The sequence below is a fragment of the Pseudomonas sp. Pdm06 genome (assembly GCF_014851795.1).
Classification (GTDB): Bacteria; Pseudomonadota; Gammaproteobacteria; order Pseudomonadales; family Pseudomonadaceae; genus Aquipseudomonas; species Aquipseudomonas fluorescens_AA.
Genome location: NZ_JACVAH010000001.1, coordinates 173015 through 228951, shown reverse-complemented (window position 1 = coordinate 228951; position 55937 = coordinate 173015). Strand labels below are relative to the sequence as shown.

The following is a 55937-nucleotide window of genomic DNA, read 5'->3' as shown; positions in this document are numbered from 1 at the left end:
GAGGAGATGAGCCTGCCGGCACGGATGATGGCCATCGCCGACATTTTCGAAGCACTGACGGCGGCCGACCGCCCCTACAAGAAAGCCAAGACGCTGAGCGAGGCCCTGGGCATCATGGCCACCATGTGCCGTGACGCCCATATCGATCCCGAGCTGTTCTGGCTGTTCATCGAAGAAAAGATCTACCTGAGCTACGCCGAACAGTTCCTCGCCCCGCGCCAGATCGATGAGGTCGACCCCGACAGCCTGCTGGTCAAGGCCGGGCTGAAGGCATGATCAGCAATCCGTCAGGCGCAGGAATATCGCAGCCAATGCTTCAATGCCAGCTTGATCATGCTCGGTAAAACGCGCCAGTTTCGGACTGTCCAGGTCAAGCACGCCGATCAGGCGCCCGTCCTTGACCAGCGGCACCACCAGCTCACTGTTCGACGCGCTGTCGCAGGCGATGTGTCCGGCGAAGGCATGGACATCTTCGACGCGCTGGGTCTGCCGGGTCGCTGCTGCCGTGCCACACACACCACGGCCAAAGGGAATCCGCACACAGGCGATCTGGCCCTGGAACGGTCCCAGGACCAGCTCTTCGTTGCGATTGAGGTAGAAGCCGGCCCAGTTCAGGTCGTCCAGCTGACTGGACAGGAAGGCCGAGAACTGCGCGGCGTTGGCGATGAAGTCACGCTCATCGGCCAGCAAGGATTCCAACTGTGCCGATAACAAATCGTAGCCATCGAGGCCAACACCGGTGCCCTTCAAATCGATCATGCCTTGTGCTCCAACAATTTCAGGCCTACCCAATAACGGGCAAACTGATAAGCGCAACGTCCGTTGCGGTTGCCGCGACCGGTTGCCCAGCGCACCGCCAGCACATCCAGCGCTTCGTCGCGCTGCCAGGCCAGCCCGGCCTTGGCCGCCAGTTCGCCGATCCAGTGCTCCACGACGTTGAGGAAATGCTCTTGGGTAAACGGATAGAACGACAGCCACAAGCCGAAGCGGTCGGACAAGGCGATCTTGTCCTCCACCGCTTCGCTGGGGTGAAGTTCGCCATCGACCCGTTTCCAATTCTCGTTGTCGCTCTCCTTTTCCGGCACCAGGTGGCGACGGTTGGAGGTTGCATACAGCAGCACGTTGTCCGGCGCCTGCTCCAAGGAGCCATCCAACACACTCTTGAGCACGCGGTAATCGCCTTCGCCGGACTCGAACGACAAGTCATCGCAGAACAACACGAAGCGCTGCGGCAGTTTCGCAACCTGCTCGACCACCCGGGGCAGATCGGCCAGGTGATCGCGTTCGATCTCGATCAACCGCAGGCCATGCGAGGCATGTTCGGCCAACAGGGCGCGCACCAGAGACGACTTGCCGGTGCCACGCGAGCCCCAGAGCAAGGCATGGTTGGCGGGCATGCCATCGAGGAACTGCCGGGTGTTGCGGCCCAGCTGTTCGACCTGGCGATCCACGCCGATCAGGTCCGACAGGCGCATGTCGAGGCTGACGTGCAGCGGCAACAGGTAGCCACTGCGGCCATCACGCTGCCAGCGGGCGGCCAGGGTCTGGGTCCAATCGATGTCGGGCCGGAGCGCCGGCAGCAAAGGCTCGATCCGGGCCAGCACGGCATCGGCACGCTCAAGAAAAGCATTCAATCGCGGGTCCACGTCTTTTCCTCGGGCAGGTTCACAGTAATGATGGCGCTCCAACAACGAAACGCCTTATCCAATGGCGGGTCTACTTCACACAATACACACCGGCCGCACCGGTATTCAGAGATGATCAGCTATGCTTGACCGGCGAAGGGAAACGTAAGTGGTTCATCACTCAATGGACATCAGATTCACCCAACGGCTTTCCTATAAGCAGGCCCGCCTGACCGTCCTGGTGGGCTTCGTGTTGGGCACCTTGCTCAGCCTGATGCAGATCGGCATCGATTATGCCAGCGAAGACGCGTCGATCAACCGTGAAATCCTGTCGCTGCTGGAAATCAGCCACAACCCGGCCTCGCGCATCGCCTACAACATCGACGCCGAACTCGCCCAGGAACTGGCCATGGGCCTGTTGCGCTCACCGGCCATCATCGGCGCCGAGCTGATCGACAACAACAATACCGTGCTGGCCAGCGTCAAGCGGCCCGAGCTGCAAAGCAGCTACCGGTTCATCAGCGACTTCCTGTTCGGTGCCCAGCGCCAGTTCGAAGACCGGCTCTACCTGGACCACTTGCCCGGCGAATCCCTGGGCATGCTGCGACTGGACGTCGACACCTATGCGTTCGGCAGTCGTTTCCTGCGCCGCGCCGAGGTCACCTTGCTCAACGGCTTCGCCCGCAGCCTGATCTTGACCGGCCTGCTGCTGGCGCTGTTCTACGTGATGCTGACCAAACCCCTGGTGCGGGTCATCCGCGAACTGAGCAGCCGCGACCCGAGCAGCAGCGAACAGAACCGCCTGGAATGCCCTTCCGGCCACCAGTCCGATGAAATCGGCGTGCTGGTGTCCGTCGCCAACCAGCAGTTCGAAAATATCTCCACGGAAATCCAACAGCGGCGCACCGCCGAAAATCGCCTCACCGAATACCTGGCGCAACTGGAAAACATCGTCTCGGCACGCACCGCCGAACTCAAGGCCATCAACGCCCGCCTCAGCCAGTCCAACGAAGAGCTGGAGGTGGCCCGGCGCACGGCCCTGGACATGGCCGAAGCCCGCTCCGTGTTCCTCGCCAACATGAGCCACGAGATCCGCACGCCGCTCAACGGCCTGCTGGGAATGATCGCCCTGTCCCTGGACGGTCCCCTGACGGCCGAGCAACAGCAGCAGCTCTCGATCGCCCATGACTCGGGCAAGGTCTTGGTCGAGTTGCTCAACGACATCCTCGACCTGTCGAAATTCGACGCCGGTCAACTGGAGCTCGAACGCATCCCGTTCGACCTCGGCGCCCTGGTGGAGGATACCGCCAACCTGCTTTCCCAGAACGCGGCCCCCAGTGTCGAGCTGGCCTGCCTGATCGATCCCCGGTTCCCGGCGCAGGTGCTCGGCGATCCGACCCGGGTGCGCCAGATCGTCAGCAACCTGCTGTCCAACGCACTGAAGTTCACACGCTTCGGCCGGGTCGACGTGAAGTTGAGCCATTACGAAGGCGGCGTGCGAATCGAAGTCTGCGACACCGGTATCGGCATTCCCCAGGAAGCCCAGGCGAGAATCCTGCAGCCGTTCACCCAGGCCGGCGCCGGGATTACCCGTCAGTTTGGCGGCACCGGGTTGGGCCTGGCACTGACCTACAACCTCTGCGAAGCCATGCAGGGCCGATTGACGATCAGTTCCGAAGCCGGCTTCGGCAGTCAGTTCTGCGCAGACCTGCCCCTGCCCTGCCATCTCCCTGCAACGCCGGTCGAGCCGTTGCGCGGCAACGTCGTCGCCATCACCGCCAGCAGCAGTGGCCTGGCCGAGTTGCTGGGGATGTTGTTGCCGGGGTGGGGCCTGGATTATGTGCAGCGCTCCATCGATGACGGGCTGCTGGGGCTCAAGCCTGACGTGCTGATCACCGACTGTCCGGAATGCCTGTTCAACCTGCGGCCGACCTTTGACGCACCGATCCTGCTGGTGACCGCCTATGGCAGTTTCATGCCCGGCGAAGAGGCCGCCGCCCTCGCCCCGCTGATACAACAGGCCCGACCGCTGGCACGCCATGCGCTGTACCAGATTGTGCGGCGCGCCATGCAGAGCGAGGCGACCACCATCAACGACGCACAGATCGAAACCCCGACGCCATCCAAGCGTGGACGGGTGCTGCTGGTGGAGGACAATCCGGTCAACCAACTGGTGGCCAAGGGCATGCTGGTGAAACTGGGCTGCGAGGTCACCGTCGCGGCCCACGGCGTCGAAGCCCTGGATCAACTGGAACAGCGGGCGTTCGACCTGGTGTTGATGGACTGCAACATGCCGGTGATGGACGGTTACGAAGCCAGCCGGCAGATTCGCCGCAGCGGGCGTTGGTCGGACCTGCCGATCGTTGCGCTGACGGCCAACGCGATGCCCGAAGAACGCGAGCGCTGCCGGGCCTCTGGCATGAACGACTACCTGTCCAAGCCGTTCCGCCGCGAAGAGCTGGCAGCCGTGTTGGACCAGTGGGTGCCCACTACGTCAGCGCTTTGATCTGGTCCAGCAGATGATCGAGACCGTCTCGCAACGCGCCCAGGCGGTCCAGATCGACCCCGCTGTCGCATAACAGGCGGGCCTTGAGCGGGCCGACCTGTTCGCGCAAAGCCCATCCCGCAGCCGACAGGCTCAAGTGGACCTCCCGCTCGTCCCGGGCCGAACGCTGGCGTTGGACCAGGTCCAACTGTTCCAGGCGCTTGAGCAGCGGCGTCAGTGTGCCGGAATCCAACAGCAAACGTTCGCCCAGGGCCTTGACCGTTGGCTGTGGCGGAGCCGTGTCCTGCCATTCCCACAACACCAGCATTGCCAAGTATTGCGGGTAGGTCAGGCCAAGCTGATCGAGCATCGGCTTGTAGCCACGGATCACCGCACGTGAAGCGGCGTACAGCTTGAAGCACAACTGGCTGTCGAGCTTCAGCGAATCGGCTGACAGGTCATTCATTTGAGCAGCGCTTCGATCTCGCCAGTCAGGTCCTGGGGCTTGGTGGTCGGGGCAAACCGCTTGACCACCTGACCGTCCTTGCCGATCAGGAACTTGGTGAAATTCCATTTGATGCCTTTGGACCCCAGCACGCCGGGGGCACGCTGTTTAAGCTGGACGAACAGCGGATGGGCGTTGGCGCCGTTGACTTCGATTTTCTTGAACAGCGGAAAGCTCACGCCGAAGTTCAGCTCGCAGAACTCGGTGATCGCCCCTTCAGTGCCCGGCTCCTGCTTGCCGAACTGATTGCAGGGAAAGCCCAGCACCACCAGGCCCTGGTCCTTGTAGGTCTGCCACAACGCCTCAAGTCCCTTGTATTGCGGGGTGAACCCGCACTGGCTGGCCGTGTTGACCACCAGCACGGCCTTGCCAGCGAAATCGGCGAGGGTCTTTTGCTCACCCTTGATGGTGGTGCACGGGATGCTCAGCAGGTTGTCGCTCATGGCAAGGCTCCGGTTAAAGGTTGGATGCTGAAGATAGCGACCAATTAAATTGTGTGCAATTTAATTATAGAGATCATCCCCGCGCGCAATGATAGTGGAGGCATTTATGTGGCGAGGGAGCTTGCTCCCGCTCGGCGGCGCAGCCGTCGTAAACCCGGCTGGTGCGATTTTCCTGCAAGACCGCGTCATCCCCTATTGGGGCGGCTGCGCCGCCCAGCGGGAGCAAGCTCCCTCGCCACAAATGCCTAACGAGGCACGAGATCCAGGCACACCGAGTTGATGCAATACCGCAACCCCGTGGGCGGCGGGCCGTCGGGGAAGACGTGGCCCAAGTGGGCATCGCATTTGGCGCAGACCACCTCGGTGCGAATCATGCCGTGGCTGACGTCCCGCACCTCCACCACCGCGCTGCCTTCGATCGGCGCGTAGAAACTCGGCCAGCCACAGCCCGAATCGAATTTGGTCTGCGAATCGAACAACGGCTCGTTGCAGCAGATGCAGTGATACACACCGTCGGTCTTGGTGGCGTTGTATTTACCGGAGAATGGCCGTTCGGTGCCCTTCAACCGACAGACGTTGTACTGCTCCGGGTCGAGCATGGCGCGCCATTCTTCAAGGGTTTTTTCCAACTTTTCCATCGTCCTACCTCGGCAATTGAAAAAGCCCGATCCGACGCTTTTCCGCAGATCGGGCGGCACGTATGATTGCGCCTCGTCAGGCGCCAGTCTGGCAGTCACGTCATGCGCATTCAAACGGATTGTGGCGCCTATACCGCGTCAGGCCTGGGCACAGACGCAGGATTCCCAGTTACGGTAGTTCATACGCCGCCTGGATCGTTCATTTTCGGGAACACATCGCCATGCAGGTCAGCAAATCGAACAAGCTCGCCAACGTCTGCTACGACATTCGCGGCCCGGTGCTCAAGCACGCCAAACGCCTGGAAGAGGAAGGTCATCGCATCCTCAAGCTGAACATCGGCAACCCGGCACCCTTTGGTTTCGAAGCGCCCGATGAAATCCTCCAGGACGTCATCCGCAACCTGCCGACCGCCCAGGGCTACAGCGACTCCAAAGGCCTGTTCAGTGCGCGCAAGGCCGTGATGCAGTATTACCAGCAGAAGCAGGTCGAAGGGATCGGCATCGAGGACATCTACCTGGGCAATGGCGTGTCCGAGCTGATCGTGATGTCGATGCAGGCCCTGCTCAACAACGGCGACGAAGTGCTGGTGCCGGCACCGGACTATCCGCTGTGGACCGCCGCGGTGAGCCTGTCCGGCGGCAACCCGGTGCATTACCTGTGCGACGAACAGGCCAACTGGTTTCCCGACCTGGCGGACATCAAGGCCAAGATCACGCCCAATACCAAGGCACTGGTGATCATCAACCCGAACAACCCGACCGGCGCCGTGTACTCACGGGAAGTGCTGCTGGGCATGCTGGAACTGGCCCGCCAGCACAACCTGGTGGTGTTCTCCGACGAGATCTACGACAAGATCCTCTACGACGACGCCGTGCACGTGTGCACCGCTTCCCTGGCGCCGGATCTGCTGTGCCTGACCTTCAACGGCCTGTCCAAGTCCTATCGGGTCGCCGGTTTCCGCTCCGGCTGGATCGCCATCTCCGGGCCCAAGCACCATGCCCAGAGCTACATCGAAGGCATCGACATGCTGGCCAACATGCGCCTGTGTGCCAACGTGCCGAGCCAGCATGCGATCCAGACGGCGCTGGGCGGCTACCAGAGCATCAACGACCTGGTCCTGCCCCAGGGCCGGTTGCTGGAACAGCGCAATCGCACCTGGGAATTGCTCAACGACATTCCCGGCGTCAGTTGTGTCAAGCCGATGGGCGCGCTGTATGCCTTCCCACGGATCGACCCGAAGGTCTGCCCGATCCACAACGATGAAAAGTTCGTCCTCGACCTGCTGCTGTCCGAGAAGCTGCTGGTGGTCCAGGGTACGGCGTTCAACTGGCCATGGCCGGACCATTTCCGCGTCGTGACCCTGCCGCGGGTCGATGACCTCGACCAGGCCATTGGCCGGATCGGCAACTTCCTCAAGTCCTACCGTCAATAAGCCGGGCAGCGTGCGAGGCATCCTCACCTCGCACGCTGTTTGATTCAGCAACATATCCGTTCCGCCGACTCCGTCGGGCCTTCTACACTGGGGATTGGATGGTCAACATGCATCTGGGCTCAACGTTCACGGGGGGCAGGCAGCGCATTTCTTTTCCCTGGTCACTTTCAGAAAAGTCTTTCAAACATTTAGGACGCCTGTAGGACACAGTTTGAAATAGTCGGCGAGTTGAATAGCCTGCGGCAGCACCTTATATACCCCGCATAACGCTACATCTTTAGCATGAGGAGATTTTCACAACCATGATGCGCATCCTGCTGTTCTTGGCCACTAACCTGGCGGTCGTGCTGATTGCCAGCATCACCCTGAGCCTCTTTGGCTTCAACGGGTTCATGGCGGCCAATGGGGTTGACCTCAACCTCAATCAGCTGCTGATCTTCTGTGCGGTGTTCGGTTTCGCCGGTTCCCTGTTCTCGCTGTTCATCTCCAAGTGGATGGCGAAGATGAGCACCGGCACCCAGATCATCAGCCAACCGCGCACGCGTCACGAACAATGGCTGCTGCAGACCGTCGAGCAGTTGTCCCGCGAAGCCGGTATCAAGATGCCGGAAGTCGGTATCTTCCCAGCCTACGAGGCCAACGCCTTCGCCACCGGCTGGAACAAGAACGATGCCCTGGTCGCCGTCAGCCAGGGTCTGCTCGAACGGTTCTCGCCCGATGAAGTCAAGGCCGTGCTGGCCCACGAGATCGGCCACGTCGCCAACGGCGACATGGTGACCCTGGCGCTGATCCAGGGCGTGGTGAACACCTTCGTGATGTTCTTCGCCCGGATCATCGGTAATTTCGTCGACAAGGTGATCTTCAAGAACGAAGAAGGCCAGGGTATCGCCTACTACGTGGCGACGATCTTCGCCGAGCTGGTACTGGGCATCCTCGCCAGCGCCATCGTCATGTGGTTCTCGCGCAAGCGCGAGTTCCGCGCCGATGACGCCGGTGCACGCCTGGCCGGCACCAGCGCCATGATCGGCGCCCTGCAACGCCTGCGCGCCGAGCAAGGCCTGCCGGTGCACATGCCCGACACCCTGAATGCCTTTGGCATCAACGGTGGCATCAAGCAGGGCCTGGCACGCATGTTCATGAGCCACCCGCCGCTGGAAGAGCGTATCGACGCACTGCGTCGTCGCGGCTGACAGGTTCGAGCGTCAAGAAAAGCCCGCAGAGATGTGGGCTTTTTTTGTCTGCAGGTCTATGAGCTGTCAGGTCTGGCGTCATCGCGAGCAAGCTCGCTCCCACAGGAATCTTCGGTGGACGCAGACTCTTTATTCACTGCCGATCAACTGTGGGAGCGAGCTTGCTCGCGATGGCGCCAGCATAGACGCACAGCATCAACGACTGGAAATCCGATACACCCGCTCATCCAGCCGTGTCACCCCAGCCTGCAAGAACTTCCAGCTTTCCCCCAGCACATCATGCTCCTGCAGGATCTCCAGCCGCCAGGCATCCCCCAGCAGCCGCTGCACCTCATCATTTCCCACGGAGAAAGGCGGGCCAGGCATTTCATCCTGGTGGTAATCCAGGGTAATCAACAACCCGACACCGTTGGGCAAGATCCTCTGCAGATGAGCCGCATACTGCTCCCGCATCGGCGCCGGCAAGGCGATCAGCGCCGCACGGTCGTACAACGCCGTGCAATCGGCCACATCCTCCCGATCCAGGGCAAAGAAATCACCGCAGCGAATCTCGATATCAGCCGCACGAAAGACCTTGAATACGCCCTCCTCGCTCACGCTCGGCTCAAGCTGATGCTCAAGGAAAAAATCGGTTGCGGCTTTTTCCGACAACTCCACGCCCAACACCGAATACCCCTGATGGGCAAGCCATAGCAGATCCAGGCTTTTGCCACACAACGGCACCAGCACTCGACTGCCCCGCTCCAACCCCAGTTGCGGCCAGAAATGCTGCAGGTAGGGGTTCACCTCCGGCAAATGAAAACCGATCTGGTTCGATGACCAGCGCTTGTGCCAAAACTCGGGCTCCATGATTCGCTCCAAAAATTCGATCAAAACGCGCTAAAACTTATATTAGATTTAGATCATAGACCTGACGGAAGATGAGCCCATCTTAACGCTCAGGAGTCCGTTCATGCTGCCCAGCCTGTTTATCTCCCATGGCTCACCAATGCTCGCCCTGGAACCCGGCGCCAGCGGGCCGGCACTGGCTCGCCTGGCCGGTCAATTGCCCAAGCCCAAGGCTATTGTCATCGTGTCCGCCCACTGGGAAAGCAACGAACTGCTGGTCAGCGCCAATCCGCAGCCGCGCACCTGGCACGACTTCGGCGGCTTTCCACCGGCGCTGTATGAGGTGCAGTACCCCGCGCCTGGCGATCCGCGACTGGCGACGCAAGTAGCGAACATGCTCAACGCCGCGCACCTGCCGGCCCGCCTCGACCCTCAAAGGCCGTCCGACCATGGCGTCTGGGTGCCATTGTCGTTGATGTACCCCGAGGCTGACATTCCGGTGGTGCAGGTTTCCCTGCCCAGCCAGCAGGGACCGGCGCTGCAGACACAGGTCGGCCAGGCCCTGGCGAGCCTGCGCCAAGAGGGCGTCTTGCTGATCGGCTCCGGCAGCATCACCCATAACCTGCGCGACCTGGACTGGAACGCCGGCCCTGACAGCATCGAACCCTGGGCCAAGGCCTTTCGCGATTGGATGGTCGAGCAACTGGCGGCCGACGACGAGACCACGCTGCACGATTACCGTCGCCAAGCCCCCAACGCCGTGCGCAGCCACCCCAGCGATGAGCACTTGTTGCCGCTGTATTTTGCCCGGGGTGCCGGTGGGACATTCAGCGTTGCCCATGCGGGGTTCACGATGGGGACGCTGGGGATGGATATTTATCGGTTCGATTGACCGATGGACCGCGTCGCTTCAATCGCGAGCGAGCTCGCTCCCACAGGGTTTTGTGAGCACCGCAAGTCCAATGTGGGAGCGAGCTCGCGATTGGCCTCCACCCTGAAAGCACACCAGACAACAGGCAAAAAAAATCCCCGAACCAGTCGGGGATTTTTCATGTTCGATCAATCAGCCCAAGAGCCGATCAATCCTCGCGGTAGCGACGCAGCTTGAGCTGCTTGCCAGCGACGCGGGTGTCTTTCAGCTTGGTCAGCAACTTCTCCAGACCATCTTCCGGCAGCTCGACCAGGCTGAAGCTGTCACGCACCTGGATGCGGCCGATCGCTTCGCGGGCCAGGCCGCCTTCGTTGAGAATGGCACCCAGCAGGTTCTTGGCGGCGATGCCGTCACGGGCACCCAGCGCAGTACGGCAGCGCGCACGACCTTCGGCCAGCGGGATCGGTGCACGACGCTCGCGATCACCACGGTCCGGACGATCACCGGTGCGCTCGGGACGATCGCCACGCGGTGCGTTGTTCGGCACCAGGGGACGTTCCTTCTCGATCGCAGCCAGGTTCAGCGCCTGGCCATTGGTGGCCTTGCGCAGCAGTGCCGCGGCCAAGGCACGTGGGGTGCAACCGATATCGGCGGTCAGGCGATCGAGCAGATCACCGTGGGTCGATTCGGCGTCAGCCACCAGGGGCGACAGGCTGTTGGTCAGCTTCTTGATGCGGGCATCGAGAACGGCCTGGGCGTCCGGCAGGCGAACTTCAGCCACCTTCTGACCAGTCACACGCTCGATCACTTGCAGCATGCGGCGCTCACGGGGAGTGACCAGCAGCAGCGCGCGGCCTTCGCGACCGGCACGGCCGGTACGGCCGATACGGTGAACGTAGGATTCCGGATCGTACGGCATGTCCACGTTGAACACGTGGGTGATGCGCGGAACATCCAGGCCACGGGCAGCGACGTCGGTCGCCACAACGATGTCCAGGCGGCCATCCTTGAGGGAGTCGATCACGCGCTCACGCTGGTTCTGGGCAATGTCACCGTTCAGCGCGGCGGCTTTGTAGCCTTTGGCTTCCAGGGCGCTGGCCAGGTCCAGGGTCGCTTGCTTGGTGCGCACGAACATGATCAGGGCGTCGAAGTCTTCCACTTCCAGCAAGCTGAGAACGGCGGAAGTCTTCTGGTCGGCGTGAACCAGCAGGTGAGCTTGTTCGATCGCGGTGACGGTCTGAGTCTTGGTCTGGATCTTCACGTGTTGCGGATCGCGCAGGTGGCGCTCGGCAATGGCACGGATCGATTGCGGCAGGGTGGCCGAGAACAATACAGTCTGGCGGGTCGCTGGCAGAGCCTTGAAGATGACTTCCAGGTCATCCATGAAGCCCAGCTTGAGCATCTCGTCGGCTTCGTCGAGAACCAGGTGGTTCACGGTAGCCAGGACTTTTTCGTCACGACGCAGGTGGTCGCACAGACGACCCGGAGTGGCGACAACGATCTGCGCGCCATTACGGATAGCTTTCAGTTGTGGGCCCATCGGGGCGCCGCCGTAAACGGCCACAACGGTAACGCCAGGCATTTGCTTGGAGTAGGTTTCGAAAGCGGTGGCTACTTGCAGCGCCAACTCACGAGTTGGCGCCAGGATCAGGGCTTGCGGTTCGCGCTTGGCAGGATCGATGCGATGCAGGATCGGCAGAGCGAACGCAGCGGTTTTACCCGTACCGGTTTGCGCCTGGCCAATCATGTCGTGGCCGGCCATGATGATCGGGATCGATTGCTGCTGAATCGCCGAAGGTTCTTCGTAGCCGGTCGCGGTGACGGCAGCAAGAATGTTCGGGTTGAGATTAAAAGCGGCGAAGCCGCCGGTTTCCTGGGTCATGGGTCTGCCTCTAAGTGCATCCGCAAAGACCCATGCTCCAAAGCTGCGCATGCCGTGTTGAGACTCAAGAGTCGCCCTGGCTGCTTTGTCGGCGGGGATTTGCGAAAACGAATGAATGGAAAAAGAACGTCGTGGAAGCATCCGTTGTGCGGACATGCAACCGAAGCTGACTTCGGAGAATTGCGCTACCTTGACGCGGCCCGGCTAAAGGCCGGCGCGCACTATACCGGAATTTGCCCGAAAAGGGAGCTTTTTTTATTGCCAAACCCCGTTATGGGGCTCGCTGTCAGAAGGCCTTGGGGCAGCCAGCTAAAACGTTTCACCTCCAGACGACTTTGCCCTTGTGGCGAGGGCGCTTGCTCCCGCTCGGCTGCGAAGCAGACGCCTGGGCGTTGATATCTGAAATCGAAGGGGGCCGCTTCGCGACCCAGCGGGAGCAAGCTCCCTCGCCACAGGGGAACTCACTTGTAAAAAGGTTTTGGGGGCCTTTGATCAGGTCGCCGGCCGGATCGCCTTGATCAGTGATTGCAACGAATACCCCAAGCGTGGCGCCAGCCCTTCGGCCCTGGCGACCAGTCCTTGCATGTCCAGCTCCTGATCGAGGTCCGCCGGCACAATCAGGATCACATTGCCCTCCTTCACCGGCAGCTCCCAATAATGCCGGTGGTACAAACCGCGCAAGAGCGCCGCGCCCAATGGCTTGCCGTCGTCGGTGGCCCATTGGTTGATCACCAGCCAGCCGCCCGGGTTGAGGCGCTTCTGGCAGTTTTCCAGGAACCCCCAGGCCAGGTGCCCGACGCCTGGGCCGACATCGGTATAGAGGTCGACGAAAATCAGGTCCGCCGGCTCCGCCGTTTCAAGCAATTCCAAAGCATCGCCAACGCGGATGTACAGTCGCGGATCGTCGTCCAGGCCCAGGTATTCGATGGCCAGGCGCGGCACGTCGGGACGCAGTTCGATGGCCTCGACGTCTTCCAGTGGCAGGAACTTGAGGCAGGCCTGGGTCAGCGTACCGGCACCCAGCCCCAGGAACAGCGCGCTTTCCGGCTGCTCGTGACACAACGCACCGATGAGCATGGCGCGGGTGTAGTCATATTCGAGCCAGCTCGGATCGGCTGTGAACACGCAGCTTTGCTCGATGGCATCGCCAAACTCCAGAAACCGGTAATCGGCCACTTCGAATACGCGAATCATGCCGAACTCGTCGTGCACCTCGGCGAGCAAATGCTCGACGCGCTCCTCTGTCATTTCATCTCCTGATGGTTGCCGTGCCGGCATGAGCCTGCGGATACGGGACAAAGGCGCGATTGTCCGCGAAGCAACCGGAACAGGTCACGTACTAATTTGCTGATAACATGGCCGTCCGAGCGTAAATCACCTAGAGATCATGATGAGCCAACCCTGGAGCCCTGACAGCTGGCGTGCCCTGCCGATCCAGCAGCAACCCCGCTACCCCGACGCCGCGCACCTGTTGCAGGTGGAGCAGACCCTGGCCAGTTATCCGCCATTGGTGTTTGCCGGTGAAGCCCGGGAGTTGCGCCGTCAGTTCGCCGAAGTCACCCAGGGCCGAGCGTTCCTGCTGCAAGGCGGCGATTGCGCCGAAAGCTTTGCCGAGTTCTCGGCGGCCAAGATCCGCGACACCTTCAAGGTGCTCTTGCAGATGGCGATCGTCATGACCTTTGCCGCCGGCTGCCCGGTGGTCAAGGTCGGGCGCATGGCCGGACAGTTCGCCAAACCGCGCTCGGCCAACGACGAAACCATCGACGGCGTGACCCTGCCGGCCTACCGCGGCGACATCGTCAACGGTATCGGTTTCGACGAAAAAAGCCGCGTACCGGACCCGGAGCGGTTGTTGCAGTCCTATCACCAGTCCACCGCCACCTTGAACCTGCTGCGCGCCTTCGCCCAGGGCGGTTTCGCCGATCTGCACCAGGTGCACAAGTGGAACCTGGACTTCATCGCCAACTCGGCCCTGGCGGAAAAATACAGCCACCTGGCCGACCGCATCGACGAAACCCTGGCATTCATGCGCGCCTGCGGCATGGACAGCTCGCCGCAACTGCGCGAAACCAGTTTCTTCACCGCCCACGAAGCGCTGCTGCTCAATTACGAAGAAGCCTTCGTGCGCCGTGACAGCCTGACCAACGACTATTACGACTGCTCGGCCCACATGCTCTGGATCGGCGATCGCACCCGTCAGTTGGACGGTGCCCATGTCGAATTCCTGCGTGGGGTGAACAACCCGATCGGGGTCAAGGTCGGCCCGAGCATGGACCCGGACGACCTGATCCGCCTGATCGACGTGCTCAATCCGGACAACGACCCCGGCCGGCTGAACCTGATCGCCCGGATGGGCGCCAACAAGGTCGGCGAACACCTGCCGCCACTGTTGCGCGCCGTGCAACGTGAAGGCAAGCAGGTGCTGTGGAGCTCCGACCCGATGCACGGCAACACCATCAAGGCCAGCAGCGGCTACAAGACCCGGGACTTCGCGCAGATCCTCGGTGAAGTGAAGCAGTTCTTCCAGGCCCACGAAGCCGAAGGCACCTATGCCGGCGGGATTCACATCGAAATGACCGGGCAAAACGTCACCGAATGCATCGGCGGTGCGCGACCGATTACCGAGGACGGGCTGTCGGATCGCTACCACACCCATTGCGACCCGCGGATGAATGCCGATCAGTCGCTGGAGCTGGCGTTCCTGATTGCGGAGACGTTGAAGCAGGTTCGGCGGTAGGTTCTTCTTCGCCGATTAGACTGTTATCGCGAGCAAGCTCGCTCCCATAGGGGGTCCCGGGTGACCACAGGTTTTGTGTTCACAGCAGATCCAATGTGGGAGCGAGCCTGCTCGCGATAGGGCCAGCTCAGTCACCACCGAACTGAGCCAACGCCACCGCCAACCGAACCCCACCCACCCGCTGACAGTTAAGCTGGACCTGCTCCAACCCCAGCCAATCGGCCATGCGCCGCAGGTTCACCGCCAAGGCTTGCACCCCCTCCTCGTCCAACCCCGGCTCTTCCTCGTGCACCGCATGCACCGCCAACCGGCCCAGGGCCCGCTCCGCCCGCAGGTCCACCCGAGCCGCGATGCGTTCATTGTGCAAGAACGGCAATACGTAATAGCCGTACATCCGCTTGTGGACAGGGGTGTAGATCTCCAGCCGATAGCGGAAATCGAACAGTCGTTCGGCACGGCTGCGCTCCCAGACCAGCGAATCGAACGGCGACAACAAGGCGCTGGCCGCTACTTTGCGAGGGATCTTCGCCGTGGGTCGGCACCACGCCGGTTGCTTCCAACCTTGCACCTCACAGCGCAACAGTTCGCCGGCCTCTTCCAACTCGGCCAGTCGCCCCCGACTGTCGGCCGGCCCCAGACGAAAGTAGTCGCGCAGGTCCTTCTCGGTAGCCACGCCCAAGGCCTCGGCGGCATGCAGCAACAAGGCGCGCTGGGCCTGGGCCTCGTCCGGCTGGGACTGTTGCAGGACCGAGGCCGGGAACACCCGCTCCGGCAAGTCGTAGAGCCGCTCGAACCCACGCCGCCCCGCCACCGTCACTTCGCCCGCCGCGAATAGCCATTCCAGCGCATGCTTCTCTGCGCTCCAGTCCCACCACGGCCCGGCCTTCTCCTGGCGCGTGGACAAGCTGCCCGCACCGAGGGCGCCCTGCTCCCGGACCGACGCCAGGACGCGACGGATGACATCCTGGCGTTCATGACCGAAACGCGCCAATTGCTGGTAGATGCCCTCGCCACGCGACGCCCGATCCATGCGCCAGCGCATCAATGGATACATGGACAGCGGCAGCAGCGACGCTTCATGGCCCCAATATTCGAACAGCGTACGGCGTCGGCCCTGGCTCCAGGCGGCTTGATCGAGCAAATCGCGAGGGTAGTGACCGAGGCGGGAAAACAACGGGAGGTAATGCGAGCGCACCAGCGCATTGACGGAGTCGATCTGCAGGACGCCGAGGCGTTCGATCAGACGGTTGAGGCGCGAGGGTTGCACCGAAGCTGGCGGCGACCGCCCATCGAATCCTTGGGCGGCCAACGCCAGACGCCGGGCCTGTTTGAGGGTAAAGGACACAGTCGCGGGCATGGAGATCTCCTTGTCTGCTCGCAACCTACCTCACCAATAAGGGGTTTGTGTAGGAAAGGATGGCTCATTTGTGCATTGGGTCATCCCAGAATGGCCGAACCACTTCCTGCTCCACGTCGGCACGACTCACGCCGATGTCCTTGAGCGCCTCGTCGCTCATTCCGGCCAGCAGTTCGCGTTCATGGTGCAATTCGTACCAGCGGCTAAACTTGTGCAGCAAGGCGCTGATGGAAAAGCCGTGGGAGAGTTTGTCTATCAGTAGATAACCTTTTTGACCTTTCATCGTGATGTCCTCCGTTGGGGATGGCTCAAGTCTCGCGCTAACGCTAAGATCAATCCAACGAATGTTTCTTATGCAATACATCTCGGAGATTGATCAATTGTCGAGTTACCCGAGCATCGATACGGAAGTGCTGCGTACCTTTGTCGCCATCGCCGACCAGGGCGGTTTCACCCGGGCCGGGGAATTGGTCAATCGCACCCAGTCTGCCGTCAGCATGCAGATGAAGCGGCTGGAAGAAGACGTCTTGCAGCGACGGCTGTTCGAACGCGACGGGCGCCAGGTCAAGCTCACCGCCGAAGGCCAGGTGCTGCTGGGTTACGCCCGGCGGATCCTCAAGCTGCACAGCGAGGTGTTCAATACCCTGCGCGAACCGCACATGGTCGGCACGGTGCGCATCGGCACGCCGGACGATTACGTGATGCGCTTCCTGCCAGGCATCCTGCAACGCTTCGCCCAGTTCTATCCCCTGATCGAAATCGAAGTGCACTGCGAGTCATCCAAGCAGTTGCTGCTGCGCCAGGACCTGGACCTGTCCATCGTCACCCGCAAACCGGGGGACGAAATCGGCCAGTTGCTGCGCAAGGAGCGTTTTGTCTGGGCCGAAGCCGCCTGCTTCAACGTCCATGAACAAACACCGCTGCCGCTGGCGATGTTCAACAGCGATTGTTTCTGCCGGCAATGGGCCTGCAATGCGCTGGATGCCATGGGCCGCGATTATCGCGTGGCGTACAACAGCTCGAGCCTGTCGGCGCTCATGGCGGTGGTGGGCGCCGGCCTGGCAATCACGGCGCAACTGGAAAGCCTGCTGACCCCGGACATGCGCGTACTGGGCGAGGCCGAAGACCTGCCGGAGCTGCCCGAGGCCAGCATCATGCTGATCCGCAACCTGCATAACCCGTCGCCGATCACCGAGTGCCTGGCCGAACACATCGTCGAAGGTTTCAAACTTTAAAGGCGAGCAACACCGCGCACAGCATCAGGAAACCGCAGAACAGCCCGCGCAACAGCCGCTCCGGCAAGGCGTGGGCGACTTTCACCCCCCAACTGATGCTCAGCAGACCACCGACGGCCAGCGGCAGGCCGATGCTCCAGTCCACTTCGTGGTGAAACGCATACGTGGCGAGGGTCACGCCGGTACTGGGCAAGGCCAGCGCCAGGGACAAGCCTTGGGCAACCACCTGGCTGGTGCCAAAAATGCTGGTCAGGATCGGGGTGGCGACAACGGCCCCACCGACACCGAACAGACCGCCCATGGTGCCGGATGCGGCTCCCAGCACGCCGAGCCACGGCCAACCATACCGCATTTGCGCCGAAGCAGGTGCGGTGGCGGCAAACATGCGAACCAGGTTGTAGAGCGTCAGCGCGATCAGGAACGCCACGAAGCCGATCCGCATGCTATCGGCATCGATCCCCACGGCCCAGATCGAGCCAAGCCAGGCAAAGCAGAACCCCATGGAAGCCAGCGGCAGGACATGGCGCAATTCGATGCGATTGCGCTGGTGGTAACGCCACAACGCCAGCATGACATTGGGCACCACCATGACCAGCGCCGTCCCTTGGGCCATTTGCTGGTCGAGGCCGAACCAGACGCCCAGCACCGGAATGGCAATCAGGCCGCCACCGATCCCGAACAATCCCCCCAAGGTGCCTAACACGGCACCAAACACCAAGAACAATGCAAATTCGAACACAGAAGACTCCCCTTTTCCTCAGGGCGCTTATCCTACGCAGTCGGCGCCAGCGGGGAAACGTAACATCTATCCGGAATGTCAGAATTATCTGGCGCATTAAAGATTCGCCCGCTAGATTCGTAACGATCATTGAATGAAGGTTTTGCCATGAACACCCTGCGCGACACCCCCGAAGCCTGCGAAGCCCTGTTGCTCGACAACCAGGTCTGTTTCGCCCTGCACTCCACGTCGCTGCTGATGACCAAGGTCTATAAGCCGCTGCTACAGGCCCTGGGCCTGACCTATCCGCAATACCTGGCGATGATGGTGCTGTGGGAAAAGGACGGATTGACCGTCGGTGAAATCAGCACACGCCTGCTTACCGACCCCGGCTCGCTGACCCCCTTGCTCAAGCGTCTGGAGGCCGAAGGCCTGTTGAGCCGCACCCGCAGCCGTGAGGACGAACGTGTGGTCATTGTCGAACTCACCGAACAGGGCCGTGCCCTGCGGGAAAAAGCCCTCGACATCCCCCAATGCATCCTCGCCGCCAGCGGCCAGACCCTGGAACAGTTGAAGAAACTGCAACATGACCTGCAAGCGCTACGCGGGCATTTGCAAGACAGCCTCTGACTCCCCCTGTGGGAGCGGGCTTGCTCGCGAAGGCGCCGGTACATCCGATCTCCCCCGCCAACTGACCCACAGCTATCGCGCACAAGTTCGCTCCCACATTGAAGTTGCGGCGCTCCCCTCCGTGGGAGCGAGCTTGCTCGCGATAGCGGCCTCCCTGCCTACCAACTAAAAAATTTTTAACACCACCAAACCCCTCTAGCTCAAGGGTTAAAAGCCCTTTCAGCCTGGATTTTCATACCTGCCTCGAAAATTTATCTTGCGCACAAAATATTAGCACTATACATTCGCCTCACACCTACTTAGCGCGCAAACATTTAGCGCAAACAAATCAACCCAGAAACGAGGCTCCCATCATGCAAACGCTCTATACCGCAATCGCAACTTCCACCGGCGGCCGTGATGGTCGTGCGATCTCCAGTGACAACATTCTCGATGTCAAACTCGCCACGCCCAAGGAACTCGGCGGCGCGGGCGGTGCGGCGACCAACCCTGAGCAATTGTTCGCCGCCGGCTACTCGGCCTGCTTCATCGGCGCCCTGAAATTCGTGGCCAGCCAGAGCAAACGCAAGATCCCGGACGACGCCTCGATTACCGCCCACGTCGGCATCGGCCAGATCCCCGGTGGTTTCGGCCTCGACATCGACCTGCACATCAACCTGCCAAGGCTGGACCAGGCCGACGCGCAAAGCCTGGTGGACGCGGCTCACCACGTCTGCCCGTACTCCAACGCCACCCGCGGCAACGTGGATGTGCGCCTGCACGTGACCGTCTGACCACCAACCCTGGCCCCGAACTCAAGGAGATGCACATGAACACATTCAGCAAAGCCCTGACCGGCACCCTTCTCGCCCTCAGCGTCAGCAGCGCCTTCGCCGACGGTATCGTCGAACACAACACCCAGGCGTTTCTCGACGCGCTCAATGCCGGCACCGGCAAGCCACTGGAGCAGCTGTCGCCCAAGGACGCCCGCGCCGTCCTGGTGGGCGCCCAGGCGGGGGTAAAGTTGACCTTGCCCAAGGCCGACGTCAGCGAGAAAACCATCCAGGTCGATGGCCAGCCGATCAGCCTGACCATCGTTCGCCCCGCCGGGGTCAAGGGTGAGTTGCCGGTGTTCATGTTCTTCCACGGCGGTGGCTGGGTACTGGGCGACTTCCCGACCCACGAACGACTGGTCCGGGATCTGGTGGTGGGGTCCGGTGCCGTCGCGGTGTTCGTCAACTACACGCCCTCACCCGAGGCGCATTACCCGGTGGCGATCAACCAGGCTTACGCCGCAACGAAATGGGTGGCCGAGCACGGCAAGCAGATCAACGTCGACGGCAAGCGCCTGGCCGTGGTGGGCAACAGCGTCGGCGGCAACATGGCGGCGGTCGTGGCCTTGATGGCGAAGGACAAAGGCACGCCGGCGATCCGTTTCCAGGCATTGCTGTGGCCGGTGACCGATGCCAGCTTCGAGACGGCGTCCTACAACCAGTTCGCCGAAGGGCACTTCCTCAGTAAAAACATGATGAAGTGGTTCTGGGACAACTACACCACCGATGCCGGACAACGCGGCGAGATCTATGCCTCGCCGCTGCGGGCCAGCACCGCACAACTCAAGGGCCTGCCGCCAGCGCTGGTGCAGACCGCCGAGGCCGATGTCTTGCGCGATGAAGGCGAGGCCTATGCCCGCAAACTGGACGCGGCCGGTGTGCCCGTCACGGCCGTGCGCTACAACGGCATGATCCACGACTATGGCTTGCTCAATGTGGTCAGCCAGGTGCCAGCAGTGCGTTCGGCGATGTTGCAGGTGTCCGAAGAGCTCAAGCAGCACCTGAAGTGATGATGGAACCACAAGGGATCTGGTATTCAGTCCTGAAATAAAAAAGCCCGACTCAATGGTCGGGCTTTTTCATACAGAAGGCTTCGCTTACTTGGCGCGACCTTTGTAGGAACCGCCTTCGCGGGTATCGATCTCGATCATGTCGCCGATTTCGATGAAGTCAGCGACCGACAGCTCGGTACCGTTCTTCAGTTTGGCAGGCTTCATGACCTTGCCGGAAGTGTCACCGCGAGCGGAACCTTCGGTGTAGTCAACCTGACGCACGATGGTGGTCGGCAGTTCTACGGAAACCAGGCGCTCTTCGAAGAACACGGCTTCGCAGACGTCGGTCATGCCTTCTTCGATGAACGGCAGAACGCTTTCGATGTCTTCGGCGTTCAGCTCGTACATGGTGTAGTCAGTGGTGTCCATGAACGTGTAGGTGTCGCCGCTGATGAAGGACAGGGTCGCTTCTTTGCGGTCGAGGATCACGTCGTCCAGTTTGTCGTCGGCGCTGTAGACGATCTCGGTCTTGTAACCGGTCAGCAGGTTCTTCAGCTTGGTCTTCATGATCGCGCTGTTACGACCCGACTTGGTGAACTCAGCTTTCTGAACCAGCCAAGGATCGTTTTCGAGACGGATCACGGTCCCGGGTTTCAGTTCTTTACCAGTTTTCATTGCGAATATCCGAATTTGGATGGGATTTACAAAAATCTAGGCCGCGTATCATATCCAATTTACATAAAACTTCACCAGCGCTGCGGCAAGATCGGGTCGCGAGGCTTGTTCCAGACACCACGCCTGGGCATGTTCGGCCAGTTCCTGCTGCTGTTCGCGGCTGGTTTTCCAATGCTCGGCCATGTCCTGGCCGGCATTCCAGGCCCGCCAGAGACCACTGGTCGCTTTTTGCGCGGCCGGTGAAAGCCCCTGATTGTAGAGCCTGAGAAATGCCTCGAGCTTTTCCAGGTGGACGTCTTCTTCCTGCTGGTAGATATGCCAGAGCAGCGGCCGACCGGCCCATTGCGCGCGCACGAAGGAGTCTTCGCCACGCACGGCGTTGAAATCACAGCACCACAGCAACTGGTCGTACTGATCCTGGCGAACGAACGGCAGCACCTGCACCGTCAGTGCGCCGCGTCGATGCAGCGCACCGACCTTCAGGCCTTCGACACCGAGCCAACGCTCGACGTCGCCCAGCACTCGCCCTTCGGGAACCAGTACATGAAATGCCTGGGTATCGGTTGCCATCGCGTCGAACCAGCTCGCCAGCCCGGCGTTTTCGTAGGCAAACAGCGAGATCAGGCAGGCCTGCGGCGCCCGCTCGACGCCCAATCCTTGGAGGAAACTGCGTTGCGCTTCGGCATCCTGCTGGAATTGCCGACAGCGCTGCAGCAGACCGGCCTCCCGCAGCAAGCCACCCGTTCCCTCCCGAAAGCCCGGGAAAAAGAAATATTTCTGCACGTGTTTGTATTTGACTGACGGTAAGCCATGGCAACCGATCACCCAGTCCTCGGCACTCAAATAATCGAGGTTCATCCACAGGGGCGTTGTCTGGTGCTCGGCCATCGCTTCCATGTAGGCACTCGGCAACTGGCAGGCAAACGCGGCGATCACCACCTCGGCGGCCTCGGTGGGCTGCCAGTGCGCAGGCCAGTGGCACACTTGCACGCCCTGCTGCCATTGCTCGGACAGGGTGATATCGATTTGCGGGCACAGCCGTTCGAAGGCACGCAGGTCGTCGACCCACAGCCGCACCGCGCATTGGTGCTCGGCCACCAATTGCCGAGCCAGGCGCCAAGTGACACCGATGTCGCCATAGTTATCGACGACGGTGCAAAAAATATCCCAGCGCACAGCCATTCCCAACTCCCTGTGACAAAGGCCTGATTGTCCCGAATAAACCGATCGCGCAGAAGAGCCGACGGCGATTAATCTTCATGCGACAATCAGCGCCTGCCCATGACCCTGCCAGGAAGCAGCCATGCCCGATCACTCGACACCCTCGCGCCTTACGGCGTTGCAATTGACCTTCAGCATTGCCCTGGGCCTGTGGCTGGGGTTCCTGGCCATCGTGTTGACGGGCTGGCTGCTGTCCAGATTCCTGTTCAACGAACAACTGGCACCGGTGGCCGCCGCCGTCCATCAACTGGCGCAACCACCGGCGGTGCAACCGGCCCCCGAGCCGCCCACGCCGATGTTCGAGCAGTATCAGCAAAACCTGCAGAGGAACGAGCAGCGTCAGGCGCTTGATCAGGCCCGCAGCAATCCTCGCAACCTGTCCAACCCCAAGTGCCAGTTCTGGCTGCAACAGGACCAGAATGCGCCCAGTGAAAAAAGCCGCGCCAACGTGCTGCAATTCTGCGAATGACATGAACAAACAGACCGTCCACCAGTTGATTCTCGACAAGCTCGAGATTGATCTCGATATCGCCGAACGCGCCGCGCAAACCGCCTACGAAACCGCGACCCACGAAGAAAACATCGCCGAGAACAAATACGACACCCTGGGCCTCGAGGCGTCCTACCTCGCCGCCGGACAAGCCAGGCGCGTGGAAGAAATCCGCCAGGCCCTCACCCTTTGTCAAAACCTGACGTTGAGGCCTTACGACGAGCAGCGCGGCGTTCAGGTCGGCACATTGATCGGACTGGAAGATGAGCACGGCCGCCAGCAATGGCTCTTCCTCGGGCCGGATGCGGCAGGCTTGAAGGTCTCGCTGGTAGGCCAGCCGATCACCGTCATCACCCCTCGCTCACCGCTGGGCCGAGGCCTGCTGGGCAAGTTCGAAGGGGATGAGGTGGAGATCGTGGTCGCGGGCGCCCGGCAACAGTTCACTGTCACCGAGGCGATCTAGGCAGGTAACGTTTTTTAGTGCACCGGCAGTTCGACGCCGTCGAACAACTCTTCGAGCTCCTGCTTGTTGTGGCACTGGATGGCCTTGGCCATCACTTCCCGGGTCAGGTGCGGCGCGAATTTCTCGATGAAATCGCACATGAAACCGCGCAGGAAAGTGCCACGGCGGAAACCGATCTTGGTCACGCTGGATTCGAACAATTCGCTGGCATCCAGCACCACCAGGTCACTGTCGAGCTTGGTATCGACGGCCATCTTCGCGACGATGCCCACGCCCAGGCCCAGGCGGACGTAAGTCTTGATCACGTCGGCGTCGGCGGCGGTGAACACCACTTTCGGCGTCAGGCCACGATGGCTGAAGGCTTCGTCGAGCTTGGAACGACCGGTGAAACCGAATACGTAGGTGACGATCGGGTATTCGGCCAGGGCTTCGAGGGTCAGCTTCGGCAGCTTGGTCAACGGATGGCCCTGGGGCACGACCACGCAGCGATTCCAGCGGTAGCACGGCATCATCACCAGGTCCCCGAACAGCTCCAGGGCCTCAGTGGCAATGGCGAAATCCACCGTGCCGTCGGCAGCCATCTCGGCGATCTGCATCGGCGACCCCTGGTGCATGTGCAGCGCCACGTCGGGGTATTGCTTGATGAAGTTGCTGATCACCGGTGGCAGCGCATAGCGGGCCTGGGTGTGGGTGGTGGCGATCGACAAGGTGCCTTTTTTCTCGTTGGAGAATTCCTGGGCGATCTGCTTGATGCTTTCGACCTTGCGCAGGATCTCGCCAGCCGTGGTGATGATGCGCTCACCGGCCGGGGTCACGCGGGTCAGGTGCTTGCCGCTGCGGGCGAAGACTTCTACGCCCAGTTCGTCTTCCAACAGGCGGATCTGCTTGCTGATGCCGGGTTGCGACGTGTAGAGGCTTTGGGCAGTAGCGGAAACGTTGAGGTCGTGGTGCGCCACTTCCCAGATGTAGCGCAGTTGTTGAAGCTTCATATGTATCCCTCAAAGCAGTTGGACGCCACGGGCATCAGCGACGGTATATAACTATATGGAAGGTCACGACAATAAATCTAGAACTTTTTATAAAACGCCATCATTTAGCCTCAAGCCTCGCCCTGACGTCGACGCTGGACCAGCGGAACCAGGTAGACCGGCACCCGGGATAACTGCAATACCCGGGCAGCGGTCCTGCCCAAGGGAGTTTCACCGTTCGCCCCTTGGCAATGACTGCCTACGATCAGCAAATCAACGGAGAGTTTCGCAGCCTGCTCCAAGATGACCTGGGAAGGATCGCCCTGGTACACCCTGACCGACCTGATCAGTTTCAGGTCCTGTTGCCCTTCCCCCAATTCCTCACGAAAACTGTCGAGCACCCGCTGTTCGATATTGGCCATCACCGTATTCAGACCTTGGCGATGGAATTCGTTCAGCGCCTGCTCATCGAGATAGCTTTGCAACACCGATTCGGCGAACAGCCCCATCGGTTCCACCGCATGCACCACATACAACTCGGCTTCAAACGTCCGTGCCAGCGCCAAGGCATGCTGCATCACATAAGGGGCATAAAGGCCCAGGTCTGTGGCGTACAGCATCGAACGAATCATGTGACCTCCTCACGTGCCAGAATGGCGGAGATTGATTCAGCTTAGCAGCGCCTCGGGGACTGCGACGTGCGGCCTGACGTCCCGACCCAGAGGCAGTCAGGGCTTTATTTCGTTACTGATGCCATGGGGCACGTGACCGGTGGCGACCACCTCCCGGGCCAGTTCGCAGTGGCCGGTCTGGTCATCGAAAAACACATCGGCGGCAAAGGCCTCCAGGAAAGCCGATTTGGTCAGGCCGCCGAGAAACAGCGACTCGTCCAAACGGATATCCCACTCACGCAAAGTCCGGATGACCCGCTCATGGGCCGGTGCCGAACGGGCGGTCACCAAGGCCGTGCGGATGGGGCAGGCGTCCTCGGGGAACTCGCGCTGCAGCGCGTTGAGCGCCGCCAGGAAGCCCTTGAACGGCCCGCCTCGCAGCGGCTCGCGGGCAGCCTGTCGCTCGCTGGCCTGGAAGGCTTCCAGACCACCGGTCTGATAGACACGCTCCGATTCATCGGAAAACAGCACGGCATCGCCGTCGAAGGCAATGCGCAGTTCTGCGCTGGCGGCGCGACTGGCCCCACCCGACAGGATGGTCGCCGCGGCAAATCCGGCGTCCAGGGCGCTGCGCACGTCTTCAGCGTGGGTGGACAAGAACAGGTCGCAGCCGAATGCCTTGAGGTACGGATAAGGACTGCGACCGCCAACGAAGGCCGCACGCGAAATCGCCAGCCCATAATGATGGATCGAGTTGAACACCCGAAGGCCGGTGTCGGCACTGTTGCGCGACACCAGGATCACCTCGACCCGGGCACGCCCCAGGTGTTCGTTGAGGTCCAGCAGTTTCTGCACGAGGGCGAACGCGTCACCGGGTGCCAGGACTTCGTCTTCATGCTCGATCTGGTATTGCCGATAGGCCTCGACGCCACTCGACAGGTACACCTTGTGGCTTTCCCTCAGGTCGAACAACGCCCGCGACGAAATCGCCAGCACCAGTTTGTCGTCGATGTTGTTTGCCATGCCACTCCCCTTTCGCCCCGCTCAGCGGTTACAGCGATCCATGAACGCCAACGCCTGATACAAGGCTTCGATTTTCGGCAGCTCACACCCTGCCGCTTTCGCCGCCGCCAATGGCCGGCCGTAGATCGCGTCCAGTTCCAGCGCTCGCTTGTGGGAATAATCGTGGTACATGCTCGGCCAGTAATCGGGCATCTTCTCGGTCATCGTGAACAGATACTCGGCATAACCCGGCGCGATGTGATGCCCGCAGGCTTGTGCACCACGGACCACCTCCGCCATCAGCGCCTGGATCAATTCGCGGCTATGACTGTCGGCCATCAACGGCGTGGTACTGGCGCCCAACAAAACCGAAAGACCGTTGTACGGCACATTCCACACCAGCTTCTGCCAGCGGGCCTGTTGCAAGCCAGGCATGGCCTGGGCCTCGATACCGGCGCTGCGGAACACGGTCGCCGCCTCTTCGACGATCGCCATGCGTTGCGCCTGATCGGCACAGGGACCGCTGTGATAACCGACGTTGACCGCGCCAAGTGCCTGGTGGGCGATGACGCCAGGACCGATGCGATGCACGCAGATCAGGCACAGGCCACCCAGCAGATGCAGCGAATCGGGCAGCAACGGTCGAAGATCGTCCTCGACGTCCAGGCCGTTCTGCAGCAACAGGACTTTTGCCCCGTCAGCGGCAGCCTGGGCAATGGCCGGAGCCAGGTCGGCATTGCTGGTGGTCTTGGCACCGACCAGCAGCCAGTCACAGGGCGGCATATCGGCTGCCGAGCGATAGGCCTGGACGGGGTCGAGGGCCAGCGTGCCATGGACCGCGCTGTCGATCCGCAAACCGGCTTCGGCCACGGCAGCAAACTCGCTGCGCAGTAGAAAGTGCACGTCAAAACCGGCGCGCGCCAGCATCACGCCGTAAAACCCGCCAATCGCCCCGGTGCCGATCATCCCGATCCGCGGTTTAACCCCTGCCTGCATCGTTGCAACTCTCCTAGTAAAAAGCCCCTGCACACTATCGGCGCGAGCAGCATGGCATGCAATCTTCATTACATCCGCTCACGAATCTGTTGCAGAGCCATCGCCAAGGCCTTTTCCCTGGCCTATAGGGCATTAAACCGGGCCCAGCCCATTGTCGAGCCACCTCGTAACGCGATAAGGTTCGGCTCCCCGACGCGCTTAAAATTCGCTGTGCACCGCCGCGCGGGGATCGCTGGCGGCCGGCACCCGTGACCTGACGAGTAACACGATGGCTGATTTACCGATCAATGACCTTAACGTCGCCTCCAACGAGACCCTCATCACGCCTGACCAGCTCAAGCGCGATATCCCCCTGAGCGACGCTGCCCTGCGCACCGTGACCAAGGGCCGGGAAGTCATTCGCAACATCCTGGACGGCACCGACCATCGCCTGTTCGTGGTCATCGGCCCCTGCTCGATCCATGACATCAAGGCCGCCCACGAATACGCCGAGCGCCTGAAAGTGCTGGCGGCGGAAGTCTCCGACACCTTGTACCTGGTCATGCGCGTGTATTTCGAGAAACCGCGGACCACCGTCGGCTGGAAAGGCCTGATCAACGACCCGTACCTGGATGACTCCTTCAAGATCCAGGACGGTCTGCACATCGGTCGCCAGTTGCTGCTGGACCTGGCGGAAATGGGCCTGCCCACCGCCACCGAAGCCCTGGACCCGATCTCGCCGCAGTACTTGCAGGACCTGATCAGTTGGTCGGCCATCGGCGCGCGCACCACCGAATCCCAGACCCACCGCGAAATGGCCTCCGGCCTGTCGTCGGCGGTGGGCTTCAAGAACGGCACCGACGGCGGTCTCACCGTGGCGATCAACGCCTTGCAGTCGGTTTCCAGCCCGCACCGTTTCCTGGGCATCAACCAGGAAGGTGGCGTGTCGATCGTCACCACCAAGGGCAACGCCTACGGTCACGTGGTGCTGCGCGGTGGCAACGGCAAGCCGAACTACGACTCGGTCAGCGTCGCACTGTGTGAACAGGCGCTGAACAAAGCCAGGATCAAGCCGAACATCATGGTCGATTGCAGCCACGCCAACTCCAACAAGGACCCGGCGCTGCAACCGTTGGTGATGGAGAACGTGGCCAACCAGATCCTGGAAGGCAACCAGTCGATTATCGGCCTGATGGTCGAAAGCCACTTGAACTGGGGCTGCCAGGCAATCCCGAAAGACCTCGCCGACTTGCAGTACGGCGTCTCCATCACCGATGCCTGCATCGACTGGAGCGCGACCGAGAACACCCTGCGCAGCATGCACGCCAAACTCAAGGACGTGCTGCCGAAGCGGCAGCGTGGTTGAAAAGATCGCAGCCTCGTTTCACTCGACAGCTCCTACACAGCTCCTACACGTATTTAGGCTGGGGATGTAGGAGCTGGCGAAGCCTGCGATCTTTTGCTCTCTTTAAGGCATAAAAAAACGCCGGACTTTTCAGTCCGGCGTTTTTTATTGGGGAATCCGTTTTCTCAGAGCTTCGCCGCGTGCCGCTGGTGACGCTCCATGTAACGCTCCACGTAGGAGCAGGACGGGATCACCGTGTAGCCCATCTCTTCAGCGTACTGCAGCGCCCTTTCGGTCAGCGCCGCCGCGATACCCCGGCCGCGCAAGGCGTTGGGCACGAAGGTGCGATAGATATCCAGGGTCTGCTTGCCCAGGTCCATATAGGTCAGATAGGCACGATGACCGTCCACATTGGTCTCGAACTGATGACCAGCCTGGTCATGGTGGATGGTAACCGCCTCGCTCATCACTACTCCTCGCGGGTCTGAATGCCGACCCCTACCTTACCGATGTTTTTCCGGCGAAGGAACATCTACGCCACCCCGTGCCTTCCTGGTCACCGAGCGCCAAAACCGATCCGCTCAAACCCGAGCACGTCGTGAATAGTAGGCACCAATGACGCAAATGCTCAAGGCACGCCTGTCATCGAAGGGGTAAACCTGGTCGGGTTTATCGATTGAGCGCCATCGTCGAGCGGTAGTGAGTCACGGTGCAATAGCTGAACATCGCCAGTTGTTGAGTCTTGAGACGAGCGCGCGTAGTTAAAGTCACTGCCAATACCAATAAAGATGCCTGGGACGCTGCACAAAAAATGTACAAAAGTGTAGGTGAATCAATAAACAACGACGTTAGCGAGGGCTGCAAGAGTTCTCCCCCGCGGCGGAACTTTTCTTCGTCGACGCGCTCCTGCCATGGGCTTGGGGCTGTATATTTTTTCAACGACCCTAAGAAAAGTTGCTCGAAAAAGAATCACCGCCTACAATTTTTTTGCTTCTTGCGCTACGTCAGTTTACTTACTACAAGTAATGGGTAGTATGTACGCCGGCTAACTCCCCAGTCTGGGGAGACAGTCACTAATAGAAAGTCCTTGAAGGGGAAACCGATGAACAACGTTCTGAAATTCTCTGCTCTGGCCCTGGCCGCAGTTCTGGCTACCGGTTGCAGCAGCGCATCGAAAGAAACCGAAGCACGTCTGACTGCTACCGAAGACGCAGCAGCTCGCTCCCAGGCTCGTGCAGACGAAGCTTACCGTAAAGCTGATGAAGCTCTGGCTGCTGCTCAAAAAGCACAACAGACTGCTGACGAAGCTAACGAGCGTGCTCTGCGCATGCTGGAAAAAGCTAGCCGCAAGTAATAGTCCTTCGGGATTGTTATCGAGCCGACCCATTTTTGGGTCGGCTTTTTTATTGCTTGGCGTTTAAGCAGGCGATAAAAAACCCGCCGACATCGCGAAACGTCGGCGGGTTGCTTTCGAGTTTTACTGCTGCAAGTCGATCGGCGCGCTCGAGACCATCGGTGCCGAAGTATTGGGAACGGCAATTTCCACTGGCAGGCCATCTTCCGCCGCCACCACGTCCCGCACCACGTCCCAGTTCATGCGCAGGTTACTGGTGATGTCTTCACGCTTGAGCATCGCATTGATCACCGCGGTGTGCTTGTCCACCACCGACGGGTTGCCCTTGTCGTCCAGTGGCGTATGCGCTTCGAGGTACACCTTGCCACCGCTCAAGCCCAGCTTGTAGGGGTCGTTGATGATCCGCACGGACGTGCCCACCGGCACCATGCCGGCCATTTCCAATACGTTGTTGTTGAACATCCGGAAGCAACCGTGGCTGGTCCGCATGCCGATGCCGAACTTCTTGTTCGAACCATGGATCAGGTAGCCCGGGGTGCCCAGGGTGAACTTGAAAGGGCCCAGCGGGTTATCCGGGCCGGCGGGCACGACATTCGGTAACGGGTCGCCGTCGGCAGCGTGTTCGGCCTTGATCGATGCGGGCGGAGTCCAGGTCGGGTTCGGCGTCTTGGCGATGATGCTGGTGTGGGCGATCGGCGAGCCCCAGCCCTCACGACCAATCCCCAGCGGGAAGGTGTAGACCACGTTCCGCCCCTTGGGGAAATAGTAGAGACGGTACTCGGCCAGGTTGATCACGATGCCCTCGCGCGGGCCCGGCGGCAGGATAAAGCGGGTGGGCAGCACGATCTCGGTGCCAGCGCCAGGCAACCAGGGATCGACCCCCGGGTTGGCGGCGACCATCTCGCTGTAGCCCAGGTCATAAGTGGTGCCCAGGTCGGCGAAGGTGTCTTCGTATTTGGCCTTGATGACTTGCACCTGGCCAATGATGTCTTCACCCGGCGGTGGCAGAGGCAGCTCGAGTGCGGCAACGGGGCCCGCCATACACAGGGCGGCAAGAGACAGGCAGCGGGCGACGGCAGGCAAGCGCGGCAACATCCGGAAAATCCTTCGCAGATCGAACAAGGAGTATGAAAACGGCGATTGTACACTGCCACCCATTATTTCGGGGAGAGCGGCAAGGCGGCGTCCGATGCACAGCATTTTTTTGGGCATTCACCCCGCGCGCCCTGTGGGAGCCGAGCTTGCTCGCGATGACGGCGGTACATTCACCCTCGATGCAAGCAGTGCCACCGCTATCGCGAGCAAGCTCGGCTCCCACAGGGGCGCGGGTCATGGCACGCGCTGAGGGATTACAACTCGAACCGCAGCTCCGGCCAGATCGGCGAGGTGCCGCGCTTCTGGGATTCCAGGATCGCCCGGCACAGCGAGCACAGGCGATGATCCTGGAAAATCTTGCGATCGACACTCGACCAGCGCGGCTGGGCCGGCAGCAGGCTACCGCAGAGGGTCCGGTCGGCCGAGCCACCGAGTTCCAGTTGCCGGGTCACCAGATGCACCCTTACTTCCTGGCAGGCGAACAGATCCAGCTGCTCGTCAGGCTCGATCAGTTGGTAGGCAAACAGGGACCAGGCGGGACGCGGCATCGGGGGCTCCAAATCGGGGGCGCCACATTAGCCGAAAGCCCGCCTGTAGAAAAGCGTCAAAGCAGCGGTTTTAGCGTCGGCCAGACATTTTCCAGCAACTTGCCCTGGGCCGCGACGGACGGGTGCAATCCGTCGCCTTGCATCATTCCGGGAACACCTCCGATATCCTTGAGGAAAAACGGCACCAGCGGGACTTTTTTCTCCTCGGCCAGGGTGCTGTAGACCCGGGCGAAGGCATCGGTGTATCGGCGCCCGTAATTGGGCGGCAGTTGCATGCCCAGCAGCAACACCTTGGCACCGCTTGCGCGGGAACTGTCGATCATCGCTGCAAGGTTTTGTTGCAATTGTGTTGGTGGTTGTCCGCGCAAGCCATCGTTGCCACCCAGCTCCAGGATCACCAGGTCCGGTTTATGGGCTGCGAGCAGCGCCGGCAGCCGCGCCTGGCCTCCGGCGCTGGTGTCGCCGCTGATGGAAGCATTGACCACTTTATCGTCAAAACCCTCGACCTTGAGCCGTTGTTCGAGCAACGACACCCACCCTTGCCGGGTATCCAGGCCGAAAGCCGCGCTGATACTATCGCCAACGATCAGGACTGTACCCGCCGCTGCGTTCTGGGCCATGCACATCAAGGCCAGGCCAGCACTCAAAAACCACACACGCATCGGATTCTCCATGGGCTCAAGCATTCTCACCGCGACGGACCTTAGCAAAGTGGTCGCCAGCGCGGAAGGTGAACTGACCATCCTGCACGAACTCAGCCTGGAACTGAACAAAGGCGATAGCCTGGCCATCGTCGGCGCGTCCGGTTCCGGCAAATCCACCCTCCTGGGCCTGCTGGCCGGCCTCGACCTACCCAGCAGCGGCGAAGTCACACTCGCCGGCCAGGCCCTCAGCGCACTGGATGAAGACCAGCGTGCGCGGATCCGCGCCGAGCATGTCGGTTTCGTTTTCCAGTCGTTCCAGTTGCTCGACAGCCTCAATGCACTGGAAAACGTCATGCTGCCGCTGGAACTGGACGGTCGCAAGGATGCCCGTGAACGCGCCACGCAACTGTTGCAGCGCGTCGGCCTGGGCCAGCGCCTGACCCATTCACCGCGCCAGCTCTCCGGCGGCGAACAGCAACGGGTGGCGATTGCCCGCGCCTTTGCCGCCGAGCCCGACGTGCTGTTTGCCGACGAACCCACCGGCAACCTCGACAGCCACACCGGCGAGCGCATCAGCGACCTGCTGTTCGAACTGAACAAGGAACGCGGCACGACCCTGGTGCTGGTCACCCATGATGAACGCCTGGCCCATCGCTGCCGGCGCCTGATCCGACTTGAAGCCGGCGAGATGGTCGCCCCTCTGGAGCCTTGATGGCACGCTTGCCGCTGTTGCGCCTGTTCAGTCTCGCTGTCCGTCAATTGCTTCGCGATGCCCGCGCCGGTGAGTTGCGGGTGTTGTTCTTCGCCCTGCTGGTGGCGGTGGCGGCGAGTACCGCCATCGGGTACTTCGGTGCCCGCCTCAACGGCGCGATGATGATGCGCGCCACCGAATTCCTCGGCGCCGACCTGCTGCTCGAAGGCAGCTCGCCGGCCCGCCCGGAGCAGATCCGCAGCGGCACCGAACTGGGGCTGGAACACGCCCGGGTGGTGGAGTTCTCCAGTGTCGTGGCCACCGACAATGGCATCCAGCTGTCCAGCGTCAAGGCGGCCGATGACACCTACCCGTTGCGCGGCGAGCTGAAAAGCAGCCCCGCCCCGTTCGCCCCGGAAGAAACCGGCGGACGCCCGAACCCTGGCGAGGCCTGGGTCGAGGCACGACTGCTGACGGCACTGGACCTGAAGATCGGCGACAGCATCGACGTTGGCAACCAAACCCTGCGGCTGGCCCGAGTGCTGACCTATGAACCGGATCGCGCCGGCAATTTCTACAGCCTCACCCCGCGCGTGCTGATCAACCTCAAGGACCTGGAGGCCACCGGCGTGGTGCAACCGGGCAGCCGGGTCAGCTATCGCGACCTGTGGCGCGGTCCGGCACCGGCCTTGCAAACCTACCGCGACCTGGTCAAGCCTGGCCTTGAAGCCAACCAGCGCCTGCAGGATGCCCGCGACGGCAACCGTCAGATCGGCGGCGCCCTGGGCAAGGCCGAGCGCTACCTGAACATGGCCAGCCTGGTGGCGGTGTTGCTGTCCGGGGTCGCCGTCGCGCTTTCGGCCAACCGCTTTGCCACCCGACGCTTCGATGCCAGCGCGCTACTACGCTGCCTGGGCCTTTCACGTCGGGAAACCATGGCGCTGTTCAGCCTGCAATTGACGGTGCTGGGCCTGCTCGCCAGCATCAGCGGCGCCCTGCTCGGCTGGGTCGCCCAACTGGGCCTGTTCGCCCTGCTGCATGACCTGCTGCCCACCACCGTTCCGCCGGGCGGCCTGCTGCCGGCGATCGCCGGGATCGGCACCGGGCTGGTGGCGCTGGCGGGGTTCGCCCTGCCGCCACTGGCTGCGCTGGGACGGGTGCCACCGTTGCGCGTGCTGCGCCGGGACATGCTGCCGATCCCCTCCAGCTCCTGGGTGATCTACGGTGCCGCTCTGGGTGCCCTGGGCCTGATCATGTGGCGCCTGAGCCTGGACCTGGTCCTGACCTTCGCCCTGCTGGGCGGTGGCGTCGTTGCCGCGCTGGTGCTCGGCGGCTTGTTGTTGCTGCTGCTCCAGAGCCTGCGTCGCCTGCTGGCCCGCGCCGCCCTGCCCTGGCGGCTGGGCCTCGGCCAATTGCTGCGTCATCCCTTGGCAGCCGCCGGCCAGGCCTTGGCGTTCGGCCTGATCCTGTTGTCCATGGCGTTGATCGCGCTACTGCGCGGTGAGTTGCTGGACACCTGGCAAAACCAGTTGCCCAAAAACGCGCCGAACTATTTCGCCCTGAACATCCTGCCCAACGACAAGCAGGCCTTCACCGACAAACTGCTGGAACTGTCCGCACAATCGGCCCCGCTCTACCCCGTGGTACCCGGGCGTCTGATCAGCATCAATGGCGAACCGGCCACGGAGTTCGTCACCAAGGACTCGGCGGGTGACCGGGCACTGCAGCGCGACCTGAGCCTGACCTGGGCTGCGGACCTGCCGACGGGCAACGTCGTCACCGCAGGGACCTGGTGGCCACAGCAGCCTGCGGACGATGTCCCGGGGGTTTCGGTGGAAGGCAAAGTGGCCGAGAACCTCAAGATCAAGTTGGGCGACCGCCTGGTCTTCAGCGTGGGCGGGGTCAACCGTGAAGCGAAGGTCACCAGCCTGCGGGAAATCAACTGGGATAATTTCCAACCCAACTTCTTCATGATCTTCCAGCCCGGTACATTGAAAGACCTGCCAGCGACGTACCTCACCAGTTTCTACCTGGCGCCGGGCCACGACCAACAGATCGTCGACCTGTCCCGGGCCTTTCCGGCGGTGACGATCCTGCAAGTCGAGGCCCTGCTCGAACAACTGCGCAGCATCCTGGCCCAAGTGACCCTGGCCGTGGAGTACGTGTTGCTGTTCGTGCTGGCGGCGGGAATGGCGGTGTTGTTCTCCGGCCTGCAGGCGACCCTCGACGAACGGATCCGCCAAGGTGCGCTGTTGCGCGCACTGGGCGCCGAACGGCCCCTGCTGGTCAAGGCCCGGCGCATCGAGTTCGGCCTGCTGGGCGCCGTCAGTGGCCTGCTGGCGGCCCTGGGTTCGGAACTGGTGAGCCTGGTGCTTTACCGGTACGCCTTCGACCTGCCCTGGCATCCGCATCCATGGCTGTTGGTATTGCCGTTGCTGGGGGCTTTGTTGATCGGCGCGGCCGGGGTGTTCGGCACCCGTCGGGCGCTCAACGCCAGCCCGCTGACAGTATTGCGCGAGGGTTGATAGACTCCCGGCTTCGCTATCACAAGAAGTTGCCATGAGCCGTTATCGCCCACCCCGCACCGCCGGCACCGCGCTGATCACCCCCGAGGGTGAAGCGCGGATGCGCGCTGAATTCCATGAGCTGTGGCATGTGCGCCGTCCCCAGGTGACCCAGGCGGTCAGCGAGGCGGCGGCCCAGGGTGATCGTTCGGAAAATGCCGAATACACCTACGGCAAGAAAATGCTGCGGGAAATCGACAGTCGCGTGCGCTTCCTCACCAAGCGCCTCGAAGCGCTCAAAGTGGTCAGTGAAAAACCCAGCGATCCGAACAAGGTGTATTTTGGCGCCTGGGTCACGGTTGAAGATGAGGACGGCAAGGAATCACGCTACCGCATCGTCGGCCCGGACGAGCTGGACCTGAAACAGAACCTGATCAGCATCGACTCGCCGTTGGCACGGGCGCTGATTGGCAAGGCCCTGGACGCCGAGGTCAGCGTCCAGACGCCCACAGGCGAGAAACGGGTCTACATCGTGGACATCGCTTATCCGTAACCTCACCTCAACGGCGCGTGATCAAGCCCTGCCGTGCGACACGGGTCAGTTGCCGGATCATTTCAGGAGCGTCCGCTGCGCTGGGGGACTGGATGACAGCCAGGTCGAAGCTGTCATTGGCAAAACGCGCCAGTGACTCACCGTCTTCGACAAACTGGATCAGGAAAGCGGCAGGCCCGTGGTTGCGACGCGGCCAGCCGTCGAGGTAACGCAAGAGCGTTGGCTGGTGAGTGCCGCCCAGGAGAATTTTCGGGTTGCGTTGCACAAGGTTCGCCGTGATCGGCGCAAGACGTACAAGGGGACTGGGTGCGTTCATCGTGTCGTGTCTCTGCCTCGAAAGTCTGCATGGCAGGTGAGAGGCAACACCGAACCAGCGCTTTAGCGGTATTTCGAAGCCGTGTCTTTCCGGCTTCTATCGGCAACGGGATGAGTCACCTGGCGCCCCGCAAGTAGCTGTTTAAATCGGCGCATGAGCGGCATCCTAGAGAAGCTGACCGGCCAGTGTCAAGAATCACTCCCCATAAAAAAGGCCCGTGCAAGACGGGCCTCGGGTTCCAATCGTGCACTCAACCCGCGATGGCGCGATCGACCGACAGCTTGCCCGCCCCTTCGATCAGCACGGCAATACTGCCCGCCAGCAAGGCCAGGGCGAACTCATAACCGTTGTTGGCCATGAACAAGCCGTTACCGATGTGCACGGAGAAAATCGCCACCAGCGACAGGAAGGCCAGGCCCAGTGCCGCTGGACGCACCAGCAGACCGACGATCAGCGCCAGCCCGGCGAAAAATTCCGTACCGCCCGCCAGTGTCGCCATCACATAGCCCGGGGTCAGGCCGATGCTTTCCATCCACTGCGCCGTGCCAGCCAGGCCGTAGCCACCGAACAGGCCAAAGAGTTTTTGCGAGCCGTGGGCGGCAAAGATGACACCGACGACGATGCGCAGGACAGTCAAGCCATAGCCGGCGCGGGTGAACAGAACTTTGTTGATGAGAGTGCTCATAAGGTCATTCCTTGGGAGTAGTAGAGAGTGGCCGCTATATTAATCAATAAAACTCATGTTAAAAGCGGAAAAAATCCGTAATACCAATCAGTTTATTCGATCACTTACGCAATGCAACCTTTTGCTCCTTCGGTTCCAAGGACTCCCGTTCACGATCAAACGCCAGGTAGTACTTATTCACACTATTAACATAGCTGACGGCGCCCATTCCTACCTGCTCCATGGCAATGCGTTCGACCTGGAAAAACCATTGGTTGGGGTTCAGCCCCCGCCGCCGGGCCTCGGCTCGCATGCCTTGGACGCGCTCGGGGCCCATGTTGTAGGCCGCCAGGACGAAAGCCATGCGCTCTCGCTCGTTGAGCTTGGGGCTGGCAAAGAACTTGCGGCGGATGAGGGCCAGGTACTTGGCACCGGCCTGCACGTTGGCATCCAGATTCTGGATGTTATCGACCCCGACCCGCTGGGCTGCCGCCGGGGTGATCTGCATCAGGCCGGTGGGGCCTGCACCGCTGCGGGCATTGGGTTGCAGGGCAGACTCCTTGAACGCCAGGGCCGCCAGGTTGAGCCAGTCCATGCCCTGGGCATCGGCATGCTTTTGCAGCACCGGACGCAAGTTTTCCAGGCGTTGGCGGTTGGCCCGGGCCAGCGGATAGTGGACCTGATACAAACGCCGGTAGATGCGCAGGAACGCCGCGTCCTGGTTGGAGGGCACCTTGTAGGTCACCAGGAACCGGTCGATGCTCGCGCGCAGCATGGCGGCGTCACGGCGCACGAACCAATACTCGTCACCCGGCTCGCCAATCAGTACCTGGCGGTCGAAGCGCAGCTTGGGCAGGATCTTGCTCCAGCGCTCGGCAATGGGTTGCTCGACGATGGTCAGATGGAAAATCCCGCCCTGGACCATCTCCAGGACATCTTCCACAGCCAGGGTAGGATCGACCCATTCGATCTTCACCGGCGGCAGCTTGAGCAGCGCCAGTTTCTGGTTGATCTGGCTCACGGCATCCCCGGCCGCACTGCCGTTGGGCAGTGCCAGGGTCTTGCCGGAAAGTTGCTCCACGCGCGTGTAGCGCTTCTCTCCCTTGATGCCCACCAACAGCAAAGGCACCTCGGTACGAATCGGGTTGCTGGCACTGACAGCATGGCCGGCCTGAGGCTCAAGCAACTCACCCGGCGCGACGAGGTCGCCCTCCCCGCGCTGCAAGGCACCGAGCAATTGGTCCTTGGCCTTGGGAATGATCTTGAGGGTAATTTCCTGGCCGTCCCGGGCGTGGCCGTTGAGGTATTGCTCGAAGGCGCGCAGCCGATGGTATTCGACGCCAATGGGTTGCCCCTGGACTTCACCAGAGCTGTTGCGGCTCTGGTTGACCAACACCTTCAACACACGGCTGCTGCGGATCTGCGCCAGGTCGCGCACCGTGCCCGGCGCCGCCGCCTGCACCGGCCCGGGCAGCCGGGCCTCGGCCGGTATCGGCAACAGCAGCGAACAACACAACAGTAACAATACCTGGGGACGTGTCATCCACTCTCCGGAAGGAACACTGCGGACCGCCTCCGTGAAAAACGAGGCTGGGTCGACAGAAACAGAGCGCCTGGGGCGCTGAAAAAGTGCGGAAGACTGGCACAGTGATGGCTTTTATACCAACCCTATGTGTCTCGCGGCCTTAACAGACAGCCTCAACTCGTTGTAGTTCTTGGCTTTTCTTATAAATCTACAGCTCTGATATGCTTTCCGGCCTTTGGGCCGAGGTAGCACCATGCAACTCATCGATATCGGCGTCAACCTGACCAACCCCAGTTTCACCGACAAACACCAGGCGGTGCTTGAGCGCGCCTATGCATCCGGGGTCTGCCAACTGGTCTTGACCGGCACCAGCATCGAGGGCAGCGAACAGGCCCTGGAGTTGTGCCAACACCTCGACGAGACCGGGGAACGACTGTTTTCCACCGCCGGCATTCATCCCCACAGCGCCAGCGAGTGGACCGCCGACAGCGCCCGGCACCTCAAGGACCTGCTGATGCACAGCCGCGTGCGCGCGGTGGGCGAATGCGGGCTGGATTTCAACCGAGACTTCTCGCCCCGTCCCCAACAGGAAAAGGTCCTGGAGGAACACCTCGCCCTGGCGGTCCAGTTGCAATTACCGGTCTTCCTGCATGAGCGCGACGCCGACCAGCGCTTGCTGGACATCCTCCGGGAGTTTCGCGATCAATTGCCAGCGGCCGTGGTGCACTGCTTCACCGGGGAAAAAAAGGCGTTGTTCAGCTACCTCGATCTCGACCTGCATATTGGTATCACTGGCTGGATCTGCGACGAACGCCGCGGCACGCACCTGCACCCGTTGGTGCGCGAAATACCCCGTGGCCGGCTGATGCTCGAAAGCGACGCGCCCTACCTGCTGCCCCGCACGCTGCGGCCCAAACCCAAGAACGGGCGCAACGAGCCGGCCTACCTGACGGAAGTCCTGCGCGAAGTGGCCTTGCACCGGGGCGAAACCGAGGAAGACCTGGCAGCCCACAGCAGCGCCTGCGCCCGGGCGTTCTTTGGGTTGCCCACGATCTCCTGAACCCTGCAAAGCCCTGTGGGAGCGAGCTTGCTCGCGATAGTGGCCTATCAGCCTGCACATTGGCTGACTGACACACCGCTATCGCGAGCAAGCTCGCTCCCACAAGAGGACTTCGTTGTCTGTTGGCCCACATCAAAACCCTGGGACTCTGTTGTCTGTTGACCCACATCAAAATCCCGACACCTGAATAGCGGCAGAATAATGGCACCTTGCCAATGCTGTTTCCGCTATCAGAGAAAACCTTCCATGGGTGCCTGGCTTAGCAATATCTCGTTGAAATACAAATTCTGGGCGGTCAATGCGGTCGCCTTTATCACCACCCTGCTGCTGGTGCTCTACGCGGTGCACCTCGAACAGCAGGCGCGCAACCACGCAGCCCAGGCGAACGCCCAGGCCCAAGCACAGGTGCTCAAGGCCTGGCCTGCCGGGCAATCCTTGCCCGGGGCCGACGATCTCTTGGCATTCCGGCGCGACCAGGTCCCGGTGTTCAACGAACGACCGTTGCCTTCGCTGGCTCAGGCCGATGGCTGGGTCGAACTCGATGCCGGGCCGCTGCTTGGCGACGATCCGTTGCTGGGTGCCCAAGTGATCCGTCGAGATGACGGACAGGCACTCGCGGTGTTGGCCCGAGGTGTAAGCCTGAGCCAAGTGTTCGCTGAACGCTTCAGCCAATACGCCATGGCCGTGTTTGTGTTGATGCTGGCAATGTTGGGCGCGTCGCAGTTGCTGATCCGCTTTTTGCTCAGCCAGCTCAACACGCTCAAAGACGTGATGCTGCATGTGGAAAAAACCGGTGACCTGTCCGCCCGCGTGCCTCTGGCCTGCAAGGACGAAGTGGGCCAGATGGCGGCGGCGTTCAACGCCATGCAGGCCGGTTATCAACGGGTGGTCGACACCGTCGCCAGCACTGCCCGGCAGCTGGACAGTGGCGCGGCGCGCCTGGCGTCGAGCATGAACGACGTTCGCCGCGGCATGCTCGGCCAGCAAAGCGAAACCGATCAGGCAGCCACGGCGATCAACGAAATGTCCGCCACGGTTTATCACATCGCCCAGCACGCCGGCGCCACCCGCGACCTGTCGAAAACCGCCGACACCCTGGCCGGCAACGGTCACGAAGTGGTCGGTCGGGTGCAGCTGTCGATCACCGGATTGTCGTCGGGGGTGCAGCAGACTGCCGAAATGATCCAGCGCCTGGCCGAAGACAGTCAGAAGATCAACGGCGTGGTCAATGTGATCCACAGCATCGCCGAACAAACCAATCTGCTGGCCCTGAACGCGGCCATCGAAGCGGCGCGGGCCGGGGAAATGGGCCGAGGTTTTGCCGTGGTGGCCGACGAGGTGCGCAACCTGGCCAAGCGGGTACAGGCCTCCACGGATGAAATCACCACCATGGTCTCGGCCCTGCAAGCCGGGACCCGGGACGCGGTGGACTTCATGCAGGAGAGTTCGCTCAAGGCCGACGATTGCGTGCAACAGGCCCGCGAGGCCGGCGACGCGCTGGCACAGATCACCGCAGCCGTGGCCCAAATGCGCGAGAGCAACACCCAGATCGCGGTCGCGGCCGAGCAGCAAAGCCACGTCGCCGAGGAAATGAACCGGGCGGTGGTGAGCATTCGCGACGTGACCGAAAACACCGTGCGCCAGACCGTCGACTCAGCCACCACCAGCCATGAACTGGCGACATTGGCGGGTGAGTTGAGCAAGGCGATTGGGCAGCTCAAGCTTTGAGGACGCCTTCGCGAGCAAGCTCGCTCCCACATTGGATCGAGTCGGACACAAAAGTTTGTGAACCCGACAGACCCCATGTGGGAGCGAGCTTGCTCGCGAAGAGGCCAGTACAGTCAACTCAAATGTTACCTTTGAAACTCTATCGCCCCGATAACCAACCTCGATTCGCAGGCGCCCTGGGCGGCACCTATTCTTCAAGCATAAGTGCACACGAATCGAGGAATAGCATCATGGGCAAACGTCACCCCAATCTTCCAGCCTGGCAATGGCGCGCCTACCCCGACAATCATCGCCACCCCACCAACCTGGTGTTGCACCTGATTGCCGTGCCGCTGTTCATCATCGCGTTTCTGCTGATTGTGACGGGAGTATTCAGCTTGAGCCTGGGAGACGTCGCCATCGGCGTCATCGGCCTGCTCGCGGCACTCGGCTTGCAGCGTCACGGACACAGCCTGGAGGCCCAGGCCTCCGAGCCCTTCAGCGATCGCAAGGATGCCGTGTCACGCCTGTTGGTGGAGCAGTTCCTGACTTTTCCGCGGTTCTTTCTCAGCGGTGGCTGGTGGCACGCCTGGCGTGATCGCCACCGTCACAACCGTAAACCTTAACCGGAGCGGCCTTACCCAAAGATCGTTACCGTCTGCCGGCTCAAGGCGATCAAGCGGCCATCGGCGCTCCAGAACTTCGCGGCAATATGGCCGTAGCCGTCCTGGGCATGTTCGATCTCGGCCAGGTATTTGCACCAGTCCAGCGTCGTGAGGTCCAGCAGCGGCTGGACGAACTCGATGGTCCACGTGAGCGTGCTGCCCGGGGCCATTTGCGAGAGATGAGGCAACAACGCCGGGGGCCAGGCGTCCACCAAGGCCAGGATATGGCTTTCGTTCAGTGGCTCCTCCTGCACATCGCCGCGCAAGCGCACCCAGCCGCCCATGCTCCGGGATTTATTGCCGCTGAATGGCACGCCGCCGACGCTCCAGCGCATCGCCAGGTGCCGCATGAACTCCGGGGTCATGCCCTTGACGTAAGGCAGCTCCTGGCATTGCTCCACGCTCTTGAATTCCGGCGCGGGATCGGCCTGCACCGCCACCACGGACGAGCGTGAGGCACCAAAGCTGCCTTGCACCACGGTCACCACCTGACCGTTCTGCACCGCGCGCCCCAACACTTGGCTTACCGCCTTGCCTTCTCGCAACACGTCGACTTCGAAACTGACCGGCACGTCGGGCTCGACCGGGCCGACAAAGGTAATCGCCAGGGAACGCACCGGGCGATCAGCCGGCACTTGGGCACGCATCGCCTCATATTGCAGCGCCGCCACCAACCCGCCAAAACTGGCCCGGCCCTGGCCCCATTCCGGCGCGATGGTCACTGCACCTGGCTGCCGGCGCACGGCATCGATCAACTCGGAAAAGCGCATGACGACCTCGAAAACAGGGGAAAAGGATGAAGGCATCTTAACCAGCCCAGGCAGGCGGCACAGGGCTCATTCCGGCCAAAGAGGCTGACAGAAAAGCCGAGGATTCCTGAATCCACCCCCACTTCCCCTTGTGGGAGCGAGCTTGCTCGCGATGGCGGTGGGTCAGTTTGCATACAGGTTGACTGATACACCGCCATCGCGAGCAAGCTCGCTCCCACAGTGGGTTGGGGTGGATTCAGGATTTTTCGAAGCAACTGGCAATCAGCTTGTCGAGCACCTTGTCGGACTTGGCTTCGGCCTTTTCCATCGTGGTGTGCCAGGTGGGCACGCAAGCTTGCAGATCGGTTTCTTCCTTGGCCCTGGCCAGCCATTGCCAGCAATCGTGCCAGTCACCCAGCGCGCCCTGGGCGGACTTGAGCCGTGGCATGGCGGCTTCGGGCAGGCGGTCGAGCTCAGGGTAAGCTTCGATGGCGTAGCGCACGCGCTTGATCAGCAGGCGCAACCGGTGGCGGTCATGGGCGGGATCACGCAGGGCTTCGCCGAGTTTCTTCCACTGTTTGTCCAGGCGCTTCTCGATGCGTTTGCGCAAGCCCTTCAGCAGCCCCTCACGCTGGGCGGCGCGAACGAAGCGCGGAAAGGCATCGAGCATCATCAGCAACTGGGCCAGTTCAACACTCGCGGCCACGGCGGGATAGGCATCGGCCATTTGTATCTGGCGTCGCCGCGCCGCCTCGGCCAGGCCATGTTGTTCAAGGTAAGCCGCCAACACTTCCCGGTCGCGCAGCGGCGTGGTCAGGGTGCCCACCGCCGAAGCCGCCGTTTCCAGTTGTTCGACGCCGGGCAGCCCACGCAGCGGACGAAGCAGGCTGCGCAAACGGCGCACCGTGGTCCGCAGGTCATGCAGCGCTTCGCTGTCGGTGTGGGCATTCAAGCGGGCCTGACAGGCCAACAGGCGGACTTCCAGGCCCAATATGCGGGCCACCAGCCGATTGATCATGGAACGTACTCCGTACGCATCTTTGGGCTGCAAGCTGCAAGTGGAAGCAGTGGGTATCGCCCTCTTGCCGCTTGTAGCTTGCGGCGGCCTTTATCGTCCCGCGCGGGATTCGCGAATGTAGAAACGCGCCTTCTCGGCTTTCTTGGAGCAGCCTTCGAACGCTTCGAATTGCTGCTGGGTCTTGGCGCCCGTCAGCAGGGACAAGGCCTTGGAGTAGCTGACGGTGCCAGCAAAGCCTTCGGCCTTGGCCAGGTCCAGTTCACGCCAGGCGCTGTCGAGCTGGCTGCCGCAACTGTCGCGGTAAGCGGTTTTACCTGCGCAACCGGCCAGGGCCAAAATCATCAAAGATGCCACCAAGGGCAGGCGGATCCGGGCTTTCATCAATAACACCTCAGGTCAGGTCAACAGTCGTGCTGTTAAGACGGTGGCAACGGCGAAAAGTGCCTTGCTTGACCGCGTAAATTCAAGTGTGGCCGAGCATACGCAAATGCCGTCGCAGCGTGTCAAAAAACGACGTCTGCGCCACAACGATTGAGCCGAGCCGTCGATGAGTGCATTGTTGAAGTCTGTTCGACAAGAGGCCGGGTCATGACAAAACGTGTCGCATTGGTATTGGGCTCGGGTGGCGCCCGGGGCTATGCCCATATCGGGGTGATCGAAGAAATCGAACGACGTGGCTACGACATTGCCTGCATCGCCGGTTGTTCCATGGGGGCTGTCGTGGGTGGGATCTATGCGGCGGGCAAGCTCGAGGAGTACCGCAACTGGATCGAAAGCCTGGATTACCTGGATGTCCTGCGCCTGGTGGACGTCAGTTTTCGCCTGGGGGCGATCCGCGGCGAGAAGGTCTTTGGGCAGATCCGCAAGATCGTCGGCGAACTCAACATTGAAGAGTTGCGCATCCCCTACACCGCCGTCGCGACCGACCTGACCAACCAGCAGGAAATCTGGTTCCAGGAAGGCTGCCTGCACCAGGCAATGCGCGCCTCAGCGGCGATTCCCAGCCTGTTCACACCCGTGATGCAAGGCAATCGCATGCTGGTGGATGGCGGCCTGCTCAATCCGTTGCCGATCGTGCCGGTGGTGTCGAGCCACTGCGACTTGATCATCGCGGTCAACCTCAACGCCACCAACCAGAAACAGTACCGATTACCGGTGATCCCGCGCCCCGCCGCGTTCAGGCGCCGCTTCGACACCCTGGTCAGTTCCCTGGGCTCGCGCCTGCCGTTTCGCCGCAAGCAGGCCGAGCAGTTGTTGCTGCTGGAGCAGGAAGCCTTGAAGGCCGAGGCCGCCGACATCAACCCGTGGATCGATTCGGCCGAGCCCGAGGGCCAACAACCGGCTGCCGCGCCAGAGAACGAAGGCGCACCGAAATCCGCCACCGGCTCATTCATCATCGATAACGTCGGCCCGGCTTCGTTGCTGGACTTGATCAACCAGAGCTTCGAAGTGATGCAGACCTCACTGGCCCAGTACAAGATCGCCGGTTACCCGCCGGATGTGCTGATCAACGTGCCGAAACGGGTGTGCCGGTTTTTCGAGTTCTACAAGGCGCCGGAGTTGATCGCCCTGGGGCGGGAGATTGCCAGCGATACCCTGGATCGCTATGAGCGTGAACAGAACTAGGCATTTGCGCTGGCTGTGGGGGCCTCATCGCGAGCAAGCTCGCTCCCACACTGAATCTGTGGTGAACCCTGTGGGAGCGAGCTTGCTCGCGATGGCGGCAGCCCGGACAACACAGAACTAAAGCCCACCCTCCCCCAACAACCGATACCCCACCCCCGCCTCGGTCACGATGAACCGCGGACGGGTCGGATCGTCGGCCAGCTTCTGGCGCAGGTGACCGACCACGATCCGCAGGTAGTGACTGTCTTCGGTGTGGGTCGGCCCCCAGATGTCCTTGAGCAACTGCTGCTGGGTGATGACCCGCCCCGGGTGCCGCGCCAGTTGCGCCAGGACGGCGTATTCCTTACGGGTCAGCGCCACTTCGGTGCCGTCCAGCAGCACCCGTCGATAGGCCAGGTCCACCGTCAGCGGGCCGAACTTCAGCGCGGCCTCCTGTGGCTCGCCGGCCGGGGCCTGGCGCAACAAGGCGCGGATGCGGGCGAGGAACTCCTGGATGCCGAACGGCTTGGTCACGTAATCGTTGGCACCGTTGTCCAACGCCTCGACTTTCTGCGCTTCGCTGGCCCGCACCGAGAGCACGAGCACCGGCACCGTCGACCATTGGCGAAACTCGCGCAACACCTGTTGGCCGTCCATGTCCGGCAGGCCCAGGTCGAGCACCAGCAGATCGGGTTTGTTCAGCGCCGCTTGGGCAAGCCCTTCGGCGCCGGTGCCGGCTTCCAGCACCTTGTAGCCTTGGGAGCTCAAGCTGATGCGCAGGAATTTGCGGATCTGCGGTTCGTCATCGATGACCAAAAGGGTCGCGGTCTGGCTCATGGGGTTCGTTCGTTGCAATCCGGTGGAAAGGCACGCAAGTGACAAGAGAGTATCTCAGCCAGGCTCAAGCTTCATCGTCCATGCCCGGTTGCGCCTGCAACGGCAAGTGCAACGTGATGCAGGTGCCGCGTCCGTCAAGGCCATCGGCCACGCTGATTCGCCCACCGTGGGCACCGACCATGCCTTGGCAGATCGCCAATCCCAACCCTGTGCCCTGCCCGCCCCGATCACCGCGTGCGGCGGTGTAGAACATATCGAAGATTTTCTCCCGCTCCTCTTCAGGAATCCCGGGGCCTTCATCGGCCACGGCAAAAAACACCTCATTGGCGGTCGCCCCGGCACACAGCAGCAGGCGTCCTTGGGCTGGCGAGAACCGCGCCGCGTTCTCCAGCACGTTCACCAAGGCCTGCTCGATCAACGCGGCGTGAACATAGAGCAAGGGCAATTCAGCGGGCACCTCGACAGTGAGCGCCAGGGGCGCCAACACCGCCCGCAGGCGATTCAGCGCACTGCCAACGATGTCGGCCGGCGCCACCCAGTCCCGCGCCAGCTTCAGGGCGCCGTGGCCGAGACGAGTCATGTCCAGCAAGTTCTGGATGTAGCGATCCAACCGCTCGGCTTCATCGCGGGTGCCTTCGAGCAGCTCGCGACGATCGGCCAGCGGGATCGCCTCCCCCAGCGCCAACAGGCTGTCGATGCTGCCGCGCATGGCGGTCAGCGGTGTGCGCAGATCGTGGGACACGGAAGCCAGCAAAGCGCTGCGCAGTTGCTCGGTTTCGCCGTGCAGACGCGCCGCTTCCAGGTCCTGGGCCAGTTGCGCACGGGCCAGCGCCTGGGCCAATGGCTGACTGAGGGCCGCCAGCAAACGGCGACGCTGACCACTCAGGGGCTGGCCTTCTTTCGGGCAGACACCCAGCAAGGCCAGCGGCCCGCCTTCCGCCGACAACGGCCACCACCACCAGCGCCCGGAGGGCAGTGTCCCGGTGCCGGCGCCGGCCGACTGATCGTGCTGCCAGGACCAATCGGCCGCCGCGCGCTCAGCCTCGGTGAGGGTCAACGGCTCACCGCTTTCAACCTTCCAACCGCCCTGGCTGTCGCGGTCGAGCAGGCATAGCTGCAAGTCGTGCCAACCGTTGAGGTGCTGCGCGGCGGCGCTGATCACGGCCTGGCGGTCGGTGGCGGCAGTGAGTTTGCGCGACAGATCCAGCAGTTCGCCGGTTTCCTGTTGGGTATCTCGCAGGGCCTGCAACTGGCGGCGCTGGCGAGCGGCCAGGTTGCCGGTCAGGGCCGCCATGAGCAGGAAAAACACCAGCGTCAGCACGTCTTCTTCGCGCTGTATGGTCAGGGAAAAATTCGGCGGGATGAACAGGAAATCGTAGGCCAGGAACGACAGCGCCGCGCAGGCCAGCGCCGGGCCGAGGCTGCTGCGTACGGCCACCAGCAACACCGCCATCAGGAACACCAGGGAGATATTGGGCAACGCCAGCAATCCCGAGATTCCCCAGGCCAATGCGCTGGCCACCACGGTCGCCAGCAACGCCAGCACATAGTCGAACCTGGTCTGGACGGCGCCTGAGTGCACGCGGGCGGGACGCGGTTGCTCATCGCTGTCCAACACGTTGATTTCCAGGCCCCGGGCACCGCGCAGCAGGCGCGAAGCGAGGCCGCCGCCAAACAGCCGTCGGCGCAGGCGCGGCCGGGACTGGCCCACCAGCACCAACGTGGCGCGACGTTCGCTGGCGTGCTGGATCAGCGTCCTGGCCACTTCGCCGGCCCGCAGCAGCACCACTTCGCCGCCGAGGCGTTCAGCCAGTTGCTGGGCATTCTGCAGGCGCTGGCGCGAGGCCTCGTCACGGGCGCTGCCGTTGTCCACGTGCACCAGGCTCCAGGGCAAATGCCGACGCTGGGCGACGCGACTGGCATGACGCACCAGGCGTTCAGCCTGCACATCACCGTCCACCCCCACCAGCAAGCGTCCCCGCACTGCCGGCGCGGCCTGGCCCAGTTGTCGATAGCCCAGGGCCAGGTCATTGTCGACCTGGGCGGCGGCGGTCTGCATCGCCAGCTCACGCAACGCGGTCAGGTTGGTCTGGGAGAAAAACGCATCGATCGCGGCCCGGGCCTGTTCCGGCACATAGACCTTGCCGTCGCGCAGACGCTCCAGCAGCTCACGGGGTGGCAGGTCGATCAGCAGCAGTTCATCGGCTTCCTGCAGGACCCAGTCCGGCAACGTCTCGCGTACCTGCACGCCGGTGATGCCGCGCACTTGGTCGTTGAGGCTTTCCAGATGCTGGACATTGACCGTGGTGTAGACGTCGATGCCCGCCGCGAGCAGTTCCTGAATGTCCTGCCAGCGCTTGGCATGGCGGCTGCCGGGGGCGTTGCTGTGGGCCAGTTCGTCCACCAGGACCAGGCGCGGCCGAGCGGCGAGCAAGCCATCGAGATCCATTTCCTCGAGCATCACGCCACGATATTCCGAGCGCACCAACGGCTGCTGCGCCAGGCCGCCGAGCAGCGCTTCGGTTTCGCTTCGACCGTGGGTCTCCACCACCCCGGCGATGACCGTCACGCCTTGGCGCAGCTGGGTGTGAGCCGCTTGCAGCATGGCGTAGGTCTTGCCGACACCGGGGGCCGCGCCCAGGAAGACCTTGAGCCGGCCACGGCCGCTACGGGGCAGATTGGCTAACAGTGCGTCGGCGCGGCCGGAGTCGCTCATGGCGTGGAAATCTCTTTCAAATATTGATCAAACACCCTGTGGGAGCCGGACCTGTGGGAGCAAAGCTTGCTCGCGATGAACGATAACGCGGTTCATCAGTTGAACCGTGTCGCCTTGATCGCGAGCAAGCTTTGCTCCCACAGGCGCTACTCCCACAGGTTCTACAGTTTTTCCAGGGCCAGGTTCAGCGCCAGCACATTCACCACCGGTGGGCCCACCAGGGGTTGCTCGATGTTGTCGTCGAGCAATTGCTGCAAGGTCGAGGCCGGCAGGTTGCGCGCGGCGGCGACACGCGCCAGTTGATAGGCAATTGCCGCCGGAGGCAAGTGCGGATCCAGTCCGCTGCCGGAGGTGGTCAGCAATGCCAGCGGCACCGGGCCCTGACCCGGCACCTGAAGTTTGCGGGCGTCATCGATCACCCGTGTGGCCAGGGCCGGATTGCTCGGGGAGAAATTGCTGGCGCCGCTGGCGACCGTGGCGAAGGCACCGGCCGATGGCCGTGGATGAAACCAGGCATCGCCGGTGAAGTCCTGGGCGATCAGCGTCGAGCCACGGACCTTGCCGGCGGCATCGACGATCAGGCTGCCGTTGGCTTGGACGGGAAAGGCGATTTGCGCCACGCCGGTGACCACCAATGGGTAGGCGACACCGGTGATCAGGCTCATCAGCAATAACAGGCTCAAGGCCGGGCGAATCAGAGTGGACATTTCAAAATCCTCGAATCAAAAAATTCATCGTGGCGAGGAAGCTTGCTCCCGCTGGGCTGCGAAGCAGACCCAAAACCAGCCCCAGCTGCGTGTCAGGCTGGTTGGAGTCAATTTCCTGGGGGTTGCTTCGCAACCCGGCGGGAGCAAGCTCCCTCGCCACAAAACCTCTCCTGGCACAAAAAATCTGTGCACCGAACATCAGGCTCAAACCAGGTGCAATGCCGTCAGCAACATATCGATCGCCTTGATCCCCACGAACGGCACCACGATCCCGCCCAGGCCATAGATCAACAGATTGCGCCGCAACAGCGCCGCCGCGCTTGCCGCTTGCACGCGCACGCCGCGCAGGGCCAGAGGAATGAGCACGACTATGATCAAGGCGTTGAAGACAATGGCCGACAAAATCGCGCTCTGCGGGCTGCTCAGGTGCATCACGTTCAGCACGCCGAGCTGTGGATAAATCGACGCGAACAGTGCCGGCAGGATGGCGAAGTACTTGGCGATGTCGTTGGCGATGGAAAAGGTGGTCAGCGCCCCACGGGTCACCAACAGCTCCTTGCCGATCTGCACCACGTCCAGCAATTTGGTCGGGTCGCTGTCGAGGTCGACCATGTTGGCCGCTTCCCGCGCGGCCTGGGTGCCGTCGTTCATCGCCATGCCGACATCAGCCTGGGCCAGGGCCGGGGCATCGTTCGCGCCGTCGCCGCACATGGCCACCAGCCGACCGTCATTTTGCTCGTGACGGATACGTGCCAGCTTTTTCTCCGGCGTGGCCTCCGCCAGCACGTCGTCGACACCGGCCTCGGCGGCAATCGCGGCGGCAGTCAGCGGGTTGTCGCCGGTGACCATCACCGTGCGAATCCCCAGCTTGCGCAGCTCGGCAAAACGCTCACGGATGCCGGGCTTGACCACGTCCTTGAGATGGATAGCGCCGAGCAGCTTGCCGTCCACACACACCAGCAACGGCGTACCGCCGCTCTGGGCGATCTTGTCGACCTCCCGCGCCAGGGCCGACGGCAATTCATTGCGTGCAAGACCGATGAAATCCAGCAAGGAATCCACGGCACCCTTACGGTAGATGCGCCCCTGATAGTCGACCCCGGACAGACGGGTTTCGGCACTGAACGGCACGGCCGTCAGTGCGTCGACGCCCGGCTCGGGCTGTGGGTGCAAACCTCGCAGGTACTCGACGATGGACTTGCCCTCGGCCGTGTCGTCAGCCAACGAGGCGAACAGCGCGCCTTCGGCCAGCTCCTTGGCACTCACACCTGGGGCGGCATAGACCGCCGTACAACGCCGATTGCCAAAGGTGATGGTGCCGGTCTTGTCCAGCATCAACACATGCACGTCTCCCGCCGCCTCGACCGCACGGCCGGATTTGGCGATCACGTTCAGGCGCACCAACCGATCCATCCCGGCGATGCCGATGGCCGACAGCAGCCCGCCGATGGTGGTGGGAATCAAGGTGACCAACAGCGCCACCAGAAACACCAGCGGCAGGCTGGCGTTGGCGAAATGGGCGAACGGTTGCAGCGTCACCACCACCAACAGGAAGATCAGCGTCAAGCCGATCAGCAGGATATCCAGCGCCACCTCGTTCGGCGTTTTCTGACGCTTGGCGCCTTCCACCAAAGCGATCATGCGGTCCAGGGTGGACTCGCCGGGATTGCTGGTGATGCGTATCAGCAGCCAGTCAGAGACCAGCCGCGTATTGCCGGTGACAGCCGAGCGATCGCCGCCGGACTCGCGGATGACCGGCGCCGATTCGCCAGTGATCGCCGCCTCGTTGACCGCGGCGATGCCTTCAATCACCTCACCGTCGCCGGGGATCATGTCGCCGGCCTCGACGCGTACCACATCGCCTTTGCGCAGACGAGTGGCGGGGACTGTTTCAAACCCGCTGGCAGTCTGGCGACGTGCGTTGAGGCCTTCGCTGCCGGCCTTGAGGCTGTCGGCCCGGGCCTTGCCGCGCCCTTCGGCCAAGGCTTCGGCGAAGTTGGCGAACAGCACGGTGAACCACAGCCACAGTGCAATCTGCGCGGCGACGAACGTCGGCACCGTACTGTCGGGAATGAAGCACAACACGGTGGTGAGGATCGCGGTCAGTTCCACCACCAGCATCACCGGGGCACGGTGCAACTGGCGAGGATCGAGCTTGACGAAGGCTTGCACCAACGCTGGCCGCCAGAGGGCCGACAGGTGGGTCTTCGGTTGTTCCGGCGCCTTGGCGGCGACGGTTTTGCTCATCGGCATATTCATTATCAGATCCTCAGAAGCCCATGCTCAGGTGTTCGGCAATCGGCCCCAGCGCCAGGGTCGGCAGGAAGGTCAAGCCGCCCACCAGCAGGATGGTCACGGTCAACAGGGTCACGAACAGCGGGCCATGGGTGGGAAAGCTGTTCTGGCCAATCGGCGCGGTCTTCTTCAAGGCCAGGCTGCCAGCCAATGCCAGTACCGGCAGGATGTAGCCGAACCGGCCGATCAACATGCCCAGGCCCAGCATCAGGTTGTGGAAAGGTGTGTTGGCACCGAACCCGCCGAATGCCGAACCGTTGTTCGCTCCCGCCGAGGTGTAGGCGTACAACAACTGGCTGAAGCCGTGGGCACCCGGGTTGCTCACCGCTGCGGCAGGCCCCGGCAGGCTCGCGGCGACGGCTCCCAACACCAGCACGCTGACGGGCATCACTAGCAGGGTTGCCACCAACAGTTGCACCTCTCGGGCGCCCAGCTTCTTGCCCAGGTATTCCGGGGTGCGACCGATCATCAAGCCGGCCAGGAACACCGCGATCAACACGTTCAACAGCATGCCGTAGAGCCCAGCCCCGACGCCGCCGAAGATCACCTCGCCGACCATCATGTTCACCAGGGCCACCATGCCACTGAGCGGGTTGAGACTGTCATGCATGGCGTTGACCGAGCCGTTGGAAGCTGCCGTGGTCGTCACCGACCACAGCACCGTGGCAGTGGTGCCGAAGCGCGTCTCCTTGCCTTCCAGCGGCGCGGTCTGTTCGACGGCTGGGTCGTTCAGGGCCGGGTTGGGCTGGTATTCGGCCCACAGCGACGTCGCCCCACCGATCAGGAACAGCGCCAGCATGCAAGCGATGATCGCCCGGCTCTGACGCAGGTCCTTGACGTAATGGCCGAAGGTGAACACCAGCGCGGCGGGAATCAGGATGATCGAAGCGACTTCGAACAAGTTGCTCCATGCCGTCGGGTTTTCGAACGGGTGCGCCGAGTTGACGCCGAAGAAACCGCCGCCGTTGGTACCCAGTTGCTTGATCGCGATCTGGCTGGCGGCCGGCCCCAGCGGGATGACTTGGTCGGCGCCCTGCATCGTGACCCCGTGCACATAGTGCGCGAAGGTCTGCGGCACGCCCTGCCAGACCAGGAACAACGCCAGCAGCAGGCACAGCGGCAACAACCCGTAGAGGGTGGCACGGGTCATGTCGACCCAGAAATTACCCAGTGTCGTGGCGGACTTGCGCCCGATCCCGCGACACAGCGCCACCAGCACGGCCAGGCCGGTGGCGGCGCTGACGAAGTTCTGCACGGTCAGGCCGACCATCTGGCTCAGGTAACTCAGGGACGCTTCACCGCTGTAGGACTGCCAGTTGGTGTTGGTCATGAAACTCACGGCCGTATTGAAGGCCTGGGTCCACTCCATGCCGGGCAGTTGCTCGGTATTGAGGGGCAGATGGCCCTGCAGCAGCAGAACCGCAAACAGCAGCACAAAACCCGCCAGGTTGAACGCGAGCATGGCCAGGGTGTATTTCTGCCAGCTTTGCTCAGCCCTGGAATCGACACCGGCCAGGCGATAGCAACCGCGCTCCACCGGGCCGAGGATCGGGGAAAGCCAGGTGCGCTGGCCTTCCATCACCCGGTAGTAAAAACGCCCCAGAAACGGTGCCGGAATCAGCACCAGGGCGAAAAAGGCGAGGATCAGCCCGTAGTCATAACCGTGCATAGCCGCTCCTAGTTCCGATCGGCGCGCAACAGCGCAACCAGCAGATAGATGAACAGCGCCACTGCCAGCAGCAGCGACACCCCGTCCAGAACACTCATGGGATTTCTCCGTGATACGGCGTCGTGCCGTGTGTGGAGTGATTGTCGGCAGGGAGGCTGTAAAGGAACGAGATCGAGAGAGGGCTTGGGGGATAAAGAAAGTGTAAAAAATGAGGGGTTGGTTGGCTGGGCTGGCCCTATCGCGAGCACGCTCGCTCCCACATTTTGATCTGTTGTGAATACAGAATCTGTGTCCACCCTGTGGGAGCGAGCTTGCTCGCGATCAGGCCCGGACAGGCACCGACGCTCCGAACTGGGGCACAAAACCAGGCCATCCGGTAGCGAACATCCCCGATACGACACGATTTCACCCATTACGACCGCCCCCCCCACACTGGCACGCCCACTGCACTGCCCCTCCCCAGCGCTTTTGCTATGGATCGAGGGGAGCCACCGATGAACACACAACTCAAACCCACCCTGGGCACCCTGCATTTATGGGGCATTGCCGTCGGCCTGGTGATTTCCGGCGAGTATTTCGGCTGGAGCTATGGCTGGGGCGTGGCCGGGACGCTGGGGTTCCTGGTGACGTCCTTCATGGTGGCGGCCATGTACACCTGCTTCATTTTCAGTTTCACTGAACTGACCACCGCCATCCCTCATGCCGGCGGGCCGTTTGCCTACAGCCGTCGCGCCTTCGGCGAGAAAGGCGGATTGATTGCAGGGCTGGCGACGCTGATCGAATTCGTCTTCGCACCGCCGGCCATTGCCCTGGCCATCGGCGCCTACCTGAACGTGCAGTTCCCGGCGCTGGACCCGAAACACGCAGCGGTCGGCGCCTATATCGTGTTCATGGGCTTGAATATCCTCGGGGTCAAATTGGCGGCGACGTTCGAGTTGATTGTCTGCGTCCTGGCGGTGGCCGAATTGCTGGTGTTCATGGGCGTCGTGGCCCCGGCGTTCAGTTTCAGCAGCTTCGCCCTGAACGGCTGGGCCGGTTCCGATGTATTTGGCGCACCGGCCATTGCCGGGATGTTCGCTGCGATTCCCTTCGCCATCTGGTTCTTCCTGGCCATCGAAGGTGCGGCCATGGCCGCCGAAGAAGCCAAGGACCCGAAACGCACGATTCCCAAGGCCTATATCAGCGGCATCCTGACGCTGGTGTTCCTGGCGATGGGTGTAATGTTCTTTGCCGGCGGCGTCGGCGATTGGCGCACCCTGTCGAACATCAACGATCCCCTGCCCCAAGCCATGAAAACCGTGGTCGGCGAAAGCTCCGGCTGGCTGCACATGCTGGTCTGGATCGGCCTGTTCGGCCTGGTGGCGAGCTTCCACGGGATCATCCTGGGCTACTCGCGGCAGTTCTTCGCCCTGGCCCGCGCCGGCTACCTGCCCGCCTCCCTGGCCAAACTGTCACGTTTCCAGACCCCGCACCGGGCGATCATCGCCGGTGGACTGATCGGCATTGCCGCGATCTACAGCGACGGTCTGATCAACCTCGGCGGCATGACCCTGACCGCGGCAATGATCACCATGGCCGTATTCGGTGCCATCGTCATGTACATCATGAGCATGCTCAGCCTGTTCAAGCTACGTAAAACCGAACCCAACCTGGAACGTACTTTCCGCGCACCGGGTTATCCGATCGTGCCGGGGATCGCCCTGTTGCTGGCGGTGGTGTGCCTGGTGGCGATGGCCTGGTTCAACGCGCTGATCGGGCTGATCTTCCTCGGGTTCATGGCAGTGGGCTTCGTCTATTTCATCCTCACCGCACAACTGCGCGCAGACGCGCCCGCCGATGCGATGCTGACCGGGCTTTGAGGTGAAGCCAGCCGAACGGGCGTAGTATTGAACCACTGCGAACAACCTTCGCTCATAAGTGGTAGGTGCGATGGATCGACGAATGTTCGTCCGTCCATCGCGCCATCAAGGAGAGCCCTATGCCCTGGTATGCCTGGTTGATTCTGATTGTTGCAATCGGCTCGATCGTTGGTGGTCTGATGATGCTTCGCGACACCGCCAACAAGGTCGAATTGACGGACGAGCAGCGCAAACGTGTTGCCGAGCGCAATGCGGAAATGGATGCGAAAGAAGCCAAGGATCGTTAACCGCGGCCTCACACACCGATCTCGTGGCGAGGGAGCTTGCTCCCGCTGGGGCGCGAAGCGGCCCTCAAAGCTACTGGCTCGGTGTGCCAGGCTGATTGAGTCGTGACTGTTGGGGCCGCTGCGCAGCCCAGCGGGAGCAAGCTCCCTCGCCACACAAGCTCCGGGCCTTGCCGCGCCGATGGCACTACTTCTCCCAATCCGCCTTGGCGATGTGCAAGCCATGCATCCCTTTGTACGCCGCCCGCTCAGGCTGGCTCCAGCCTTCCAGCAATGAATCCTCCAACCGATAGATCTCCACACCCAGCGGACGACAGACGCTGAGAGGATCCTGCGCATCCGGCCCCCACATGGCCAGCGACAGGTCACCCCCCGGGCAGGTGGACAGCGCACACAACAGATCGATCTCGGCAAAGAACTCCAGGTAATCACCCTTCTGCGCCGGACAGGCCTTCATGAAGTACATGTCGTCATGGTTGAGCCCGGTGCACTGGAAAATATTCAGCACGTCGTGCACGTCGAACTCGGTCAGGCCGTGGGGCAACACCGCACGGGTCAGGTTCGAATGGCAGTGATGGTGGAAATCCTCGCCGGTCAGCATCCTGTTCACATACGGATCACAGCGCGTACCCAGCAGATCGTGCAGTCGTCCGCCATGCTCATCGATGCCATAGCCGGCCAGGCTGTCATCGGTGATGGTCACCAAGGGTCGCAGGAATGGCAGGTTCGACCACAACCGAT

At 61.9% G+C, this 55937-nt stretch carries 57 protein-coding genes (2 of these 57 running past the window's edge); 23 read left to right on the top strand and 34 right to left on the bottom strand.

Going from position 1 to position 55937, the window contains the following annotated elements:
• A protein-coding gene (locus IB266_RS01025; RefSeq protein ID WP_192259613.1) for an HD domain-containing phosphohydrolase crosses the window boundary here: on the top strand, positions 1-276 show its end. Its footprint begins 2673 nt before the window's first position; only the last 276 of its 2949 coding nucleotides appear in the window; the start codon falls outside the window, past its left edge; it ends in the stop codon at positions 274-276.
• Here the strand turns inward: IB266_RS01025 and IB266_RS01020 are convergent, their stop codons facing one another.
• The gene (locus tag IB266_RS01020) at positions 277-759 is read right to left on the bottom strand and encodes a GAF domain-containing protein (RefSeq protein WP_192259611.1); all 483 of its coding nucleotides are present in this window, start codon (positions 757-759) and stop codon (positions 277-279) included.
• Positions 756-1646 carry an ATP-binding protein gene (locus tag IB266_RS01015; protein WP_192259609.1) on the bottom strand — a complete coding sequence of 297 codons (891 nt, stop codon included), beginning with the start codon at positions 1644-1646 and terminating at the stop codon, positions 756-758. Before IB266_RS01015 ends, IB266_RS01020 begins: the two co-directional genes overlap by 4 nt.
• A 163-nt stretch (positions 1647-1809) precedes the next feature.
• On the opposite strand from IB266_RS01015, the gene IB266_RS01010 reads away from it, so the two are divergent.
• A complete protein-coding gene (locus tag IB266_RS01010; RefSeq protein ID WP_192259607.1) occupies positions 1810-4131 on the top strand; it encodes a response regulator in 2322 nt (773 codons plus the stop codon).
• On the opposite strand, the gene IB266_RS01005 is transcribed toward IB266_RS01010, so the two are convergent.
• The 3 genes from IB266_RS01005 to msrB form a co-directional block, all read right to left on the bottom strand.
• Positions 4115-4576, bottom strand: coding sequence for a MarR family winged helix-turn-helix transcriptional regulator (locus IB266_RS01005; RefSeq protein ID WP_192259604.1), 462 nt, complete (start codon positions 4574-4576; stop codon positions 4115-4117). The genes IB266_RS01010 and IB266_RS01005 overlap by 17 nt on opposite strands.
• Positions 4573-5058 carry a glutathione peroxidase gene (locus IB266_RS01000; RefSeq protein ID WP_192259602.1) on the bottom strand — a complete coding sequence of 162 codons (486 nt, stop codon included), beginning with the start codon at positions 5056-5058 and terminating at the stop codon, positions 4573-4575. Before IB266_RS01000 ends, IB266_RS01005 begins: the two co-directional genes overlap by 4 nt.
• A gap of 245 nt (positions 5059-5303) precedes the next feature.
• Positions 5304-5696, bottom strand: a complete 393-nt coding sequence (gene msrB / locus IB266_RS00995; RefSeq protein WP_123342053.1) for a peptide-methionine (R)-S-oxide reductase MsrB — start codon at positions 5694-5696, stop codon at positions 5304-5306.
• A 221-nt stretch (positions 5697-5917) separates the two neighbouring features.
• Here msrB and IB266_RS00990 point away from each other — a divergent pair, with 221 nt between their 5' ends.
• Both IB266_RS00990 and htpX read left to right on the top strand, forming a co-directional pair.
• Positions 5918-7129 (top strand): pyridoxal phosphate-dependent aminotransferase, encoded by a 1212-nt coding sequence (locus IB266_RS00990; protein ID WP_018603142.1) that lies wholly within the window; start codon positions 5918-5920, stop codon positions 7127-7129.
• Between the two features lie 302 nt (positions 7130-7431).
• Positions 7432-8319 carry a protease HtpX gene (htpX, locus tag IB266_RS00985; protein WP_003183732.1) on the top strand — a complete coding sequence of 296 codons (888 nt, stop codon included), beginning with the start codon at positions 7432-7434 and terminating at the stop codon, positions 8317-8319.
• Between the two features lie 195 nt (positions 8320-8514).
• Here the strand turns inward: htpX and IB266_RS00980 are convergent, their stop codons facing one another.
• A complete protein-coding gene (locus IB266_RS00980; RefSeq protein WP_192259600.1) occupies positions 8515-9168 on the bottom strand; it encodes a thiopurine S-methyltransferase in 654 nt (217 codons plus the stop codon).
• A 103-nt stretch (positions 9169-9271) separates the two neighbouring features.
• On the opposite strand from IB266_RS00980, the gene IB266_RS00975 reads away from it, so the two are divergent.
• Positions 9272-10039 carry a DODA-type extradiol aromatic ring-opening family dioxygenase gene (locus tag IB266_RS00975; RefSeq protein WP_192259598.1) on the top strand — a complete coding sequence of 256 codons (768 nt, stop codon included), beginning with the start codon at positions 9272-9274 and terminating at the stop codon, positions 10037-10039.
• 187 nt (positions 10040-10226) lie between these two features.
• Here IB266_RS00975 and IB266_RS00970 read toward each other — a convergent pair whose 3' ends face one another.
• Together IB266_RS00970 and IB266_RS00965 are read right to left on the bottom strand one after the other, a co-directional pair.
• On the bottom strand, positions 10227-11900 hold the full coding sequence (locus IB266_RS00970) for a DEAD/DEAH box helicase (RefSeq protein ID WP_014337279.1): 1674 nt from the start codon (positions 11898-11900) through the stop codon (positions 10227-10229).
• 492 nt (positions 11901-12392) lie between these two features.
• Positions 12393-13148 (bottom strand): spermidine synthase, encoded by a 756-nt coding sequence (locus tag IB266_RS00965; protein ID WP_025212625.1) that lies wholly within the window; start codon positions 13146-13148, stop codon positions 12393-12395.
• 142 nt (positions 13149-13290) lie between these two features.
• On the opposite strand from IB266_RS00965, the gene IB266_RS00960 reads away from it, so the two are divergent.
• Complete coding sequence (locus IB266_RS00960) at positions 13291-14637, top strand: class II 3-deoxy-7-phosphoheptulonate synthase (RefSeq protein ID WP_109751450.1); 1347 nt, start codon at positions 13291-13293, stop codon at positions 14635-14637.
• 127 nt (positions 14638-14764) lie between these two features.
• Here the strand turns inward: IB266_RS00960 and IB266_RS00955 are convergent, their stop codons facing one another.
• The gene (locus tag IB266_RS00955; protein ID WP_192259596.1) at positions 14765-15994 is read right to left on the bottom strand and encodes a winged helix-turn-helix domain-containing protein; all 1230 of its coding nucleotides are present in this window, start codon (positions 15992-15994) and stop codon (positions 14765-14767) included.
• Between the two features lie 64 nt (positions 15995-16058).
• Positions 16059-16277 (bottom strand): DUF1127 domain-containing protein, encoded by a 219-nt coding sequence (locus IB266_RS00950; protein ID WP_053120494.1) that lies wholly within the window; start codon positions 16275-16277, stop codon positions 16059-16061.
• A gap of 97 nt (positions 16278-16374) precedes the next feature.
• Here IB266_RS00950 and IB266_RS00945 point away from each other — a divergent pair, with 97 nt between their 5' ends.
• On the top strand, positions 16375-17229 hold the full coding sequence (locus IB266_RS00945; RefSeq protein ID WP_027912697.1) for a LysR substrate-binding domain-containing protein: 855 nt from the start codon (positions 16375-16377) through the stop codon (positions 17227-17229).
• Here the strand turns inward: IB266_RS00945 and IB266_RS00940 are convergent.
• A complete protein-coding gene (locus tag IB266_RS00940) occupies positions 17219-17968 on the bottom strand; it encodes a sulfite exporter TauE/SafE family protein (protein ID WP_192259594.1) in 750 nt (249 codons plus the stop codon). The genes IB266_RS00945 and IB266_RS00940 overlap by 11 nt on opposite strands.
• 147 nt (positions 17969-18115) lie before the next feature.
• Between IB266_RS00940 and IB266_RS00935 the strand changes: the two genes are divergently transcribed.
• From IB266_RS00935 to IB266_RS00925, 3 genes are all read left to right on the top strand, one after another.
• Entirely contained in the window at positions 18116-18577 is a 462-nt protein-coding gene (locus IB266_RS00935; protein WP_060738541.1) for a MarR family winged helix-turn-helix transcriptional regulator, read from the top strand.
• A gap of 353 nt (positions 18578-18930) precedes the next feature.
• Positions 18931-19350, top strand: a complete 420-nt coding sequence (locus IB266_RS00930; RefSeq protein ID WP_192259592.1) for an organic hydroperoxide resistance protein — start codon at positions 18931-18933, stop codon at positions 19348-19350.
• A gap of 35 nt (positions 19351-19385) precedes the next feature.
• Complete coding sequence (locus IB266_RS00925) at positions 19386-20399, top strand: alpha/beta hydrolase (protein ID WP_192259590.1); 1014 nt, start codon at positions 19386-19388, stop codon at positions 20397-20399.
• 87 nt (positions 20400-20486) lie between these two features.
• On the opposite strand, the gene IB266_RS00920 is transcribed toward IB266_RS00925, so the two are convergent.
• Both IB266_RS00920 and earP read right to left on the bottom strand, forming a co-directional pair.
• On the bottom strand, positions 20487-21056 hold the full coding sequence (locus IB266_RS00920) for an elongation factor P (RefSeq protein WP_003199385.1): 570 nt from the start codon (positions 21054-21056) through the stop codon (positions 20487-20489).
• Between the two features lie 48 nt (positions 21057-21104).
• Positions 21105-22238, bottom strand: a complete 1134-nt coding sequence (gene earP, locus IB266_RS00915) for an elongation factor P maturation arginine rhamnosyltransferase EarP (protein WP_192259588.1) — start codon at positions 22236-22238, stop codon at positions 21105-21107.
• A 121-nt stretch (positions 22239-22359) separates the two neighbouring features.
• Here earP and IB266_RS00910 point away from each other — a divergent pair, with 121 nt between their 5' ends.
• Positions 22360-22746 (top strand): hypothetical protein, encoded by a 387-nt coding sequence (locus IB266_RS00910; RefSeq protein ID WP_060738545.1) that lies wholly within the window; start codon positions 22360-22362, stop codon positions 22744-22746.
• A 1-nt stretch (position 22747) separates the two neighbouring features.
• A complete protein-coding gene (locus tag IB266_RS00905; protein WP_060738546.1) occupies positions 22748-23230 on the top strand; it encodes a GreA/GreB family elongation factor in 483 nt (160 codons plus the stop codon).
• Between the two features lie 14 nt (positions 23231-23244).
• Here the strand turns inward: IB266_RS00905 and cysB are convergent, their stop codons facing one another.
• The 4 genes from cysB to IB266_RS00885 all read right to left on the bottom strand — a co-directional run bounded on the left by cysB (position 23245) and on the right by IB266_RS00885 (position 26807).
• Positions 23245-24219, bottom strand: a complete 975-nt coding sequence (cysB, locus tag IB266_RS00900) for an HTH-type transcriptional regulator CysB (protein WP_003199376.1) — start codon at positions 24217-24219, stop codon at positions 23245-23247.
• 110 nt (positions 24220-24329) lie between these two features.
• Positions 24330-24830, bottom strand: coding sequence for a universal stress protein (locus IB266_RS00895; RefSeq protein ID WP_060738547.1), 501 nt, complete (start codon positions 24828-24830; stop codon positions 24330-24332).
• A 96-nt stretch (positions 24831-24926) separates the two neighbouring features.
• A complete protein-coding gene (locus tag IB266_RS00890; RefSeq protein WP_192259586.1) occupies positions 24927-25832 on the bottom strand; it encodes a 5'-nucleotidase in 906 nt (301 codons plus the stop codon).
• 21 nt (positions 25833-25853) lie between these two features.
• Positions 25854-26807 carry a putative 2-dehydropantoate 2-reductase gene (locus tag IB266_RS00885; RefSeq protein WP_192259584.1) on the bottom strand — a complete coding sequence of 318 codons (954 nt, stop codon included), beginning with the start codon at positions 26805-26807 and terminating at the stop codon, positions 25854-25856.
• 268 nt (positions 26808-27075) lie between these two features.
• On the opposite strand from IB266_RS00885, the gene IB266_RS00880 reads away from it, so the two are divergent.
• The gene (locus tag IB266_RS00880; RefSeq protein ID WP_060738550.1) at positions 27076-28152 is read left to right on the top strand and encodes a 3-deoxy-7-phosphoheptulonate synthase; all 1077 of its coding nucleotides are present in this window, start codon (positions 27076-27078) and stop codon (positions 28150-28152) included.
• A gap of 164 nt (positions 28153-28316) precedes the next feature.
• Here the strand turns inward: IB266_RS00880 and IB266_RS00875 are convergent, their stop codons facing one another.
• On the bottom strand, positions 28317-28598 hold the full coding sequence (locus tag IB266_RS00875) for a GNAT family N-acetyltransferase (protein ID WP_053120470.1): 282 nt from the start codon (positions 28596-28598) through the stop codon (positions 28317-28319).
• Between the two features lie 635 nt (positions 28599-29233).
• On the opposite strand from IB266_RS00875, the gene oprI reads away from it, so the two are divergent.
• The gene (oprI, locus tag IB266_RS00870) at positions 29234-29485 is read left to right on the top strand and encodes an outer membrane lipoprotei OprI (RefSeq protein ID WP_003183784.1); all 252 of its coding nucleotides are present in this window, start codon (positions 29234-29236) and stop codon (positions 29483-29485) included.
• Positions 29486-29608: 123 nt separating this feature from the next.
• On the opposite strand, the gene IB266_RS00865 is transcribed toward oprI, so the two are convergent.
• The 3 genes from IB266_RS00865 to IB266_RS00855 form a co-directional block, all read right to left on the bottom strand.
• A complete protein-coding gene (locus IB266_RS00865) occupies positions 29609-30580 on the bottom strand; it encodes a L,D-transpeptidase family protein (protein ID WP_060738551.1) in 972 nt (323 codons plus the stop codon).
• A 254-nt stretch (positions 30581-30834) separates the two neighbouring features.
• On the bottom strand, positions 30835-31128 hold the full coding sequence (locus tag IB266_RS00860) for a hypothetical protein (RefSeq protein ID WP_003199347.1): 294 nt from the start codon (positions 31126-31128) through the stop codon (positions 30835-30837).
• A gap of 56 nt (positions 31129-31184) precedes the next feature.
• Positions 31185-31790 (bottom strand): arylesterase, encoded by a 606-nt coding sequence (locus IB266_RS00855; protein WP_192259582.1) that lies wholly within the window; start codon positions 31788-31790, stop codon positions 31185-31187.
• A gap of 10 nt (positions 31791-31800) precedes the next feature.
• Here IB266_RS00855 and IB266_RS00850 point away from each other — a divergent pair, with 10 nt between their 5' ends.
• The 3 genes from IB266_RS00850 to greB are packed head-to-tail and all read left to right on the top strand — an operon-like array spanning position 31801 to position 35520.
• Positions 31801-32484, top strand: coding sequence for an ABC transporter ATP-binding protein (locus tag IB266_RS00850; RefSeq protein WP_060738553.1), 684 nt, complete (start codon positions 31801-31803; stop codon positions 32482-32484).
• Positions 32484-34988 (top strand): ABC transporter permease, encoded by a 2505-nt coding sequence (locus tag IB266_RS00845; RefSeq protein ID WP_103309631.1) that lies wholly within the window; start codon positions 32484-32486, stop codon positions 34986-34988. Before IB266_RS00850 ends, IB266_RS00845 begins: the two co-directional genes overlap by 1 nt.
• Positions 34989-35022: 34 nt before the next feature.
• Positions 35023-35520, top strand: coding sequence for a transcription elongation factor GreB (gene greB, locus IB266_RS00840; RefSeq protein ID WP_003199337.1), 498 nt, complete (start codon positions 35023-35025; stop codon positions 35518-35520).
• A gap of 7 nt (positions 35521-35527) precedes the next feature.
• Here greB and IB266_RS00835 read toward each other — a convergent pair whose 3' ends face one another.
• The 3 genes from IB266_RS00835 to IB266_RS00825 all read right to left on the bottom strand — a co-directional run bounded on the left by IB266_RS00835 (position 35528) and on the right by IB266_RS00825 (position 38043).
• A complete protein-coding gene (locus IB266_RS00835) occupies positions 35528-35836 on the bottom strand; it encodes a hypothetical protein (RefSeq protein ID WP_024618163.1) in 309 nt (102 codons plus the stop codon).
• A 250-nt stretch (positions 35837-36086) separates the two neighbouring features.
• Positions 36087-36521, bottom strand: coding sequence for a DoxX family protein (locus IB266_RS00830; RefSeq protein ID WP_192259580.1), 435 nt, complete (start codon positions 36519-36521; stop codon positions 36087-36089).
• A 100-nt stretch (positions 36522-36621) separates the two neighbouring features.
• Positions 36622-38043 carry a transglycosylase SLT domain-containing protein gene (locus IB266_RS00825; protein ID WP_060738556.1) on the bottom strand — a complete coding sequence of 474 codons (1422 nt, stop codon included), beginning with the start codon at positions 38041-38043 and terminating at the stop codon, positions 36622-36624.
• Positions 38044-38278: 235 nt separating this feature from the next.
• Between IB266_RS00825 and IB266_RS00820 the strand changes: the two genes are divergently transcribed.
• The 3 genes from IB266_RS00820 (at position 38279) to IB266_RS00810 (ending at position 41418) form a co-directional block, all read left to right on the top strand.
• Positions 38279-39085, top strand: coding sequence for a TatD family hydrolase (locus IB266_RS00820; protein ID WP_192259578.1), 807 nt, complete (start codon positions 38279-38281; stop codon positions 39083-39085).
• A 246-nt stretch (positions 39086-39331) separates the two neighbouring features.
• Positions 39332-40813, top strand: a complete 1482-nt coding sequence (locus IB266_RS00815) for a methyl-accepting chemotaxis protein (RefSeq protein ID WP_192259575.1) — start codon at positions 39332-39334, stop codon at positions 40811-40813.
• A gap of 230 nt (positions 40814-41043) precedes the next feature.
• Entirely contained in the window at positions 41044-41418 is a 375-nt protein-coding gene (locus IB266_RS00810) for a terminase (protein WP_192259573.1), read from the top strand.
• 11 nt (positions 41419-41429) lie between these two features.
• Here IB266_RS00810 and IB266_RS00805 read toward each other — a convergent pair whose 3' ends face one another.
• The 3 genes from IB266_RS00805 to IB266_RS00795 all read right to left on the bottom strand — a co-directional run bounded on the left by IB266_RS00805 (position 41430) and on the right by IB266_RS00795 (position 43605).
• Complete coding sequence (locus IB266_RS00805; protein WP_192259571.1) at positions 41430-42227, bottom strand: acyl-CoA thioesterase; 798 nt, start codon at positions 42225-42227, stop codon at positions 41430-41432.
• A 235-nt stretch (positions 42228-42462) separates the two neighbouring features.
• Positions 42463-43224, bottom strand: coding sequence for a CHAD domain-containing protein (locus tag IB266_RS00800; RefSeq protein WP_192259569.1), 762 nt, complete (start codon positions 43222-43224; stop codon positions 42463-42465).
• Positions 43225-43314: 90 nt separating this feature from the next.
• Entirely contained in the window at positions 43315-43605 is a 291-nt protein-coding gene (locus IB266_RS00795; protein ID WP_060738562.1) for a hypothetical protein, read from the bottom strand.
• A gap of 207 nt (positions 43606-43812) precedes the next feature.
• On the opposite strand from IB266_RS00795, the gene IB266_RS00790 reads away from it, so the two are divergent.
• Positions 43813-44850: a patatin-like phospholipase family protein gene (locus IB266_RS00790; protein ID WP_060738563.1), complete on the top strand. Its 1038-nt coding sequence runs from the start codon at positions 43813-43815 to the stop codon at positions 44848-44850.
• Positions 44851-44967: 117 nt separating this feature from the next.
• On the opposite strand, the gene IB266_RS00785 is transcribed toward IB266_RS00790, so the two are convergent.
• The 6 genes from IB266_RS00785 to kdpF form a co-directional block, all read right to left on the bottom strand.
• Positions 44968-45666 carry a response regulator gene (locus tag IB266_RS00785; RefSeq protein ID WP_060738564.1) on the bottom strand — a complete coding sequence of 233 codons (699 nt, stop codon included), beginning with the start codon at positions 45664-45666 and terminating at the stop codon, positions 44968-44970.
• Positions 45667-45730: 64 nt separating this feature from the next.
• Positions 45731-48382 (bottom strand): sensor histidine kinase, encoded by a 2652-nt coding sequence (locus IB266_RS00780; RefSeq protein WP_192259567.1) that lies wholly within the window; start codon positions 48380-48382, stop codon positions 45731-45733.
• A gap of 161 nt (positions 48383-48543) precedes the next feature.
• Positions 48544-49089: a potassium-transporting ATPase subunit KdpC gene (kdpC, locus tag IB266_RS00775; RefSeq protein WP_192259565.1), complete on the bottom strand. Its 546-nt coding sequence runs from the start codon at positions 49087-49089 to the stop codon at positions 48544-48546.
• A 204-nt stretch (positions 49090-49293) separates the two neighbouring features.
• Entirely contained in the window at positions 49294-51348 is a 2055-nt protein-coding gene (gene kdpB / locus IB266_RS00770; RefSeq protein WP_192259563.1) for a potassium-transporting ATPase subunit KdpB, read from the bottom strand.
• A 10-nt stretch (positions 51349-51358) separates the two neighbouring features.
• On the bottom strand, positions 51359-53053 hold the full coding sequence (kdpA, locus tag IB266_RS00765; RefSeq protein ID WP_192259560.1) for a potassium-transporting ATPase subunit KdpA: 1695 nt from the start codon (positions 53051-53053) through the stop codon (positions 51359-51361).
• An 8-nt stretch (positions 53054-53061) separates the two neighbouring features.
• The gene (gene kdpF, locus IB266_RS00760; protein WP_003218754.1) at positions 53062-53151 is read right to left on the bottom strand and encodes a K(+)-transporting ATPase subunit F; all 90 of its coding nucleotides are present in this window, start codon (positions 53149-53151) and stop codon (positions 53062-53064) included.
• Positions 53152-53547: 396 nt separating this feature from the next.
• Here kdpF and eat point away from each other — a divergent pair, with 396 nt between their 5' ends.
• Together eat and IB266_RS00750 are read left to right on the top strand one after the other, a co-directional pair.
• Entirely contained in the window at positions 53548-54912 is a 1365-nt protein-coding gene (gene eat, locus IB266_RS00755; RefSeq protein ID WP_192259558.1) for an ethanolamine permease, read from the top strand.
• A gap of 119 nt (positions 54913-55031) precedes the next feature.
• Positions 55032-55199: a DUF2897 family protein gene (locus IB266_RS00750; protein WP_003183831.1), complete on the top strand. Its 168-nt coding sequence runs from the start codon at positions 55032-55034 to the stop codon at positions 55197-55199.
• A 184-nt stretch (positions 55200-55383) separates the two neighbouring features.
• Here IB266_RS00750 and IB266_RS00745 read toward each other — a convergent pair whose 3' ends face one another.
• Positions 55384-55937: the 3' portion of an urea carboxylase-associated family protein gene (locus IB266_RS00745; RefSeq protein WP_192259556.1), read on the bottom strand. It continues 298 nt past the right edge of the window; the window shows 554 of its 852 coding nt (coding positions 299-852); its start codon lies off the right edge, out of view; the stop codon is at positions 55384-55386.

Coding starts and splice junctions, on each gene's coding strand:
- IB266_RS01020 (WP_192259611.1), bottom strand. CDS start 759: ATGATCGATTTGAAGGGCACCGGTGTTGGCCTCGATGGCTACGATTTG.
- IB266_RS01010 (WP_192259607.1), top strand. CDS start 1,810: ATGGACATCAGATTCACCCAACGGCTTTCCTATAAGCAGGCCCGCCTG.
- IB266_RS01005 (WP_192259604.1), bottom strand. CDS start 4,576: ATGAATGACCTGTCAGCCGATTCGCTGAAGCTCGACAGCCAGTTGTGC.
- IB266_RS01000 (WP_192259602.1), bottom strand. CDS start 5,058: ATGAGCGACAACCTGCTGAGCATCCCGTGCACCACCATCAAGGGTGAG.
- msrB (WP_123342053.1), bottom strand. CDS start 5,696: ATGGAAAAGTTGGAAAAAACCCTTGAAGAATGGCGCGCCATGCTCGAC.
- IB266_RS00990 (WP_018603142.1), top strand. CDS start 5,918: ATGCAGGTCAGCAAATCGAACAAGCTCGCCAACGTCTGCTACGACATT.
- htpX (WP_003183732.1), top strand. CDS start 7,432: ATGATGCGCATCCTGCTGTTCTTGGCCACTAACCTGGCGGTCGTGCTG.
- IB266_RS00980 (WP_192259600.1), bottom strand. CDS start 9,168: ATGGAGCCCGAGTTTTGGCACAAGCGCTGGTCATCGAACCAGATCGGT.
- IB266_RS00975 (WP_192259598.1), top strand. CDS start 9,272: ATGCTGCCCAGCCTGTTTATCTCCCATGGCTCACCAATGCTCGCCCTG.
- IB266_RS00970 (WP_014337279.1), bottom strand. CDS start 11,900: ATGACCCAGGAAACCGGCGGCTTCGCCGCTTTTAATCTCAACCCGAAC.
- IB266_RS00965 (WP_025212625.1), bottom strand. CDS start 13,148: ATGACAGAGGAGCGCGTCGAGCATTTGCTCGCCGAGGTGCACGACGAG.
- IB266_RS00960 (WP_109751450.1), top strand. CDS start 13,291: ATGAGCCAACCCTGGAGCCCTGACAGCTGGCGTGCCCTGCCGATCCAG.
- IB266_RS00955 (WP_192259596.1), bottom strand. CDS start 15,994: ATGCCCGCGACTGTGTCCTTTACCCTCAAACAGGCCCGGCGTCTGGCG.
- IB266_RS00950 (WP_053120494.1), bottom strand. CDS start 16,277: ATGAAAGGTCAAAAAGGTTATCTACTGATAGACAAACTCTCCCACGGC.
- IB266_RS00935 (WP_060738541.1), top strand. CDS start 18,116: ATGAACACCCTGCGCGACACCCCCGAAGCCTGCGAAGCCCTGTTGCTC.
- IB266_RS00930 (WP_192259592.1), top strand. CDS start 18,931: ATGCAAACGCTCTATACCGCAATCGCAACTTCCACCGGCGGCCGTGAT.
- IB266_RS00925 (WP_192259590.1), top strand. CDS start 19,386: ATGAACACATTCAGCAAAGCCCTGACCGGCACCCTTCTCGCCCTCAGC.
- IB266_RS00920 (WP_003199385.1), bottom strand. CDS start 21,056: ATGAAAACTGGTAAAGAACTGAAACCCGGGACCGTGATCCGTCTCGAA.
- earP (WP_192259588.1), bottom strand. CDS start 22,238: ATGGCTGTGCGCTGGGATATTTTTTGCACCGTCGTCGATAACTATGGC.
- IB266_RS00910 (WP_060738545.1), top strand. CDS start 22,360: ATGCCCGATCACTCGACACCCTCGCGCCTTACGGCGTTGCAATTGACC.
- IB266_RS00905 (WP_060738546.1), top strand. CDS start 22,748: ATGAACAAACAGACCGTCCACCAGTTGATTCTCGACAAGCTCGAGATT.
- cysB (WP_003199376.1), bottom strand. CDS start 24,219: ATGAAGCTTCAACAACTGCGCTACATCTGGGAAGTGGCGCACCACGAC.
- IB266_RS00895 (WP_060738547.1), bottom strand. CDS start 24,830: ATGATTCGTTCGATGCTGTACGCCACAGACCTGGGCCTTTATGCCCCT.
- IB266_RS00890 (WP_192259586.1), bottom strand. CDS start 25,832: ATGGCAAACAACATCGACGACAAACTGGTGCTGGCGATTTCGTCGCGG.
- IB266_RS00885 (WP_192259584.1), bottom strand. CDS start 26,807: ATGCAGGCAGGGGTTAAACCGCGGATCGGGATGATCGGCACCGGGGCG.
- IB266_RS00880 (WP_060738550.1), top strand. CDS start 27,076: ATGGCTGATTTACCGATCAATGACCTTAACGTCGCCTCCAACGAGACC.
- IB266_RS00875 (WP_053120470.1), bottom strand. CDS start 28,598: ATGAGCGAGGCGGTTACCATCCACCATGACCAGGCTGGTCATCAGTTC.
- oprI (WP_003183784.1), top strand. CDS start 29,234: ATGAACAACGTTCTGAAATTCTCTGCTCTGGCCCTGGCCGCAGTTCTG.
- IB266_RS00865 (WP_060738551.1), bottom strand. CDS start 30,580: ATGTTGCCGCGCTTGCCTGCCGTCGCCCGCTGCCTGTCTCTTGCCGCC.
- IB266_RS00860 (WP_003199347.1), bottom strand. CDS start 31,128: ATGCCGCGTCCCGCCTGGTCCCTGTTTGCCTACCAACTGATCGAGCCT.
- IB266_RS00855 (WP_192259582.1), bottom strand. CDS start 31,790: ATGCGTGTGTGGTTTTTGAGTGCTGGCCTGGCCTTGATGTGCATGGCC.
- IB266_RS00850 (WP_060738553.1), top strand. CDS start 31,801: ATGGGCTCAAGCATTCTCACCGCGACGGACCTTAGCAAAGTGGTCGCC.
- IB266_RS00845 (WP_103309631.1), top strand. CDS start 32,484: ATGGCACGCTTGCCGCTGTTGCGCCTGTTCAGTCTCGCTGTCCGTCAA.
- greB (WP_003199337.1), top strand. CDS start 35,023: ATGAGCCGTTATCGCCCACCCCGCACCGCCGGCACCGCGCTGATCACC.
- IB266_RS00835 (WP_024618163.1), bottom strand. CDS start 35,836: ATGAACGCACCCAGTCCCCTTGTACGTCTTGCGCCGATCACGGCGAAC.
- IB266_RS00830 (WP_192259580.1), bottom strand. CDS start 36,521: ATGAGCACTCTCATCAACAAAGTTCTGTTCACCCGCGCCGGCTATGGC.
- IB266_RS00825 (WP_060738556.1), bottom strand. CDS start 38,043: ATGACACGTCCCCAGGTATTGTTACTGTTGTGTTGTTCGCTGCTGTTG.
- IB266_RS00820 (WP_192259578.1), top strand. CDS start 38,279: ATGCAACTCATCGATATCGGCGTCAACCTGACCAACCCCAGTTTCACC.
- IB266_RS00815 (WP_192259575.1), top strand. CDS start 39,332: ATGGGTGCCTGGCTTAGCAATATCTCGTTGAAATACAAATTCTGGGCG.
- IB266_RS00810 (WP_192259573.1), top strand. CDS start 41,044: ATGGGCAAACGTCACCCCAATCTTCCAGCCTGGCAATGGCGCGCCTAC.
- IB266_RS00805 (WP_192259571.1), bottom strand. CDS start 42,227: ATGCGCTTTTCCGAGTTGATCGATGCCGTGCGCCGGCAGCCAGGTGCA.
- IB266_RS00800 (WP_192259569.1), bottom strand. CDS start 43,224: ATGATCAATCGGCTGGTGGCCCGCATATTGGGCCTGGAAGTCCGCCTG.
- IB266_RS00795 (WP_060738562.1), bottom strand. CDS start 43,605: ATGAAAGCCCGGATCCGCCTGCCCTTGGTGGCATCTTTGATGATTTTG.
- IB266_RS00790 (WP_060738563.1), top strand. CDS start 43,813: ATGACAAAACGTGTCGCATTGGTATTGGGCTCGGGTGGCGCCCGGGGC.
- IB266_RS00785 (WP_060738564.1), bottom strand. CDS start 45,666: ATGAGCCAGACCGCGACCCTTTTGGTCATCGATGACGAACCGCAGATC.
- IB266_RS00780 (WP_192259567.1), bottom strand. CDS start 48,382: ATGAGCGACTCCGGCCGCGCCGACGCACTGTTAGCCAATCTGCCCCGT.
- kdpC (WP_192259565.1), bottom strand. CDS start 49,089: ATGTCCACTCTGATTCGCCCGGCCTTGAGCCTGTTATTGCTGATGAGC.
- kdpB (WP_192259563.1), bottom strand. CDS start 51,348: ATGAATATGCCGATGAGCAAAACCGTCGCCGCCAAGGCGCCGGAACAA.
- kdpA (WP_192259560.1), bottom strand. CDS start 53,053: ATGCACGGTTATGACTACGGGCTGATCCTCGCCTTTTTCGCCCTGGTG.
- kdpF (WP_003218754.1), bottom strand. CDS start 53,151: ATGAGTGTTCTGGACGGGGTGTCGCTGCTGCTGGCAGTGGCGCTGTTC.
- eat (WP_192259558.1), top strand. CDS start 53,548: ATGAACACACAACTCAAACCCACCCTGGGCACCCTGCATTTATGGGGC.
- IB266_RS00750 (WP_003183831.1), top strand. CDS start 55,032: ATGCCCTGGTATGCCTGGTTGATTCTGATTGTTGCAATCGGCTCGATC.